The sequence below is a fragment of the Flavisphingopyxis soli genome (assembly GCF_007995095.1).
Lineage (GTDB): Bacteria > Pseudomonadota > Alphaproteobacteria > Sphingomonadales > Sphingomonadaceae > Flavisphingopyxis > Flavisphingopyxis soli.
The window spans coordinates 167,891-224,073 of record NZ_VOPY01000002.1 but is presented as its reverse complement, the minus strand read 5'-3'; the positions used below and the strand labels follow the sequence as shown (position 1 = coordinate 224,073).

Annotated in this window: 51 protein-coding genes, 1 tRNA gene and 2 pseudogenes (2 of these 54 running past the window's edge); 22 read left to right on the top strand and 32 right to left on the bottom strand. The window is 64.8% G+C overall.

What is annotated here, in order from left to right; genetic code table 11:
• Window positions 1-474, bottom strand: the 5' portion of a protein-coding gene (locus tag FSZ31_RS07720; protein ID WP_147122801.1) for a hypothetical protein. It extends 414 nt beyond the left edge of the window; only the first 474 of its 888 coding nucleotides appear in the window; the start codon lies at window positions 472-474; its stop codon lies off the left edge, out of view.
• Window positions 475-752: 278 nt separating this feature from the next.
• Between FSZ31_RS07720 and pth the strand changes: the two genes are divergently transcribed.
• The 8 genes and pseudogenes from pth to FSZ31_RS07680 all read left to right on the top strand — a co-directional run bounded on the left by pth (window position 753) and on the right by FSZ31_RS07680 (window position 7,467).
• Window positions 753-1,331: an aminoacyl-tRNA hydrolase gene (gene pth, locus FSZ31_RS07715; RefSeq protein WP_147122800.1), complete on the top strand. Its 579-nt coding sequence runs from the start codon at window positions 753-755 to the stop codon at window positions 1,329-1,331.
• 1 nt (window position 1,332) lies between these two features.
• Complete coding sequence (locus tag FSZ31_RS07710) at window positions 1,333-1,779, top strand: DUF1330 domain-containing protein (protein WP_147122799.1); 447 nt, start codon at window positions 1,333-1,335, stop codon at window positions 1,777-1,779.
• Between the two features lie 134 nt (window positions 1,780-1,913).
• Window positions 1,914-2,642, top strand: a complete 729-nt coding sequence (locus FSZ31_RS07705; protein WP_147122798.1) for a hypothetical protein — start codon at window positions 1,914-1,916, stop codon at window positions 2,640-2,642.
• Window positions 2,563-3,075 (top strand): COG4705 family protein, encoded by a 513-nt coding sequence (locus tag FSZ31_RS07700; RefSeq protein ID WP_328592392.1) that lies wholly within the window; start codon window positions 2,563-2,565, stop codon window positions 3,073-3,075. The genes FSZ31_RS07705 and FSZ31_RS07700 overlap by 80 nt, the downstream gene beginning before the upstream one ends.
• Window positions 3,072-4,466: pseudogene (locus FSZ31_RS07695) on the top strand (SulP family inorganic anion transporter); the annotation flags it as partial. The gene FSZ31_RS07700 and the pseudogene FSZ31_RS07695, both read left to right, overlap by 4 nt.
• A 79-nt stretch (window positions 4,467-4,545) precedes the next feature.
• Window positions 4,546-5,646 carry a redox-regulated ATPase YchF gene (gene ychF / locus FSZ31_RS07690; RefSeq protein ID WP_147122795.1) on the top strand — a complete coding sequence of 367 codons (1,101 nt, stop codon included), beginning with the start codon at window positions 4,546-4,548 and terminating at the stop codon, window positions 5,644-5,646.
• 72 nt (window positions 5,647-5,718) lie between these two features.
• Window positions 5,719-6,969 carry an alkaline phosphatase family protein gene (locus FSZ31_RS07685; protein WP_147122794.1) on the top strand — a complete coding sequence of 417 codons (1,251 nt, stop codon included), beginning with the start codon at window positions 5,719-5,721 and terminating at the stop codon, window positions 6,967-6,969.
• A 39-nt stretch (window positions 6,970-7,008) separates the two neighbouring features.
• Window positions 7,009-7,467: a MaoC family dehydratase gene (locus FSZ31_RS07680; RefSeq protein WP_147122793.1), complete on the top strand. Its 459-nt coding sequence runs from the start codon at window positions 7,009-7,011 to the stop codon at window positions 7,465-7,467.
• Between the two features lie 13 nt (window positions 7,468-7,480).
• On the opposite strand, the gene FSZ31_RS07675 is transcribed toward FSZ31_RS07680, so the two are convergent.
• From FSZ31_RS07675 to mutL, 3 genes are all read right to left on the bottom strand, one after another.
• Window positions 7,481-8,062 (bottom strand): hypothetical protein, encoded by a 582-nt coding sequence (locus FSZ31_RS07675; protein ID WP_147122792.1) that lies wholly within the window; start codon window positions 8,060-8,062, stop codon window positions 7,481-7,483.
• 46 nt (window positions 8,063-8,108) lie between these two features.
• Window positions 8,109-8,633: a hypothetical protein gene (locus tag FSZ31_RS07670; RefSeq protein WP_147122791.1), complete on the bottom strand. Its 525-nt coding sequence runs from the start codon at window positions 8,631-8,633 to the stop codon at window positions 8,109-8,111.
• A 596-nt stretch (window positions 8,634-9,229) separates the two neighbouring features.
• Window positions 9,230-11,032: a DNA mismatch repair endonuclease MutL gene (mutL, locus tag FSZ31_RS07665; protein WP_147122790.1), complete on the bottom strand. Its 1,803-nt coding sequence runs from the start codon at window positions 11,030-11,032 to the stop codon at window positions 9,230-9,232.
• A gap of 200 nt (window positions 11,033-11,232) precedes the next feature.
• Here mutL and FSZ31_RS07660 point away from each other — a divergent pair, with 200 nt between their 5' ends.
• From FSZ31_RS07660 to FSZ31_RS07635, 6 genes are all read left to right on the top strand, one after another.
• Window positions 11,233-12,273: a rod shape-determining protein gene (locus FSZ31_RS07660; RefSeq protein ID WP_147122789.1), complete on the top strand. Its 1,041-nt coding sequence runs from the start codon at window positions 11,233-11,235 to the stop codon at window positions 12,271-12,273.
• 19 nt (window positions 12,274-12,292) lie between these two features.
• Window positions 12,293-13,189 (top strand): rod shape-determining protein MreC, encoded by an 897-nt coding sequence (gene mreC / locus FSZ31_RS07655; protein WP_147122788.1) that lies wholly within the window; start codon window positions 12,293-12,295, stop codon window positions 13,187-13,189.
• A 41-nt stretch (window positions 13,190-13,230) separates the two neighbouring features.
• Entirely contained in the window at window positions 13,231-13,698 is a 468-nt protein-coding gene (locus FSZ31_RS07650) for a rod shape-determining protein MreD (protein WP_147122787.1), read from the top strand.
• Between the two features lie 25 nt (window positions 13,699-13,723).
• Window positions 13,724-15,670: a penicillin-binding protein 2 gene (mrdA, locus tag FSZ31_RS07645; RefSeq protein ID WP_147122786.1), complete on the top strand. Its 1,947-nt coding sequence runs from the start codon at window positions 13,724-13,726 to the stop codon at window positions 15,668-15,670.
• The gene (gene rodA / locus FSZ31_RS07640) at window positions 15,667-16,782 is read left to right on the top strand and encodes a rod shape-determining protein RodA (protein ID WP_147122785.1); all 1,116 of its coding nucleotides are present in this window, start codon (window positions 15,667-15,669) and stop codon (window positions 16,780-16,782) included. The genes mrdA and rodA overlap by 4 nt, the downstream gene beginning before the upstream one ends.
• Before the next feature lie 151 nt (window positions 16,783-16,933).
• A tRNA-Lys gene (locus FSZ31_RS07635) sits at window positions 16,934-17,009 on the top strand.
• A 47-nt stretch (window positions 17,010-17,056) separates the two neighbouring features.
• Here the strand turns inward: FSZ31_RS07635 and FSZ31_RS07630 are convergent.
• The 7 genes from FSZ31_RS07630 to FSZ31_RS07600 are packed head-to-tail and all read right to left on the bottom strand — an operon-like array spanning window position 17,057 to window position 23,320.
• On the bottom strand, window positions 17,057-18,388 hold the full coding sequence (locus FSZ31_RS07630; RefSeq protein ID WP_147122784.1) for an APC family permease: 1,332 nt from the start codon (window positions 18,386-18,388) through the stop codon (window positions 17,057-17,059).
• A gap of 12 nt (window positions 18,389-18,400) precedes the next feature.
• On the bottom strand, window positions 18,401-18,895 hold the full coding sequence (locus tag FSZ31_RS07625; protein WP_147122783.1) for a DUF6692 family protein: 495 nt from the start codon (window positions 18,893-18,895) through the stop codon (window positions 18,401-18,403).
• Entirely contained in the window at window positions 18,892-19,416 is a 525-nt protein-coding gene (locus tag FSZ31_RS07620; protein ID WP_201739144.1) for a DUF305 domain-containing protein, read from the bottom strand. Before FSZ31_RS07620 ends, FSZ31_RS07625 begins: the two co-directional genes overlap by 4 nt.
• Window positions 19,417-19,474: 58 nt before the next feature.
• Window positions 19,475-21,841, bottom strand: coding sequence for a heavy metal translocating P-type ATPase (locus tag FSZ31_RS07615; protein ID WP_147122782.1), 2,367 nt, complete (start codon window positions 21,839-21,841; stop codon window positions 19,475-19,477).
• Between the two features lie 49 nt (window positions 21,842-21,890).
• Window positions 21,891-22,346 carry a DUF411 domain-containing protein gene (locus FSZ31_RS07610; protein ID WP_147122781.1) on the bottom strand — a complete coding sequence of 152 codons (456 nt, stop codon included), beginning with the start codon at window positions 22,344-22,346 and terminating at the stop codon, window positions 21,891-21,893.
• 21 nt (window positions 22,347-22,367) lie between these two features.
• Window positions 22,368-23,051, bottom strand: coding sequence for a c-type cytochrome (locus tag FSZ31_RS07605; RefSeq protein WP_236643719.1), 684 nt, complete (start codon window positions 23,049-23,051; stop codon window positions 22,368-22,370).
• Window positions 23,048-23,320, bottom strand: coding sequence for a metal-sensitive transcriptional regulator (locus tag FSZ31_RS07600; RefSeq protein WP_147122780.1), 273 nt, complete (start codon window positions 23,318-23,320; stop codon window positions 23,048-23,050). Before FSZ31_RS07600 ends, FSZ31_RS07605 begins: the two co-directional genes overlap by 4 nt.
• A 68-nt stretch (window positions 23,321-23,388) precedes the next feature.
• On the opposite strand from FSZ31_RS07600, the gene FSZ31_RS07595 reads away from it, so the two are divergent.
• Together FSZ31_RS07595 and FSZ31_RS07585 are read left to right on the top strand one after the other, a co-directional pair.
• Window positions 23,389-25,239 (top strand): copper resistance system multicopper oxidase, encoded by a 1,851-nt coding sequence (locus tag FSZ31_RS07595; protein ID WP_147122779.1) that lies wholly within the window; start codon window positions 23,389-23,391, stop codon window positions 25,237-25,239.
• Window positions 25,236-26,510 carry a copper resistance protein B gene (locus FSZ31_RS07585; RefSeq protein WP_201739143.1) on the top strand — a complete coding sequence of 425 codons (1,275 nt, stop codon included), beginning with the start codon at window positions 25,236-25,238 and terminating at the stop codon, window positions 26,508-26,510. Before FSZ31_RS07595 ends, FSZ31_RS07585 begins: the two co-directional genes overlap by 4 nt.
• A 16-nt stretch (window positions 26,511-26,526) precedes the next feature.
• Here FSZ31_RS07585 and FSZ31_RS07580 read toward each other — a convergent pair whose 3' ends face one another.
• The 3 genes from FSZ31_RS07580 to FSZ31_RS07570 are packed head-to-tail and all read right to left on the bottom strand — an operon-like array spanning window position 26,527 to window position 29,133.
• Window positions 26,527-26,673: a DUF2474 domain-containing protein gene (locus tag FSZ31_RS07580; RefSeq protein ID WP_147122778.1), complete on the bottom strand. Its 147-nt coding sequence runs from the start codon at window positions 26,671-26,673 to the stop codon at window positions 26,527-26,529.
• Between the two features lie 13 nt (window positions 26,674-26,686).
• Complete coding sequence (gene cydB / locus FSZ31_RS07575; RefSeq protein WP_147122777.1) at window positions 26,687-27,694, bottom strand: cytochrome d ubiquinol oxidase subunit II; 1,008 nt, start codon at window positions 27,692-27,694, stop codon at window positions 26,687-26,689.
• A complete protein-coding gene (locus FSZ31_RS07570; protein WP_147122776.1) occupies window positions 27,694-29,133 on the bottom strand; it encodes a cytochrome ubiquinol oxidase subunit I in 1,440 nt (479 codons plus the stop codon). Before FSZ31_RS07570 ends, cydB begins: the two co-directional genes overlap by 1 nt.
• 163 nt (window positions 29,134-29,296) lie before the next feature.
• Between FSZ31_RS07570 and FSZ31_RS07565 the strand changes: the two genes are divergently transcribed.
• Window positions 29,297-30,778 (top strand): glycerol kinase, encoded by a 1,482-nt coding sequence (locus tag FSZ31_RS07565; RefSeq protein WP_147122775.1) that lies wholly within the window; start codon window positions 29,297-29,299, stop codon window positions 30,776-30,778.
• Between the two features lie 127 nt (window positions 30,779-30,905).
• A complete protein-coding gene (locus FSZ31_RS07560) occupies window positions 30,906-32,075 on the top strand; it encodes a serine hydrolase domain-containing protein (protein WP_147122774.1) in 1,170 nt (389 codons plus the stop codon).
• A gap of 208 nt (window positions 32,076-32,283) precedes the next feature.
• Here the strand turns inward: FSZ31_RS07560 and rpmE are convergent, their stop codons facing one another.
• From rpmE to rpsB, 12 genes and pseudogenes are all read right to left on the bottom strand, one after another.
• A complete protein-coding gene (gene rpmE / locus FSZ31_RS07555; RefSeq protein WP_147122773.1) occupies window positions 32,284-32,511 on the bottom strand; it encodes a 50S ribosomal protein L31 in 228 nt (75 codons plus the stop codon).
• Between the two features lie 126 nt (window positions 32,512-32,637).
• Window positions 32,638-33,141 (bottom strand): 3-hydroxyacyl-ACP dehydratase FabZ, encoded by a 504-nt coding sequence (gene fabZ / locus FSZ31_RS07550; protein WP_147122772.1) that lies wholly within the window; start codon window positions 33,139-33,141, stop codon window positions 32,638-32,640.
• 7 nt (window positions 33,142-33,148) lie between these two features.
• Complete coding sequence (locus tag FSZ31_RS07545; RefSeq protein ID WP_147122771.1) at window positions 33,149-33,796, bottom strand: OmpH family outer membrane protein; 648 nt, start codon at window positions 33,794-33,796, stop codon at window positions 33,149-33,151.
• On the bottom strand, window positions 33,796-36,417 hold the full coding sequence (gene bamA, locus FSZ31_RS07540) for an outer membrane protein assembly factor BamA (protein ID WP_147123239.1): 2,622 nt from the start codon (window positions 36,415-36,417) through the stop codon (window positions 33,796-33,798). Before bamA ends, FSZ31_RS07545 begins: the two co-directional genes overlap by 1 nt.
• 118 nt (window positions 36,418-36,535) lie before the next feature.
• The gene (gene rseP / locus FSZ31_RS07535) at window positions 36,536-37,669 is read right to left on the bottom strand and encodes an RIP metalloprotease RseP (RefSeq protein WP_147122770.1); all 1,134 of its coding nucleotides are present in this window, start codon (window positions 37,667-37,669) and stop codon (window positions 36,536-36,538) included.
• Window positions 37,662-38,831: a 1-deoxy-D-xylulose-5-phosphate reductoisomerase gene (locus FSZ31_RS07530; protein WP_147122769.1), complete on the bottom strand. Its 1,170-nt coding sequence runs from the start codon at window positions 38,829-38,831 to the stop codon at window positions 37,662-37,664. The genes rseP and FSZ31_RS07530 overlap by 8 nt, the downstream gene beginning before the upstream one ends.
• On the bottom strand, window positions 38,828-39,529 hold the full coding sequence (locus tag FSZ31_RS07525; protein ID WP_147122768.1) for a phosphatidate cytidylyltransferase: 702 nt from the start codon (window positions 39,527-39,529) through the stop codon (window positions 38,828-38,830). The genes FSZ31_RS07530 and FSZ31_RS07525 overlap by 4 nt, the downstream gene beginning before the upstream one ends.
• Window positions 39,530-40,237 carry an isoprenyl transferase gene (locus tag FSZ31_RS07520; RefSeq protein ID WP_147122767.1) on the bottom strand — a complete coding sequence of 236 codons (708 nt, stop codon included), beginning with the start codon at window positions 40,235-40,237 and terminating at the stop codon, window positions 39,530-39,532.
• A 39-nt stretch (window positions 40,238-40,276) separates the two neighbouring features.
• Entirely contained in the window at window positions 40,277-40,834 is a 558-nt protein-coding gene (gene frr / locus FSZ31_RS07515) for a ribosome recycling factor (protein ID WP_147122766.1), read from the bottom strand.
• Complete coding sequence (gene pyrH / locus FSZ31_RS07510) at window positions 40,827-41,561, bottom strand: UMP kinase (RefSeq protein ID WP_147122765.1); 735 nt, start codon at window positions 41,559-41,561, stop codon at window positions 40,827-40,829. The genes frr and pyrH overlap by 8 nt, the downstream gene beginning before the upstream one ends.
• 144 nt (window positions 41,562-41,705) lie before the next feature.
• A complete protein-coding gene (gene tsf / locus FSZ31_RS07505) occupies window positions 41,706-42,635 on the bottom strand; it encodes a translation elongation factor Ts (RefSeq protein WP_147122764.1) in 930 nt (309 codons plus the stop codon).
• Window positions 42,636-42,944: 309 nt separating this feature from the next.
• Window positions 42,945-43,700: pseudogene (gene rpsB, locus FSZ31_RS07500) on the bottom strand (30S ribosomal protein S2); the annotation flags it as partial.
• A 273-nt stretch (window positions 43,701-43,973) separates the two neighbouring features.
• On the opposite strand from rpsB, the gene FSZ31_RS07495 reads away from it, so the two are divergent.
• Window positions 43,974-44,213 carry a hypothetical protein gene (locus FSZ31_RS07495; protein WP_161595984.1) on the top strand — a complete coding sequence of 80 codons (240 nt, stop codon included), beginning with the start codon at window positions 43,974-43,976 and terminating at the stop codon, window positions 44,211-44,213.
• Here the strand turns inward: FSZ31_RS07495 and FSZ31_RS07490 are convergent.
• Window positions 44,164-44,952 (bottom strand): CDP-alcohol phosphatidyltransferase family protein, encoded by a 789-nt coding sequence (locus FSZ31_RS07490; RefSeq protein ID WP_147122761.1) that lies wholly within the window; start codon window positions 44,950-44,952, stop codon window positions 44,164-44,166. The two genes, FSZ31_RS07495 and FSZ31_RS07490, sit on opposite strands and share 50 nt — an antisense overlap.
• 37 nt (window positions 44,953-44,989) lie before the next feature.
• A complete protein-coding gene (locus tag FSZ31_RS07485; RefSeq protein WP_147122760.1) occupies window positions 44,990-45,727 on the bottom strand; it encodes a phosphatidylserine decarboxylase in 738 nt (245 codons plus the stop codon).
• 166 nt (window positions 45,728-45,893) lie between these two features.
• Between FSZ31_RS07485 and FSZ31_RS07480 the strand changes: the two genes are divergently transcribed.
• A complete protein-coding gene (locus FSZ31_RS07480; RefSeq protein ID WP_147122759.1) occupies window positions 45,894-47,111 on the top strand; it encodes an NADP-dependent isocitrate dehydrogenase in 1,218 nt (405 codons plus the stop codon).
• A gap of 160 nt (window positions 47,112-47,271) precedes the next feature.
• A complete protein-coding gene (locus tag FSZ31_RS07475) occupies window positions 47,272-48,888 on the top strand; it encodes a bifunctional GNAT family N-acetyltransferase/carbon-nitrogen hydrolase family protein (protein WP_147122758.1) in 1,617 nt (538 codons plus the stop codon).
• Here the strand turns inward: FSZ31_RS07475 and FSZ31_RS07470 are convergent.
• Window positions 48,885-50,108 carry an FAD-dependent oxidoreductase gene (locus FSZ31_RS07470; protein ID WP_147122757.1) on the bottom strand — a complete coding sequence of 408 codons (1,224 nt, stop codon included), beginning with the start codon at window positions 50,106-50,108 and terminating at the stop codon, window positions 48,885-48,887. The genes FSZ31_RS07475 and FSZ31_RS07470 overlap by 4 nt on opposite strands.
• Before the next feature lie 41 nt (window positions 50,109-50,149).
• Between FSZ31_RS07470 and FSZ31_RS07465 the strand changes: the two genes are divergently transcribed.
• Entirely contained in the window at window positions 50,150-51,928 is a 1,779-nt protein-coding gene (locus FSZ31_RS07465) for a cation:proton antiporter domain-containing protein (RefSeq protein ID WP_147122756.1), read from the top strand.
• Here FSZ31_RS07465 and FSZ31_RS07460 read toward each other — a convergent pair.
• From FSZ31_RS07460 to FSZ31_RS07450, 3 genes are all read right to left on the bottom strand, one after another.
• Window positions 51,925-54,909, bottom strand: a complete 2,985-nt coding sequence (locus FSZ31_RS07460; RefSeq protein WP_147122755.1) for a M16 family metallopeptidase — start codon at window positions 54,907-54,909, stop codon at window positions 51,925-51,927. The genes FSZ31_RS07465 and FSZ31_RS07460 overlap by 4 nt on opposite strands.
• Before the next feature lie 143 nt (window positions 54,910-55,052).
• The gene (locus FSZ31_RS07455; RefSeq protein ID WP_147122754.1) at window positions 55,053-55,316 is read right to left on the bottom strand and encodes a hypothetical protein; all 264 of its coding nucleotides are present in this window, start codon (window positions 55,314-55,316) and stop codon (window positions 55,053-55,055) included.
• A gap of 271 nt (window positions 55,317-55,587) precedes the next feature.
• Window positions 55,588-56,183: the 3' portion of an NUDIX hydrolase gene (locus tag FSZ31_RS07450; protein WP_147122753.1), read on the bottom strand. 220 nt of this gene lie beyond the right edge of the window; 596 of the gene's 816 nt are visible here — the last part of the coding sequence; its start codon lies beyond the right edge, outside the window — the gene reads right to left on this strand; it ends in the stop codon at window positions 55,588-55,590.

Here is a 56,183-nt window from a genome sequence, read left to right as displayed (position 1 = left end):
CTTTGCCGCGGTGGCGCGGTGTTCGGGATGCCAGAACGAGACGGTCGCATAATCTATCCCGAAACGGCTCAATAGCGACTGGTAGACGAGCGTGTTCTGGCTGCATCCTGCGCTTCGGTAGCGGATGATCTCGTCGGGGCTGATCGGGCTGATCCACTGATGGTTGATCAATCCGACATAATGGCTGATCCAGTTTTCGCAGATGCGATATTCGGAAAAGCCGTGGTAGAAGCGCTGGCGCAGGAAGCGGCCAATCGCTTCGGCTGCATCGGCTTTGGTAGAGTTTTTCGGCAACTGTCCGCGGATGTAGAATTCGGCCTTGTCGAGCGTATCGACGTTGCCCAGCGCGGGATCGTAGACGTCGTCAGTAAATCGCGAGATTTCGGGTATACAGGTCTTGGTCTGCGCCCATCCGGTCATCGCGCCGGCGAACAGGGTAGCAGCCAGCAGAAGCAGTCGTAGCCAGTCGAACATCGTATCGCCATCAGTGAGAACACCGGCAGGCGCTAAGTCTGAGACTTGCGGGTGTCAACACGATACGAACCCATTTTTGTTATATTAATGCATCGTTTTGAACATATTAGATTGACTTGCGATGCATCGCGGGACCGGCAAATCCTTTCGCACTTGCGGACGACTGGGTTCCACGGGTCGAGATTGGCCGTCGGTCAATGGCGGACGCAGTTGGGCCTATTTCGCATCAACCGACGACGAGGCTTGGCAAATGCGGCGCAATCCTTATGCCCCGCGTCATGCAACTGTGGGTAGGTCTCGGCAATCCGGGCGCGGACTATGCGCTCCACCGACATAATGTCGGCTTCATGGCGCTCGACGCCATTGCCGAAACGCACGGCTTCACCGCCGACCGCAAGCAGTTCAAGGGCTGGACGCGCGAGGGGCGCATCGGATCGGACAAGATCGTCCTGCTGAAACCCGCGACCTTCATGAACCGCAGCGGCGAGAGCATTCGTGCCGCGCTCGATTTCTACAAGCTCGAGCCCGGCGACGTCACCGTGTTCCACGACGAGCTCGATCTCGCGCCGTTCAAGGTGAAAGTGAAGACTGGCGGCGGCGCGGCGGGGCATAACGGCCTGCGCTCGGCCGACGCGCATATCGGCCAGGATTATCGCCGCGTGCGCATCGGCATCGGCCATCCCGGCGACAAGGCCCGCGTCCACGGCTATGTCCTGTCGAACTATGCCAAGGCCGAATTCGAGCCGCTGTCCGATTTGCTCGGCGCGATCGCCGCCGAAGCGGGCTGGCTGGCGGCCGGCGACGACCCGCGCTTCATGAGCGATATCGCGATGAGGATGCACGATAACGAGGAATGACATGACCGCTGCTAACGAGCGCCCAGCCCATATCGATGTCACGCAGGAGGCGGGGATGCGCTTCTTCGGCAATCCCGACAGCGGGCGCGTCGTGATGCTCAACCTGCTCAAGTTCCGCGACGTCGCCGATTACGCGGACTTTCCCGATCTTGCCCCCGACGCGCCGATCAGCGGAGCGCAGGCCTATGACCGCTATATGAAGGCGACCGCACCGTTTCTCGCGGCATCGGGTGGACAGCTGCTGTTCGCGGGGAGCGCCGGGTCGTTCCTGATCGGTCCGGAAGACGAGGACTGGGATTTCGTCATGCTGGTCGAACAGGCCAGTCGCCAGGCCTTCATGGCCTTTGCCAGCGATCCCGAATATCTCAAGATCGTCGGCCACCGCAGCGCCGCGATCGCCGATTCGCGCCTGCTGCCGATCATCCCGAGCGAAGATCCGCTGGGCTGACCCGATACGCGCGCGGCGCGCTGCGCAGGGCGGCAAGTCGCACGGCACGCGACAAAAATTGCGCAGGCAGGCTGCGGTAAATGCCGGGGCGCGGCGTCCAAGAGGCAATGTCCCAAAGCGCCCGAGGCCCTGCCATGACCCGCATATCGTCGATCCCCAAACCCGCTACCCTGGCCGCCGCGCTGGCCGCCGCGCTATCGCTCGCGGCGTGCCATCAGGCGCCATCGAACGAAACGTCGAGCGCGCCGCAGGTGTCGCAAGCCAGGGACATCGTCCCCAGCACGCCGGGCAATGGTGCCAAGGCAACGCTGCTGGCCGGTGCAGAGCCGTTCGAGAACCTGACCGAACTGGCATTCTCACCGTCGACCGACCGGCTCGACAGCGCGCTCGACGCGGCCAAGGCGATGGCCCCCAAGGTCCGCCCGTTGCTGAGCCCCAAAGGCCAGAGCGACCTCGATCGCAATCTCACCGCGATCGAGGTGGCGCACGGTGCGCAGGAGCCTGCCGACCTGGCGATCGCATCGGTCGAAATCTATCGCACGCTGGTCACCGAAGCGGCGGGCGCATCACCGGTGCCGTCCGAGGTCAGCCTGCTCGATTATGCGGGCTTCCGCTATACCGCCGACCTCAAGGCGCGGCCGATGCGTTGGGACGACATGGCCGCCGCGGTCGATTTCGCCCGGTCGCAATGGGATGTGGTTCAGCCACGCGTCGCCGACCCCGAGACGGCCGGCAAGGTCAGCGCGGCCATCGACGGCATGTCGAGCGCAGTGACCGATCGCGATGCCAAGAGCGCCGCCGAAAACGTCGCTGCCGAGCTCGACCTGGTCGATGTCCTCGAACAGCAGTTCGACCATCGCTAATCCGCCCCGTCCCTCGCGACACCATCCGCAGATCCCGACAAAAGCGAGCCTCCGCATGGACCCGACGCACACCGACCGAACGCCTGCGAGCATCATAACCGCAAGCAAGGTGCCGCTGGTCACGCTGTATTTCTGGATCATCAAGATCCTCGCGACGACGGTCGGCGAGACGGGCGCCGACTATCTCAATTTCAACATGCACCTCGGGCTGGGCAAGACGTCCTGGATCATGGCGGGAGCGCTCGTCATAGCGCTGCTGATCCAGTTTGCCGCGGCGCGCTATGTGCCGTGGAAATACTGGCTCGCGGTCGTCTTCCTGAGCGTGTTCGGGACGCTGATCACCGATAATCTGAGCGACAATTACGGCGTCCCGCTGATCGTCACGACGATCGCCTTCACGATCGTGCTGATCGCCACCTTTGCCGCCTGGTAATCCCCGAAGCGATCGGCTTCGCGCTGATCGCCGGTGTCGATCCAAGCGTCGGGCTCTACGCGTCGTTCTCGATCGCGACGATCATCGCCTTTACCGGCGGCCGCCCGGCGATGATTTCCGCCGCGACCGCCGCGGTCGCGGTCGTCGTCATCCCGCTGGTGCGCGATTATGGCGTGTCGTACCTGTTTGCCGCGACGCTGTTGATGGGCGTGTTCCAGATCATTGCCGCGCTGCTACGGCTCGACCTGCTCATGCGCTTCGTCTCGCAATCGGTCGTCACCGGCTTCGTCAACGCGCTCGCAATCCTCATTTTCATGGCGCAGCTGCCGCAGCTGACCAATGTCACGCCGATCACCTATGCGATGGTCGCAGGCGGCCTCGCGATCATCTACATCCTCCCGCGCCTGACCACCGCGATCCCGTCGCCGCTGATCGCGATCATCGTGTTGTCGGCTATCTCGATCGGCATGCGGCTCGACGTCAACACCGTCGGCGACATGGGGACATTGCCGTCCTCGCTGCCGTTCTTCGCCTGGCCCGACGTGCCGATGACATGGGAAACGCTGCGCATCATCGCCCCGTTCTCGCTGACGATGGCGGCTGTCGGCCTGCTCGAATCGCTGCTCACCGCTCAAATCGTCGACGAGCTGACCGACAGCGGCAGCGACAAGCAGCGCGAAGTCGGCGGCCAGGGCATCGCCAATTTCATCACCGGTTTGCTCGGCGGCATGGGCGGCTGCGCGATGATCGGCCAGTCGGTGATCAACGTGAAATCGGGCGGGCGCACGCGCCTGTCGACGCTGGTTGCGGGCATCGCGCTGCTGATCCTCGTCGTCGTGCTCGGCCCGCTCGTCGCGCAGGTGCCGATGCCCGCGCTCGTCGCGGTGATGATCATGGTGTCGATCGGCACCTTCAGCTGGGGCAGCTTCGCCAATCTCAAGAGCCACCCATGGCCGTCGAGCGTCGTCATGATGGCGACGGTCGTCGTCGTCGTTTGGACGCACGATCTCGCACAGGGCGTGCTTGTCGGCGTGCTGCTGTCGGGCATCTTCTTCGCCTACAAGGTCCGCCGCCTGATGACCGTCGAGACCCGCATCGACGGCGATCTGCGCAGCTACATCGTCTCGGGCCAGGTGTTCTTCGCCTCGATCGACCGGGTCGAGCGGGCGATCCTCTATGATGATGACGCGCCACGCGTCGAGATCGACCTGACCCACGCGCATTTCTGGGACATTTCGGCGACCGGCGTGCTCGACAAGATCGTCGCGCGGCTGGAGCGCGGCGGCAAGGCGGTTCACGTCAGCGGGCTCAACGAGGCGAGCGCGACGCTGGTCGATCGCTATGGCGCGTTCGAACGCCCGTTCACCACGATGGGCACGGTCGGGCATTAGCCGCTGGGGACTGGCGAAATCGCGGCGCAGCGCCTAAGGCGCAGCGCGAGCGACCACAGACAATGGAAAAGACACGGATATGGGTTTCAAATGCGGAATTGTGGGCCTGCCCAATGTCGGCAAGTCGACGCTGTTCAATGCGCTGACCGACACGCAGGCGGCGCAGGCGGCGAACTATCCGTTCTGCACGATCGAGCCCAATGTCGGCCAGGTCGCGGTGCCCGATGCGCGGCTTGAAGAGCTCGCCAGGATCGCCGGCAGCGCCAAGATCATCCCGACGCAGCTCGCCTTTGTCGATATCGCCGGGCTGGTCCGCGGCGCGTCTCAGGGCGAGGGCCTGGGCAACCAGTTCCTCGGCAACATCCGCGAAGTCGATGCGATCGTCCACGTCCTGCGCTGCTTTGAAAACGACGACATCCAGCATGTCGAGAACAAGGTCGATCCGATCGCCGACGCCGAGACGGTCGAGACCGAACTGCTTTTGTCCGACCTCGAAAGCCTCGAAAAGCGTGTCCCCGCCTTCCAGAAGAAGGCGACCGGCGGCGACAAGGAGGCCAAGATCGCCGCATCGGTGCTCGGCCAGGCGCTCGACCTGTTGCGCGAAGGCAAGCCCGCGCGCCTCGTCGAACCCAAGGACGAGGAAGAGGCGCGGATTTTCGAACAGGCGCAGCTGCTGACCGCCAAGCCGGTGCTCTACGTCTGCAACGTCAACGAGGACGAGGCCGCTTCGGGCAACGCGATGTCGGCGCGCGTGTTCGACAAGGCCGCGGCCGAGGGCGCCAACGCGGTCGTCGTCTCGGCTGCGATCGAGGCCGACCTCGTCGGCATGGCGATGGACGAGCGGATCGAGTTCCTGAGCGAGATCGGCCTTTCCGAAACCGGCCTCGCGCGGGTCATCCGATCGGGCTACGACTTGCTCCACCTGATCACCTTCTTCACCGTCGGGCCCAAGGAAGCGCGCGCATGGACGCTCGAAAAGGGGCGCAAGGCACCGCAGGCGGCGGGCGAGATCCATTCGGACTTCGAACGCGGCTTCATCCGCGCCGAAACGATCGCCTATGACGATTACATCACGCTCGGCGGCGAAACCCCCGCGCGCGACGCGGGCAAGCTGCGCCAGGAGGGCAAGGAATATGTCGTCAAGGACGGCGACGTGCTCCATTTCAAGTTCAACGTCTGAGGCGATGACGCCCTGCGCCGGTGCCGCCGCGACGACTTCGCGTTGTCATCGAGTTCCGCTACGCCTTAGCGCATGACCCGACTCGTCCACGGCGCGATCGCCGCTTTCGCCCTGCCCTTCGCGCTCGCCGCCTGTGTCGCCACGCCTGCCGCGACGACGGTAACGAGTGCTGCAGCGCCGCAGCCCGCGGAGGTGCGCGCGCCGGTAACGATCCTCATCTCGATCGACGGCTTTCGCCCCGATTATCTACGCCGCGGCAACAGCCCCAACCTCGATACGCTGGCCGAACAGGGCAGCGAAACGCAGCTTCGGCCCGCCTTCCCCACGTTGACCTTTCCCAATCACGAGGCGCTGATCACCGGTCGCGAGCCCGACCACAGCGGCATTGTCGCCAACACGATGTACGACCCCGCGATCCCCGATCAGCGATTCTACAACAAGGACCCCGTGAGCCCCCGTGATCCGCGCTGGTGGCAGGGTGCCGAGCCGCTATGGGTGACCGTGCAAAAGGCCGGGGTGCGTGCCGGCACCGTTCTGTGGCCGGGCAGCGAGAGCGAACGGCAGGGGCTGCGACCGTCCGACTGGCTGCATTTCGATCCCGCCTTCGATAGCGAAACGCGGCTGCGCTTCGCACTCGATTGGATCCGGCGGCCGGCGGAAAGCCGCGATAGCCTTGTCGTCGTCTACCTCGACGCAGTCGATCGCGCGTCGCATGCAAACGGCATCACCGCGCCCGAAACCGCCGACGCGGTGCGTTCCGTCGATGCCGCGATTGGCGATCTGCACAGTGCGCTCGCCGCAATGGGGCAGCCTGCCAACCTCGTCATCGTGTCCGACCATGGCATGGCGCAAGTCGATCCCGACCGGACGAACGACCTCGATACACTGTTGCCGCGCGCCAGCTATCGGCTCGCAAGCTATGGTCCGTTTGCGACGATCGACCCGGTGGCCGGGCACGAGGCCGAGGTGCGAACCGCGCTGCTCCGGCCGCATCGCGACATGCAATGCTGGCCGCGCGACGCTGTCCCGACACGCTATCGCTATGGCCGCAATCCGCGCGTCGCGGCTATCATCTGCCTTGCTTCGCATGGCGGCGAAGTGATGCCGGGTCGCCCGACGAACAAGGGCGACCACGGCTTCGATCCTGACGATCCCGACATGGCGGCGCTGTTCATCGCGGCAGGACCCGGCATCGCGAAAGCGAAGCTCGCCAAGCGCTATGACATCGTCGAGGTCTATCCACTCGTCGCGCGACTGGTCGGCGTTGCGCCGCTGGCGAGCGACGCGACTGGCGCGCTGGCCGATGCGGTCATCGCCAAATAAGGCTTGCAAAAATCGCGTTGCGAAACGAAACCGACCCGCATGACCTATTATGAAGACCTCCAGATCGGGGCCAAGAACAGCTTCGGATCCTATCACGTCACGCGCGAGGAAGCGCTTGAGTTTGCGAACAAATACGACCCGCAGTCCTTCCATCTCGACGATGATGCGGCGGCGGCGACGCATTTCGGGCGCCTGTCGTGCAGCGGCTGGCACACCGCGGCGATGACCATGCGGATGATCGTCGACAATATGGACGACACCGCCAGCGTCAAAAGCCTGGGCGCGGCGGGGATCGACGACCTGCGCTGGATCCGCCCCGTGTTTCCCGGCGACACGCTGCGCGTCGAGACCGAGATTATCGGCAAAGCGCCGTGGCCCGGACGGCCCGAAATGGGGGTTTTCCAATCGAAGACGGTAGTCTTCAACCAGGACGACAAGCCGGTGATGAGCTATGTCGCCAAGGTGCTGATGCAGCGCCGCCAGCCCGCCACCGACTGAGGCCGACTGTGCCTTACGCGCCGCAGCTCCACGTTCCCTGGTAGCTGCGATCGCCGACCGACAGTTCGGTGACGGTCAGCGTCGCGGGCCATCTGGTCGATTCGATGGCGTCGGCGCTGCCCTTGCCCGTGCCGCGCCCGACATTGAGCGTGATGTCGCTGCCGGCGAAGATGCCGCCCTGGCGCAATGCGCGATATCCGCCCGGCCTGGTCGCGTTGAGGGTACCGACGGTGCCGCCGTACTTAACCGCGCCCTGCGCGCGCGCGGCGCGATCGTCGGGCGCAGTGGCGACGAACAGTAACTGGTCATCGGCAGAGAAGCTGCACCCCGTACCCGACGCTACGACCGGTGAGAATTCGCCATAGGTCATCGGCTGAAGCAGCGGCCCGGCGGGATCGGGGCGCACCGTGCCCGGCGTGTCGCCAATGCCGCCATCGGGTTCGACCGGCAGGCGCATTTCACCGTTGCCAAGGTCGGGCAGCGCATCGCTGCCTTCGGCCGAGACGGCGGGATCGATCTCGTTGCCGGTGGGTGCGGCGGGCTGACACGCGGCGAGCGGAATACACGCGGCGGCGATGGCGATGATGGTCTTCATGGATCCTCCGATCGAATATTCGTGGCGAGGGACGGCGCGGCGGCGGTCACGGGCCGCAGGTCCAGCTTCCCGCATAGCTGTGGCGTTCGCCGTCGCTCCGCGCGACGCGCAACGTGGCATCATAGTGTGTTGCCTCGCTGGCGATGGCGCGCTTGCCCCCGCGCGACAGCGTGACTTCGATCCCGTCGCCGATCAGCATCAGCCCGCGTTCGAGCTGCGCAAAATCGCCGGTGGCATCGACGCGGGCGACGCGATCACCCGGTTTGACGATGCCGTTGATCCGCGTGCCGACTTCGACGACGCCCGAGGCGACGAGCAAAGCCCCCGCCCCGCCGGTCGCAACGAAGCTGCAACCGAGTTCACCGTCGAGCGGATTGGCGGCGAGGTCGGCGGCGGTCAGGGGCCGCAGGCGGATCGGCTCTTGGGCGGCGGGTTGAGCTGCGAGAGGCGCGTCGGATTGGACCGGCTGATCGGCATTTGCGACCGACTCGCGCGGTTCGGAATCGGCCGGCGTGACGTTGCACGCGACAAGCGCTGCGAGTGGAAGAGCGGCAAGGACGAAGTATTTCATAGTGCTTCAACGGTATGAAGCGGCCTGCAGTTCCCTGAACCATATCGCGCGGACGCGAATGTCTACTTATGGGTGGAAAGCAGACATCAGCGGCTTACCTTGTTATGCGAAAGCTTATTCAATTTTGGAGCAGACAGAATGGAAGAGGCTTACGGGCGACTTCGTGACAGTTGGAACGCGGGGGAGCGAATTAGAGAGCACGCTTTGCGCTTGCTCTTTCTCGCGTGGATGCATTGGGCCGACCCACCGTTCGTGACTGGACTGTCCGAAGACGCCCGCGCAAACGAGCTTTGGCACGAAATTTACGCTTACTTCGGAGGTGAAAACTCATCTGACGCCGAGTTTCTTCATGTTGCGGGCTTGATGGCCCACATCTTCCCTTGGGCGCTCGGAGATGAGGGCGCTTGGGAGGTAACCGCTAAGCGAATGAGGTCGCGCTCAATTGAACTTAGTCCAGAAGGCTATTCTCCAGAGCACTTCGAAGGTCGTGGCCACTTCGGGGAATATTTTGCACTTCAAGCTCGTGCCGCTTCCACGCGATGCTGAATGGCCGCGAATGGGTCGTTAGCAGGTGAGCCTCAGACGCCGGCAGCGCATCACTTGCGCCCGAACAGCTTTTCGACGTCGCCCAACCCCATCTTGACCCAGGTCGGACGGCCGTGGTTGCATTGGCCCGAGTGCGGGGTGACTTCCATTTCGCGCAGCAGCGCGTTCATTTCGGCGACCGACAATACGCGTCCCGCGCGGACCGAGCCGTGGCAGGCCATCGTCGCGGCGACGAGGTCGATGCGTTCCTTGAGGCTGAGCGCTTCGTCATAGGCGCCGAGTTCGTCGCCGAGATCGGTAAGCAATTTGGCACAATCGACCTGGCCGAGCATCGCGGGGGTCGCGCGCACGAGCATCGCCGAGGCACCGAAACGCTCGATCTCGAGCCCGAAGGCGGCGAGCTCCTCGGCGCGCGCTTCGAGCCGGTCGCAGGCGGCCTCCTCGAGTTCAACGACGTCGGGCAGCAGCAGGCCCTGCGACGCGACGCCCTGCCCGCCCTCTTGCGCCTTGGCCACGCCCTTGCGCATCCGTTCGAGGACGAGCCGTTCGTGCGCCGCGTGCTGGTCGACGATGACGAGTCCGTCCTCGGCCTCGGCGACGATATAGGTTTTCGCCACCTGCCCGCGCGCGACACCGAGCGGATGGTCGCGCGCGACCGGTACGGCCTCGCTTGCCACCTCGGCGCGACCGAGCGGGCTGGGCTGGTCGAAGCGTTGCGCAAACTCGGGGCGGCGTTCCATCACCGCCGCTTCGCCGAAACCGACGGGTTGGGTGAAGAAGCCGGCGCGCGACGGTTGCGGCGCCATCGTCTCGCGCTGCCACGCGCCGAGTGCGCCGGCGGCGGGACGCTGGACGCTGCGGAAGCCGGCCTCGTCGAGTGCGCGTCGCAAGCCCCCGACGATCAGGCCGCGGACGACGCCGGGTTCGCGAAAGCGCACCTCGGTCTTGGCGGGGTGGACGTTGACGTCGACGAGGCCCGGATCGATGTCGAGGAACAGCGCGACGACCGGGTGGCGATCGCGCGCGAGCAGGTCGGCATAGGCGCCGCGCAAGGCGCCGACGAGCAACCGGTCCTTCACCGGCCGCCCGTTGACGAAGAGATACTGGTGATCGGCAACGCCGCGGTTGAAGGTCGGCAGGCCGGCGACGCCGCCCAATGCCATGCCTTCGCGCGCGACATCGACGATGATGCTGTTTTCGGCAAAGCCCGGCTGGGTCAGCGCGGCGACGCGCGCGGGGCGGTCCTGCCCGCCCTGCAACTGCAGCTTCGCCTTGCCGTCGTGGTGGAGCGCAAAGGCGATGTCGGGGCGCGCCATCGCGAGGCGTTTGACGACGTCGAGACAGGCAGCATATTCGGAGCGTTCGGAGCGCAGGAACTTGCGCCGCGCGGGGATGTTGGCGAACAGGCCGGCGACGATGACGCGCGTGCCCGGCGGCAGCGCGGCGGGGCCTTCGCGCGCCGCTGCGCCGTTGTCGATGGCGAGCGCCCAGCCGTCGGCATCGGCGGGGCTCATCGGGCGGCTTTCGAGCGTGAAGTGCGACACGCTGGCGATCGACGGCAGCGCCTCCCCGCGGAAGCCGAGCGTGACGATGTGATCGATGTCGTCGCCGGGCAGTTTCGAGGTCGCGTGGCGCTCGACCGCGAGGCGCATTTCGCCCGCCGCCATGCCGCAGCCATTGTCGGTCACTTCGATCCGGTCGATGCCGCCGCGTGTCAGCGTCACCGAAATCCGGCTCGCGCCCGAGTCGATCGCGTTTTCAACCAGTTCCTTCAACGCGCTGGCGGGTCTTTCGACCACTTCACCCGCTGCGATGCGATTGACCAGCGTTTCGGGGAGGCGGCGTATTGACATATCGGGGGCCTTAGCGCAGTCCGGCGCCACCTGCGACCCTCCAGTCTTTTTCACGCATTTTTGCTCTTGGCGGCCGGGCTGAATTATTTCGGTACCGTTTGAAGCAATCTGTTAGGGATGGGGGCGCACATCATCGACTACGGGGCGGGGGTTGCGCTAGCGACCCGATCTCCAGACGGCACAGGCGGAAATTCCAGACAATGTTCTTCTCCAAACTTTTCAAGTTCTCGTCGCAGGATATGGCGATCGATCTCGGCACGGCCAACACCGTCGTCTATGTTCGCGGCAAGGGCATCGTCCTCAACGAACCGTCGGTCGTCGCGGTCGAGACGATCAACGGTATCAAGAAGGTGAAAGCCGTCGGCAACGACGCCAAGCTGATGATGGGCAAGACCCCCGACAGCATCGAGGCGATCCGCCCGCTCCGCGACGGTGTCATCGCCGACATCGATGTCGCCGAGCAGATGATCAAATATTTCATCGAGAAGGTTCACGGCAAGCGCCGTTTCCCGAGCTGGCCCGAAATCGTCATCTGCGTGCCGTCGGGTTCGACCAGCGTCGAACGCCGCGCGATCCGTGACGCCGCATCGAACGCCGGCGCATCGCAGGTCTGGCTGATCGAGGAACCGATGGCCGCCGCGATCGGCGCCGACATGCCGGTGACCGAACCGATCGGATCGATGGTCGTCGATATCGGCGGCGGCACGACCGAGGTCGCCGTCCTCTCGCTGCGCGGCCTCGCTTATACCACCAGCGTCCGCACCGGCGGCGACAAGATGGACGAGGCGATCGTCAGCTATGTCCGCCGCCATCACAATCTGCTGATCGGTGAAACCACTGCCGAGCGGATCAAGAAGGACTTCGGCGTCGCCCGCACCCCAGCCGACGGCGTTGGCCAGACGATCAATTTGAAGGGCCGCGATCTCGTCAACGGCGTGCCCAAGGAAATCAGCATCAACCAGGCGCAGATCGCCGACGCATTGTCCGAGCCGATCGGCACGATCATTGAGGGTGTGCGCATCGCGCTCGAAAACACCGCCCCCGAACTCGCCGCCGACATTGTCGACCAGGGCATCGTCCTGACCGGCGGCGGCGCGCTGATCGCCGGGCTCGACGAGCTGCTCCGCGACGAGACGGGCCTGCCCGTCACCGTCGCCGACGATCCGCTGACCTGCGTCGCCATCGGGACCGGGCGCGCATTGGAAGACCCGATCTTCCGCGGCGTCCTGATGTCCGCCTGACGGCGGCGGTCGCTTAGCCATGGCCCCGCCCCGACACAGGCGACCGGGATATTCGCGCAAGGCCCAGATGGGCCTGTTCGCCAGCTATGTCGTCGCCGTCGTCGGCGCGGTCATCGCGCTGCTGCTCGTCCTGCTCTCCCGCTTCGATCCGAGCGCTTTCCAGGCGCTGCGCCAGGGCGCAGCCGAGATTTTCGCGCCGGTGGCGCGCGGATCAGGCAACGTCACCGGCTCGGTCGGATCGATGGATGATAATGTCACCGCCTATCTGCGCGCCGGCTCGCAGAACCTCGAACTGCGCCGCGCGCTCGACAAGGCGCGCAGCGAGCTGCTCGAGGCGCGCGCGCTGCGCCAGGAAAACCGCGAGCTGAAGGCGCTGCTCAAGATCGGCGAGGACAATTCCGAAGCGGTCGCGGTAACGCGCCTGCTCGGGTCGACCGGATCGAGCGCGCGGCGCTATGCGACGCTCGACGCGGGACGCAATCGCGGCATCGAAAGCGGCATGCCGCTGCGCGCGCCAGAAGGATTGATCGGCCGCGTCCTCGACGTCGGGCCGAGCGTGTCGCGCGTCCTGCTGTTGAGCGACGTTGCCACCGTCGTCCCCGTCCGCCGCTCGCGAGACGGCCTGCCCGCGCTCGCCAGCGGTCGCGGCGACGGCAATCTCGACATTCGCGCGCTCAACGTCGGGATCAACGATTTCGAACGCGGCGATATCTTCGTTACCTCGGGCACTGGCGGCCTCTACCAGCCCAACATCCCCGTCGCGATCATCGTCGCGACCCAATCAGACGGCGCGATCGCGCGGCCGCTCGCCCATCCCGCCCGCGTCAGTGCGGTGCTGGTCGAGCGCGCCTTTCGCGACAGCGCCGACGTCAAGGCCCTGCCCCCCGCCGAGGGCGAGCAGCCGCGCGACAACTGATGGCGCGCGGGGTTTCTTTCGCGCGGCCTTCTACGCTTCGCATGCGCGTGACGCCGATCGCGGCGGTGATGTTCGCCTCGGCGCTGCCGGCGATGCTGCCGATGATCGCGACCTTCCCGATCCTGCCGCCGCTCGGCCTGTTGCTGTTCGTCGCCTGGCGTCGGCTGCGCTCGGACCTGTGGCCCGCCTGGATCGGCCTGCCGCTCGGCCTGTGGGACGATCTGTTCAGCGGCCAGCCGGTCGGCAGCGCGATGGCGCTGTGGACGATCATCGTGCTGTTTTTCGAGGCGGTCGAATATCGCATGCTGTTCCAAGACCAGTGGATCGACTGGCTGCTCTCCGCCGTCGCGATCGCGCTCGCGATTTTCGGCGGGGTGTTCCTGCTGTCATTGACCGGGGTGTCGGTCAGCTATGCGGTCGTCCTGCCGCAATTCGGCTGGTCGGTGCTGGCCTATCCGCTCGTCGCGCGGCTCGTTGCGATGCTCGATCGCTGGCGGTTGCGCAAGTGACCGGCGCGAACCCCACAGGCGCGGCATGAAGCGGCGGACCAAACGCACGCGACCGATCCTGACCGAAGGGACGCAATCGCTCAGCTTCACGCGCCGGACGATGCTCGTCGGCGGCGCGCAGATCGGCATCGGCGCGCTGCTCGCGGCGCGCATGGCGTATATCTCGATCGCCGATAACGAACATTACCGGATGCTGTCGGAGAGCAACCGGCTCAACATGACGCTGATCCCGCCGCGGCGCGGCTGGGTGATCGACCGCTATGGCGCCGCGATCGCCAACAACCGCGTCGATCTGCGCGTCGATATCATTCCCGAGCGGCTCAAGCGGCCCGAACAGACGCTCGCGACGCTGCAGAATATCCTCGCGCTCGAACCCGAGGAAATGGAGCGGATCCGCGGCGAGCTCGACCGCGCGACGAGCTTCCAGCCGGTCCAGGTCGCCGATGGCATATCCGAACAGGCGTTCGCCGCGATATCGGTCCGCCTGCCCGAACTGCCCGGCGTTTCGCCGCTGCGCGGCTTCACGCGCAACTATCCCAGCGGCGCCGCGGTCGGCCATCTGATGGGCTATGTCGGCATCGCCTCGGCGGAAGAATACAAGGAGTCGAAAGACCCGCTGCTGATCACGCCGGGGTTCAAGATCGGCAAGGACGGGCTCGAAAAGCAGTTCGAACAGCAGTTGCGCGGAAAACCCGGCGCCAAGCGCGTCGAGGTGACCGCGCGCGGCAAGGTGGTGCGCGAACTGACCACCACCCCCGACGTCCCCGGCCATCCGATCCACCTGACGCTCAATGCCGACCTGCAAGCCTATGCCGCGCGGCGGCTGGGGCGCGAATCGGGCTCGGTCGTCGTTATCGACTGCCTGACCGGCGACCTGTTGACGATGGCGTCGATGCCGTCGTTCGACCCCAACAGCTTCTCGAACGGGATCGGCCACGACGAGTGGAACCTGCTGTCGAACGACGACCACGTCCCGTTGCGCAACAAGGTATTGAAGGGCCTCTATCCGCCCGGATCGACGGTCAAGCCGATGGTCGCGATGTCGTTCCTCGAAGCGGGTCTTTCACCCGACGAATCTGTCACCTGCAACGGCGGGCTGCGCGTCGGCAACCGCGTCTTCCATTGCTGGCAGCGGCGCGGCCACGGCCGCGTCGACATGGCCAAGGGAATCTACCAGAGCTGCGACGTCTATTTCTATTATTTCGCGCAGAAAATGGGGATGAACGTGATCGCCGCGATGGCCAAGCGGCTCGGCCTCGGCCAGGAATTCCCGCTGCCGGTATCGAGCCAGTTCTACGGCACCGTGCCCGATCCCGAATGGAAGATGAAGAAGTACAAGCAGGCGTGGCAACCGTACGACACGGTCAATGCGACGATCGGCCAGGGGTACATGCTGTTCAACCCGCTCCAGCTCGCAGTGATGGCCTCGCGTCTCGCGACGGGCAAGAAGCTGATGCCGCACCTGCTGATGGATCCCAAGCGCAAGGCGGCCGAGACGCTCGGCTTTACCGACGAACACATTTCCTATGTGCGCGCCGCGATGAGCGAGGTCGTCAACGGTCGCGGCACCGCGGGACGCGCGCGCATCCCGGTCGACAACGTCCTGCTCGCGGGCAAGACGGGGACCGCGCAGGTCGTCAGCCTCGACCGCGGCAGCGGCAAGGGCGGCCTGTGGAAATATCGCGACCACGGCCTGTTCATCTGTTTCGCGCCGTTCGACAATCCGCGCTTCGCCTGTTCGGTGGTGATCGAGCATGGCGGCGGCTCGGGCGCCGCCTATCCGATCGCGCGCGATGTCATGACCTTCCTCTATGACCGGCAAAAGGCGATGGACGTCCTGCTCCCGCTCGAGGCCGCCTGGGGCGGGACCGTCGAACAGCGCATGGCATCGGCGATGGCGCGCTTCAAATCGCCCGTCGCGACGCCCGCACCCGACACGCCGCCACCGCCGCCCGGCGACAATCCGCGATGAGCGTGATCCCCGCCCCCGTTGCCGGCCTGCCCTGGCGGATCATGGCACTGACCAGCGCGCTCGCCTGCTTTGCCGGTGTCGTTCTCTATTCGGCCGCCGGTGGGAGCATGACGCCGTGGGCGGGGATGCATCTCATCCGCTTCGTCATCTTCCTCGTCATGGCGCTGGTCATCAGCCGGTTCGACGAGGATTTCATCAAGTCGCTGTCGTTTCCCGGTTACGCCGGCGTCGCGCTGTTGCTGCTGTTCGTCGAGGTCGTCGGCCAGGTGAAAGGCGGCAGCCAGCGCTGGATCAGCCTTGGCGCGTTCAACCTGCAGCCGTCCGAGCTGATGAAGATCGCGATCGTCCTCGCGCTCGCGCGATTCTATGCGATGCTGCCCGCCGGCGAGACGACGCGCTTCGCCGCGGTCTGGCCCGCGCTCGTGCTGATCGGCATTCCGAGCGCGCTTGTGCTGCTCCAGCCCGATCTCGGCACGACACTGGCGATCGTCGCCAGCGGGGTCATCGTGATGTTCATCGCCGGCCTGCCGCTGCGCTATTTCCTCGGCGCCGCGGGTGCGGGCGCGGCGGCGGCGCCGATCCTGTTTTCGATGCTGCACGATTACCAGCAGAAGCGGATCCTGATCTTCCTGACGCCCGAGGCCGATCCGCTCGGTTCGGGCTACCACATCGTCCAGTCGAAGATCGCGATCGGATCGGGCGGATTGTTCGGCAAGGGCTTCCTCAACGGCACGCAGAGCCACCTCCAGTACCTGCCCGAAGGCCATACCGATTTCGTCTTTGCGACGATGGCCGAGGAATGGGGCCTGTTCGGCGGGCTGATGCTGCTGCTCGGCTTTTTCCTGCTGCTGCGCTGGGCGACCGGGGTGGCGTTGCGCGCGCAGACCAAGTTCGGCCGCTATACCGCCGCCGGCCTGACCATGACGATCTTCTTCTACGTCGCGATCAACCTGATGATGGTGATGGGCCTCGCCCCCGTCGTCGGCATCCCTTTGCCCTTCATGTCGTACGGCGGATCGTCGATGATGACGATCATGATCTGCATCGGCATCATCCTGTCGATCGATCGCAAGGCCAGGCGCGGGCACAGCGGGATGAGCGGACTGAGCTGACGCGGGCAGCAAAATGCAGCCGATCTGCACGGCCGGGCATTTTTCGCGTTGCAATGCAGCAAAGCCCGTGATAGCCGCACCGCTCGCTTCGCCGGAGAGGAAAACCTCGCCGCGATGCGCCCCTTCGGGGGCACGCTGTCGAAACAGCAGTGGACGCTTAGCTCAGTTGGTAGAGCAGCTGACTCTTAATCAGCGGGTCGTAGGTTCGAACCCTACAGCGTCCACCATTTTCTCCCACGACTTCGATACCCCGTGCGGATGCCGGCGACCGGAATCACGAATGAGCGTTGTCCGATACGGACGCTTCACGATTGCGGGCGGGACGCAGATAGAGTTTTTCCAAACCGAAGATAAACGCGATGCCGCCCAGCGAGATGGCGATGATCGTCGGATCGCTCATCGCCTTCATGATAAGAAATGCGCCGAGTACGATAAGGTCGAGCAGGATTGCCGTTACAAGGACTTTCCGGCTGGCGTTCACATCCTCATGCAGATGTCGGTAGACGCCCCAATGGATGATGATGTCCATAATCAGATAAAAGATCGCGCCCATCGCAGCGATCCGGCTCAGGTCGAAAAAAGCCGCGAGCAATCCGGCCGCGACGACGGTGTAGACCAGCGTATGTTTCTGGATATCCCCCGGCATTCCGAAATGGCGGTGCGGGATCAATTTCATTTCAGTCAGCATCGTGAGCATGCGCGATACGGCAAAAATGCTGGCCAACACCCCCGACGCAGTCGCGATGATCGCGATGGCGACCGTGAACCAGAGGCCATATTGCCCAAGAGCAGGTTTCGCCGCCTCGGCCAGCGAATAATCGCGCGCGGCAACGATTTCGCCGATCGTCAGCGTTGAGCCGACCGCGAAGGCGACAGCCAAATATACGACCAGGCAGATCGCCAGCGAAATCATGATCGCGCGTCCGACATTCTTTTTCGGATCGACGACTTCGCCGCCGCTGTTGGTGATCGTCGTAAAGCCCTTATAGGCGAGGATGGCGAGCGCCACCGCCGCCAGAAATCCGATGGCCGGATCGCCGTTCGTCGCACTGCTAGCCTGTGCCGCCTGGAAGTTGAACTTCGCCGCCCACAACGCGACCACTGCGAACACCAGGATGCCGCCGATCTTGGCGATCGCCGTGACTTTCGAGACGGTTCCGATGACCTTGTTGCCCGCGATATTTACGAGGAATGCGAGCACGATCAGCCCGACGGCGAGGACCGGAACGAGCGCCGTGTCCTTGCCGACATTGAACAGCTGAAGCGTATAGGTGCCGAAGGTTCTCGCCACCAGGCTCTCGTTGATGATCATCGAAAACGCCATCAGGAGCGCAGCAGCACCGGTGACGGTGGTTTCGCCATAGGCTTTTTTGAGGATCATCGCGATCCCGCCCGCCGACGGATATTTGTCGGATACCTTGATATAGCTATAGGCGCTGAACCCGCTGATGATCGCGGCCAGCAGGAAAGCCAGCGGGAAGAGCGTTCCCGCCAGCTCCGCCACCTGTCCGGTGAGCGCGAATATGCCCGCGCCGATCATGACCCCGGTGCCCATTGCGACGGCACCGACGAGCGACAGGCTATTGGCTCTGTATTGCGGCTTCATGCTAAACGGTCGTTACGAGGGGCACTGCGAATAGCCGCGGAATCCCAGCTCGTCTTTCGCGCCGGGCAGGATGACGACCAGTTCGGCTTCACGGCGCTCGCCGGGCTTGGCCTTGGCATCGACCGGCTTGAGGCCAAGACGCAGGCCGTCGGCCGAATAAAGGCCTTCGCCCGCCGACGCGAGCGTAATGAGCTTTCCGTTGAGCTTGATCGTGCCGCTGTCGCTGCTACCGCCGTAGACGAAGGACGGTGCGCCGATCTCGGTCATGCGAAAGACGCAGCGGCCGTTGATGCCGCCGAGGCTGGCGAGATCGGCGGGGGTCATCGTTTCGGGCTGGAGCGTCGCGTTGGCGACACCCGCCAGCGCTTTGCCTGCGGTGACGTGTGGCACGGCCTTGGCGGGTGCTTCGAGCGCGGCTTCCTTGTCATTGCCCGGAGCGGTGTTGCTGTTGCAGCCAGCGAGCGCGAGGCCCGCGCTGGCGGCCAGAATGGTCAGCGTGCGGGTCATCGTGCGGCCTCCTGTTTCTTTTTTTCGGTCGGGCGCGGCCCGTTCTTCTCGATATCCTCGATCAGGTATTTCATCTCGGCGATCTCGCGGCGCTGCGCGACGATGATGCCCTCGGCCAGTGCACGCGTGCGCGGATCGCGAAGGTGCGCGCGCTCGCTGGTCATGATCGCGATCGAATGGTGCGGGATCATCGCTTTCATGTAGGCGACGTCGGCGACGGTCTCCTGGCTGCGCACGAGCCACAGCGAACCGCCAAAGATCACGACCGAGGCGACGACGATCGCAAGGTTCTTCTTCGGGTCCTTGTACATGCCGAGCATGAAGGCGAGCATGATCACCGCCATCGCCGCGCCCATCAGGAACGCCATCCACATCCGCGTCTGGCTGAAGAAGATGTGATCGAACGCGTAGGTGTTCAAATACATCAGCGCGAACATCACCACGGTCGACGTCGCGATCATCGCGAGGAAGCGGCGATATTTCATCGCGCTGCCCTGCGGCTTTCCCTGTTCCTGGTTCATGTTTCCTCCTGTTTCTTGCCTAGTAACAATTGCCCGAACAACAGGGTCAACGCGCGATTCAGCCAATCTTTCCCAGATCGAGCCGGCGCAGCCGCAGCGCGTTGCCGATCACCGAGACCGACGACAGGCTCATCGCCGCCGCCGCGATCATCGGGCTCAGCAGGATGCCGAACCATGGGAACAGCACGCCCGCCGCGATCGGCACGCCTAAACTATTGTAGACAAAGGCGAAGAACAGGTTCTGGCGGATGTTGCCCATCGTCGCGTGGCTCAGCGTGCGCGCCTTGGCGATGCCCGACAGGTCGCCCTTGACCAGCGTGATCCCTGCACTCTCCATCGCGACATCGGTGCCGGTGCCCATCGCGATGCCGACGTCTGCCTTGGCGAGCGCGGGCGCGTCATTGATCCCGTCACCAGCCATCGCGACGATATGGCCCTGCGCCTGAAGCTCGCTGACGACACGGTGCTTATCCTCGGGCGAAACATTGGCGTGGACCTCATCGATGCCGACGGCCTTGGCGACTGCGCGCGCGGTCCCCTCGGCATCGCCGGTCAGCATGACGACGCGGATCTTGGCAGCATGGAGTGCGTCGATCGCCGCCTTTGTCGAAGGCTTGATCGGGTCGGCGACGCCGATCAGCCCGGCGGGCTTGCCGTCGATCGCGACGAACATCACCGTCTGGCCATCGGCGCGGCCATGTTCGGCATCGGCGACCAGCGCATCGTCCTTCGCGCCGAGCCCCGCCATCAGTTTCTCATTGCCGACCGCGACCGTGCGGCCAGCCACGGTGGCGGTCACGCCTTCGCCGGTCACCGACTGGAAGTCGCTGGCTTCGGCAAGGTCGAGTGAGCGGTCCTTGGCGCCCGCAACGATCGCGGCGGCGAGCGGATGTTCGCTGGCGACCTCGATCGCCGCGACCAGGGCAAGCAGTTCGTCCTCGTCAAAGCCGGCAGCGGGTACGACCGAGACAAGCCGCGGCTTGCCCTCGGTCAGCGTGCCGGTCTTGTCGACGACGAGCGTGTCGACCTTTTCGAGCGTTTCGAGCGCTTCGGCGTTCTTGATCAATATGCCGTTCTGCGCGCCCTTGCCGGTGCCGACCATGATCGACATCGGGGTGGCGAGGCCAAGTGCGCAGGGGCAGGCGATGATCAGCACCGCGACCGCGTTGACCAGTGCGTAGGCCAGAGCCGGCGCGGGTCCCCACATCGCCCAGACGATAAAGGTGACGACCGAGGCGGTCATGACTGCGGGGACAAACCAGCCCGCGACGGTATCGGCGAGTTTCTGGATCGGGGCGCGGCTGCGCTGTGCCTCGGCGACCATCTGGACGATCTTGGCGAGCAGCGTGTCGCTGCCGACGCGGCGCGCGACCATGATGAAGCTGCCCGTCTGGTTGACCGTGCCGCCGGTAACAGCATCGCCCTCGCCGACCTGCACCGGGATCGGTTCGCCGGTGATCATCGCCTGGTCGATCGTGCTCGATCCGCTTTCGATGCTGCCGTCGACCGGCACCTTGTCGCCCGGGCGCACGCGCAGCCGGTCGCCGACATGGACCTCGTCGAGCGAGACGTCGGCTTCGCTGCCGTCCTCGGCGATGCGCCGCGCGACCGGCGGGGCCAGCTCGAGCAATGCGCGAAGCGCGCTCGACGTCGCCCCGCGCGCCTTCAGTTCGAGCACCTGGCCGAGCAGGACGAGCGTCGTGATGACTGCGGCGGCCTCGTAATAAACCGCGACATTGCCGTCATGGCCGCGGAACGAGGCGGGGAAGAGATGCGGGAACAGCGTTGCGACGAGGCTGAAGACATAGGCGACCGCGACGCCGAGACCGATCAGCGTGAACATGTTGAGATGTCCGGTGCGGACCGACTGGACCGCGCGGACGAAGAACGGCCACGCACCCCACAGGACGACCGGGCTCGCGAGCGCCAGCTGGAGCCATTGCGACCAGTTCGCGGCGATACCGGCCAGTGGCTGGCCGGGGATGAGATCGCCCATCGCATAGACGAACAGCGGCAAAGTCAGGCCTGCGCTGATCCAGAAGCGGCGGCGCATGTCGATATATTCGGGGTCGGGTCCGTCGCTCAGGCTGACCGTCTCGGGTTCGAGCGCCATGCCGCAGATCGGGCAGCTGCCCGGGCCGACCTGGCGGATCTCGGGGTGCATCGGGCAGGTGTAGATCGTGCCTTCGGGCATGTCTTCGACCGCGTCGAGATGCGCCCCGCTCAGATAAAACTCGGGATCGCCAACGAACTTGTCGTGGCAGCCTTGCGAACAGAAATAGTGCGTCGCGCCATCATGATCGGCGACGAACCGCGCGCCGTCGATCGAGACCGTCATGCCGCAGACCGGGTCGATCGCCTTGCCCTCTGCAGATGGCGCGGGCTTGGCCGCGTGCGACGTCGAACAACAGCTATGATCGTCCATGATGTGATTCCCGGTTTATGTGTTTCAGCGGTCGGATGGGGGCCACGACCTAATTGTAACTGGCGAAAACCTTCTGTCCCCCGGGCCCGAAGGCGATGACCTTGTAGGGCTGGCGATGGTTGCCATGCTCCATTCCGGGCGACCCCATCGGCATGCCCGCAACAGCGAGGCCGGTGACGCCCTTGGGTTTCGTCTTGAGCAGGCGCGCGACATCGGCGGCGGGGACATGGCCTTCGATGACATAGCCCGCGACGATCGCGGTATGGCACGATTGCAGCGCGACGGGGACTTTGTACTTCGCCTTGACCGCGGCCATGTCGGCGGCATTGACCACCCTGATCGTAGCGCTCAGGCCCTTTTGCGCGTGCGCCGCCCATTGTTCGCAGCAGCCGCAGCCGGGATCGCGGAACATCGTGTAGGTCGCTGCCTGCGCCGCGGTGGTGCCCGCGGCGGCGAGCAATGCCGCCATCACGGTCGTCAAACGCCTGATCCGAATATTTGCCATGATATGCTCCTGCGATGGGGGTTAGTGGGTGTGGCCGTCGGCGCCATGGTCGGCATGGGCGGCGGGTGTCGGCATCGCGCCCTCGCCGGCGGCATCATGATGCGAGCCTGCCATGCCTTCCATCATTTCGTCGTGGTCGGCGGGGGCGCTGGCGACGAGACGATCGTAATCGGCCTGCGACATGCCCGGCAGTTTCTGCACGAAGGCAACCATGTTCCAGATGAGCTCATCATTGTGCGTCACGCCCCAGGCAGGCATCGCGGTCATCTTGATGCCATGCTTGATCGCCCAGAACTGCTCGCCCGGTCCATGTTCGGGCTCGCCCTTGAACACCGGCGCCTTGGGATAGAGGCCCTGGCTCAGTTCGGTCGGCGCCATGCCCGGCGCAAGATGGCAGCCGGTGCACATTTCGGCATAAAGGCCCGCACCGGCGGCAATACGTTCGGCACTGCCGAGATCGGCAGGAGGCTTGATATCGCCTGCGCGGACCGCGATCGAACGCTCGCGCATGTGCTCGATCATGGCCGTGGTGCCACTCGCGTGGTGCGCATCGGCGCCGATATTATAGACGCCCGCGTAAATGAAGATCGCGCCAAGCACGAGGACGACGATCGATGCCACGCCGATGAAATGCGGGCTGGGCAGATGGTAGCGGTGGTCGAATTTGCGCAATGGCTTCATGTCAGGCTCCGGGGTCGCGGTCATCGCTTTACCCTTTCGAACAGCTCAACGAGCTCGTCGAATTTCGCGCGTTGTTCGGCCGGGTCGCCCGAACCGATCGCCTCGGCGACACAACAGGCGGCGTGGTTTTTGAGGATTTCGCTTTCGGCTTTTGCCAGTGCCGCCTTGACCGCCTGGATCTGCGTCAGGATGTCGATGCAATAGCGATCGTCTGCAACCATTTGCGCGACGCCGCGTACCTGCCCTTCGATCCGCTTGAACCGATTGAGCGTGCTGGTTGAGTGGTGAGCCATCGAAATCCCTGCTTGTAAATACCCTAGGGGGGTATATATGCGCAGACTTGCAGGAGATTACAAGCGTGATGTTAAACGACCCGTATGACCGCCGCTCGATATTGCGCGCTTCCGCGCTGTTCGGCGGCCTTGCCTTGACCGCTCCCATGCCGGCCTGGGCGCGCGGCGCCAACCTGGCGCATGGTACCGTCCGCCAGGGATTCGATCAGGTCTCTGGTGCGTCGATCGATCTTGCGATCGGGGAAGGCATGTTCGCGACCGGCGGGCGTGTTGGCCATGCGTTTGCGGTCAATGGCTCGGTGCCCGGCCCGCTGATCCGCCTGCGCGAAGGCCAGGAGGTCACGCTCAACGTCACCAACAACCTCGCGATCGACAGCTCGATCCACTGGCACGGCATTCTGCTCCCGTTCCAGTTCGACGGCGTGCCGGGCGTCAGCTTTCCGGGCATCAAGCCCGGCGAGACCTATACCGCCGCCTTCAAGGTGCGCCAGAACGGCACCTATTGGTGGCACAGTCACTCGGGCCTGCAGGAACAGGCCGGCCATTACGGGCCGATCGTCGTAGATCCCGCCGGCGCCGACCCCTATGCGGCGGACCGCGACTATGTCGTGCTGCTCAGCGAATTCACGCCGATGCATCCGCACTCGATCATGGCCAAGCTCAAGAAGGGCGATGCCTATTTCAATCATCAAAAGACGACGCTGACCGACGATTATCCGCTCTCGGCCGCGGACCGGCTGATGTGGGGCAAGATGCGGATGATGCCGACCGACATCCTCGACGTGTCGGGTTCGACCTACACCTATCTGCTCAACGGCCACGGCCCCGACGACAATCACGAACTGATGTTCCGCCCCGGCGAACGCGTCCGGCTGCGCTTCATCAACGGCAGCGCGATGAGCTTTTTCAACATCCGCATTCCCGGCCTCGCGATGACCGTCGTTGCCGCCGACGGGCAGAATATCCGCCCGGTCGAGATCGACGAATTCCAGATCGGCACCGCAGAAACCTACGACGTGATCGTCGAACCGACGCGCGAACAGGCCTTTGCGATCGTCGCCGAGGCGATGGACCGTTCGGGCATGGGCATTGCGATGCTGACCCCGGCGGCCGGCATGCGTGCCGCTGTGCCCGCGCTGCGCGAACCGATCCTGCTGACGATGGCCGACATGGGCATGGGCGGCGGTCATGGCGATATGCAGATGGGCGGCGCTCCTGCTGCCGACCCGGCGATGGATCACGCTGCGATGGGGCATACGCCCGCACCGGCCGCCAAGCCCGACGACGCGATGGGCGATATGGCGGGGGGCGATATGGCGGGGGGCGATATGGCGATGCGATCGATGGCGGGCATGAACATGCGCGACACGTCGATGCTGCCGCCGCAAGTCAAGGTCGGCCCCGGCCTCGACATGGTCGCGATGAACCCGCAGGACCGCACGGGCTATCCCGGGCTCGGTCTCGACAAGGTCGACCACCGCGTCCTCAATTATCGCCAGCTGTCTGCACTCGAAGCCAACACGGACCGGCGCACGCCCAGCCGCGCGATGGAAATCCACCTCACCGGTAACATGGAACGCTTCATGTGGTCGTTCGACGGCAAGAAGTTCGCCGCGGTGTCGGAGCAGCCGATCCGCTTTGCCTATGACGAGCGGGTCCGGGTCAAATTGATCAACGACACGATGATGGTGCACCCGATCCATCTCCACGGCCATTTCTTCGAAGTCGTCAATGGCCAGGATCCCGCGCACCAGCCGCGCAAGCACACCGTCAACGTCCAGCCGGGTAGCAGCGTTACCTTCGATCTCACCGCGAACGAGCCCGGCGACTGGGCATTCCACTGTCACTTGCTGTTCCACATGCACGCCGGGATGTTCCAGATCGTCACCGTTGAATCCCCGACGGGAGCAAGCGCATGAAAACGCTGATCACGATCCTGATGCTCGGCGTCGCGAGCCCGGCGCTGGCGCAGCACAGCGGCCATACGATGACGATGCCGATGCCCGCTCCGGCGAAGAAGCCGGCTCCGGCTCCGGCCAAGAAGCCCGCGCCCGCACCGGCGAAGAAGCCGGCGGCCCCTGCCAAGAAGGCTGCGGCTCCGGTCAAAAAAGCGCCCGCTCCGGTCAGGAAACCGGCGCCCGCCAAGCCGAAGGCTGCCGCCCAGGCTCCGACGACGCCCACTGCGGCGATGGACCATGGCAGTATGGGCGAGGCGATGCCGATGGGTGACGCGATGGATCCGACGATGCCGATGGACCAGATGGATCACGGGGCGATGGACCATGGAGCGATGGACCACGGCGCGATGGACCACGGGGCGATGGATCCCGCGATGGCGATGGACCATGGAGCGATGGATCACGGGGCGATGGATCCCGCCATGCCGATGGATCACGCCGCAACGGGCGGCGATGCGATGGCCATGCCGGTCCCGCTTGCGCCGATCCCGCTTGCGCCGCCACCTCCCGAGGCTGGCAGCGGCCCGGCGCGCGCCGCCGAGGCGATCTACGGAGCCGAAGCGATGCGCGAAGCACGCGAGGCGTTGAAGCATGACACCGGCGGTCAGTCCTTTGCCTGGTTCATGGCTGACCGCGCCGAATACCGCGCGCGCCAGGGCCGCGACGGCTATTTGTGGGACGTCCAGGGCTATTATGGCGGCGACATCGACAAATTCTGGTTCAAGAGCGAGGGCGAAGGCAGCTTCGGCGAAAAGCCCGAGCAGGCCGAGGTCCAGGCGCTGTGGAGCCACGCGATCGGCCCCTGGTTCGACCTCCAGGCGGGCGTGCGGCAGGACCTGGCAGGTCCCGACCGGACGCACGCAGTCATCGGCGTCCAGGGGCTGGCGCCCTATCTGTTCGACATCGACGCGGCCGCATTCCTGTCGAACAAGGGTGACGTCACCGCGCGGATCGAGGCCGAATACGACCAGCGCATCACGCAGCGCCTGATCCTCCAGCCGCGCGGCGAGGTCAATCTGGCCGCTCAGGACATCCCCGCTCTCGGCATCGGCGCCGGGATCGACTCGCTCGAACTGGGCGTGCGCCTGCGCTATGAATTCGCCCGCGAATTCGCGCCCTATATCGGCGTCGAACAGGAATGGAAGCTTGGCGGCAGCGCAGATTTCGCGCGCGCAGCCGGCCACGACCCCAGCGTTACCAATTATGTCGCGGGCGTGCGCTTCTGGTTCTGATGGCGCAGCTGGTGCGTCAGGCGATCCACAGCCGCAGGAGGTAGGCGACCGCCCCCAATGCGGCGACGCTCGCGACCCAGATGAGGACGAGCCAGCCGAGCCGCTGCCACAGCGGCCGGGCATCGCCGCGATCGCCGCCCTCGAGTTTCGGTTCCCAGCGCATCAATGCCGGCCCATCAGTGATAGCCGTCGGCATCGACCTTGCCGCGGAACACCCAGTACGCCCAGCCGGTATAGGCAAGGATCACGGGCATGATGATCGCGACGCCGACGAGCATGAAGACCTGGCTGCGTTCGGGCGCGGCGGCGTCCCAGATCGTCAGCGCATTGGGCACGACATAGGGCCAGATCGTCACGCCGAGCCCCGCCATGCCGAGCAGGAACAGCCCGAGTGACAGCCAGAAGGGTGTCGCCTCGCGCCTTTTGGCCAGCGCGCGGATCAGCTGCCACGCCAATATCCCCGTCACGATCGGTACCGGCGCGGCAAAGGCGAGCGCGGGCATCGACAGCCAGCGGGCGCGATAATCGGGGTGAAGGCCGAGATTGTAGAGGCTGACCGCCGCCATCAGCGCCAATGTCGCAAAGGCGGCATAGCGCGCGAGGCGATAGGCATGGTCCTGCCCGCGCCCTTGCGTCTTCCACACCAGCCAGCACGAGCCGAGCAGCGCATAGCCCGCAACGGTGCCGAGCCCGGTGAGCAGCGTATAGGGCGTCAGCCAGTCGAACCAGCTGCCGGCATAGGCGCGGTCGGCGACGGTGATCCCCTGCAGCAGCGCGCCGAGGACCATGCCTTGGCTCAGCGCCGCGACGAATGAACCGCCGCAGAACGCGAAGTCCCAGAAGCGGCGGTGGCGCGGATCGCGCCAGCGAAATTCGAACGCCACGCCGCGAAAGACGAGGCCGAGCAGCATCGCGATGATCAGCGGATAGGTCGCCGGCAGGACGACGGCATAGGCGAGCGGAAAGGCTGCAAGCAGGCCGCCACCGCCAAGCACGAGCCAGGTTTCGTTGCCGTCCCACACGGGCGCGATCGCGTTCATCGCGGCGTCGCGCTCTTCACCCACCTGAAAGCTCGGGAAGAGAATGCCGATGCCGAGGTCGAAGCCGTCCATGACGACGTACATCATCACGGCAAAGGCAATGATGAACGCCCAGATGACGGTCAGGTCGAAATTGGCGGTCATCACGCGTCTCCCGTCGGCGGGTCGATCGGGCGCTCGCGCGGCCCCTGCGCAGGCCCCGGGGTGATCCCCGCCGTCCGCGTCGGGCCACGCTCGGTGCGCTTGACCCCCATTTCGCCGGTGTGCGGCGAGGAGGCCATCAGGCGCAATATGTACCAGACGCCAACGCCGAACACCGCGCTATAGACGATCGCGAAGGCGGCCAGGCTGACCGCGACAGCGGGCGCGCTCAGCGGGCTGACGCTGTCGGCGGTGCGCAGCAGGCCATAGATGGTGAATGGCTGGCGACCGACCTCGGTCGTCGCCCAGCCCGCGATCACCGCGACAAAGCCCATCGGCGCCATGACGATCGCCGCGCGGTGCAGGCCGCGCCAGTCGTACAGCCGCCCGCGAGCGCGCGCGAACAGGCTCCACAGGCCAAGGCCGAGCATCGCGAAACCGATCCCGACCATGATGCGGAAGGTCCAGAAGACGATCGCAACGGGCGGCTGGTCGGCACGCTTGATCGTGTCGAGACCGGCGAGCGGGGCATTGGGATCGTGCTTGAGGATGAGCGACGAGGCCTTGGGAATGCCGATCGCATAGTCGAGCCGCTGGTTGGCCTGGTCGGGAATGCCGAACAGGTACAATGGCGCGCCGTCGGGGTGGCTCTCGAAATGCCCTTCCATCGCCATCACCTTGGCCGGCTGATACTCGAGCGTGTTGAGCCCGTGCAGGTCGCCGACGAAAATCTGGACCGGCGCGACGAGCGCGGCCATCCACATCGCCATCGAGAACATCTTTCGCGCGTGCGCATTGCCCTTGTCCTTGAGCAGATGCCACGCACCGACGCCGCCGACGACGAGCGCGGTGGTCAGGTACGCGGCGATAACCGTGTGGACGAGGCGATAGGGGAAGCTGGGGTTGAACACGATCGCCCACCAGCTCGGTCCCGGCAGGAACTGCCCATTGGCGCCGATTTCATAGCCGACCGGCGTCTGCATCCAGCTGTTGACCGAGATGATCCAGAATGCCGACACCGCGGTGCCGAGCGCGACCATCAAGGTCGCGGCAAAGTGGAGCTTCTTGCCGACCTTGTTCATGCCGAACAGCATCACGCCGAGGAAGCCTGCCTCGAGGAAGAAGGCGGTGAGCACTTCATAGGCCATCAGCGGCCCGATCACCGGGCCCGCCTTGTCGGAGAACACCGCCCAGTTGGTACCGAACTGGTAGCTCATGACGATACCCGAGACGACGCCCATCGCGAACGCGACCGAGAAGATCTTGAGCCAGTATTTGAACAGGTCGAGATAGAGCGGCTTGCCCGTTTTGAGCCACAGCCCCTCGAGCACGGCAAGGTAACTCGCCAAACCGATCGAAAACGCCGGAAAGATGAAATGGAAACTGACGGTAAACGCGAACTGCGCGCGCGCGAGGATCAATGCGGTGGCATCGATGGTCATGGATCTCGGCACCTCCTGTGCCGTGCAGCCTGACTATAGGCTTGCCCTGCCCACGTCAAAGCGAACGGGGTGCAAACCGCTTCATCGCACTTGCACGCCGCGCAAGCAGCAAGCGCTGGTCGCGGGGAGCGAAGCGCGATAGGTTCGGTTTATGGGGGCCGACATGGAACGCATTCTCGTCATCGATGAAGGCACGACGTCGACGCGCGCGATCCTGTTCGGCGCCGACGGGCGCGAGATCGCGGTCGCGCAGCGCGATCTGACGCAATATTACCCTGCCCCCGGCCTCGTCGAGCACGACGCGACCGAGATCTGGGAGCGCAGCCTCGCCTGCGCGCAAGAGATGGTCGCTGCCGCCGGCGGGGCCGAGCGGATCGCCGCGATCGGCATCACCAACCAGCGCGAAACCGTCGTCTTCTGGGATGCCGTCAGCGGCGAACCGCTGTCGCGCGCGATCGTCTGGCAGGACCGGCGCACCGCCGACCGCTGCGCCGAGCTGCGCGCGGCGGGGCATGAGGACGCGGTCCAGGCAAAGACCGGGCTGCTGCTCGATCCCTATTTCAGCGCGACCAAGATCGCCTGGGCGCTCGACCACTGGCCCGCCCTGCGCGCGGCGGGCGATCGGCTGCGCTGCGGCACGGTCGAATCCTATCTCGTCTATCGCCTGACGGGGGGCTTGCACGTCAGCGACGCGACCAACGCGTCGCGCACCGCGTTGATGGACATTCATGCAGGCGGCTGGGACGACGGGCTGTGCGCGTTGTTCGGCGTGCCGCGCGGCATTCTGCCCGCAATCGTCGATTGCAGCGGCGCGATCGCGACGACCGACATTGCACTGTTCGGGGGCGCAATCCCGATCACCGGTCTTGCCGGCGACCAGCAGGCGGCGACGATCGGCCAGGCGTGTCTCGATCCCGGACAGGTCAAGGCGACCTTCGGCACCGGCGCCTTCGTCCTTGCCAATACCGGCGCCGCCGCACCCGTCTCGCAGCACCGGCTGCTGACGACAATCCTCCACCAGGCGGGCGGGCAGCGCTGCTATGCGCTCGAAGGATCGGTTTTCGTCGCGGGCAGCATGATCCAGTGGCTGCGCGACAGCCTCGGCATGATCGTCGACGCCGCCGAGAGCGAAAAGCTCGCCCGCTCGGTACCCGACAGCGGCGGCGTCGTCGTCGTGCCCGCGCTCGCCGGGCTCGGCGCGCCGCATTGGCGCCCAGATGTCAGCGGCGCAATCACTGGGTTGAGCTTCGCCAGCGGCAAGGCGCAGATCGTTCGCGCCGCATTGGAGGCGATGGCGCACCAGATGCGCGACCTTAAAACCGCGTTCGTCGGCGATGGCGCCGACTGGGCCGACCTCAGGATCGACGGCGGCATGGTTCGCAACGACTGGCTCGCGCAGGACCTTGCCGATGTCCTCGACCTCACCGTCGAACGGCCGCTCTATGTCGAAACGACCGCGATCGGCGCGGCAATGCTCGCGGCGACCGGTGCGGGGCTGTACCCCACGCTCGCCGCAGCGGCCAAGGCCATGCGCGGCGACGTCGAAAAGTTCGAGCCCGCAATGCCCGCCGCTACACGCACCGCGCGGCTGGCGGCATGGGACGGCGCACTCGCCAGCGTTCTGCGACGCGGTTTTAAGGTATAAGATGAACGACCGCTAACGACCCAGGAGCGGACGTTCACCCGCGAACGGATCTAGCTTGCGGAGCTCCGGCCGCCTTCGTATTGCGGACGACCGATTGGCAATCTCGCCAATACCGAAGGACCACCACATGATCGGACTGAGAGCGATACAGGAGGGCGTCGCAGCTCTCACCCTGTGCCTGACCATTGCGGGCAGCCCGGTTCAAGCGTGCGAGTTGCCCGCCGACAGACAGGCGCGCCTCGAAGCCGCAATCGACAGCGCCGTGGCCGAGGGCCGCGCCGCCGGCGTCTCGGTCGCCGTCCTGCACGACGAGCACTTGGTGTTCAGCCACAGCGCGGGTCTGGCCGACCTCGAGCGGAACGCCTCTGCGACATCGGCCACCGTCTACCGTATCGCCTCCCTGACCAAACAGTTCACCGCCGCTGGCGTCCTTCTGCTGGCCGAACAGGGTAGACTGTCGATCGATGACCAGCTGTCAGTTTACATGCCCGACTTCCCGAGAGCGGATGAGGTGACGCTGCGCGACCTTATCAACCACACGGCTGGTGTTCACAACTACACGGAATCCGACGCCGCCGACCGAATCAGTGACACCGGCGCGACCGTGCCAGAGCTGATATCTGCCATTGCCGGCCAAGACCCGCTTTACGACTTCGCGCCCGGCACAATGTGGCACTACAGTAATTCCAACTACGCCTTGCTCGGCGCAGTGATTGAGAAGGTTTCTGGCCAGACCTATGCGCAGTTCATGAAGGTCACTATCTTCGACCGCCTGGGCATGGCGGACACGGCCGTCGACGATAACGGCGCGATCGCGCCGCGACGCGCCTCCGGCTACAGCCTTACCGGGGGTCAGCCAGGCGCCTATCGCCATGCCGGCCATCTGGACATGAGTGTGCCTTACGCCGCCGGTGCCATACGCTCTACGGTCGCGGATCTCGCGCGTTGGAACGCCGCGCTTTACGGCGGACGGCTACTGTCAGCCGCTTCGCTTGCGCAGATGACTGGTCCCGGACTATTGCGTAACGGGGCCGAGACGCAGACGGCGGTCTACTGGCCGGGCGAGCCCGGCGTTCCGCCTGAGGGGCTGATACCAGGGCCGTATGCCTTCGGGCTGGACCATTACTCGATCAATGGTCACCGTGTGGTGGGACACAATGGCTCGTTGCCCGGCTTCGACGCCGTGATGAACGTCTACCCTGACGACGATATGACCATCATCGTCCTGACCAACACGAGCGGCGCCGCTGGCCAATTGGAATGGCAGTTGTCGCAGATTGTTCTTGACGCCCGCTGACGGTTGAAGCGGCCAAATTTGCCTCCAAGGCTTGGCGAGCGAGCGCCGCACCCGGCAGTTGTCATTCACACCCGCGATGCGGATGTCAGTAACCCACCCATCATCGGACGTTCGCCCTACAAACTATGTTCGGACCCCATGCCGCGAAAGCACACGAAGAAGGGCGGCCCGAGGACCGCCCTTTCGAATTTCTGCGATGCCTGAGCGCTTAGCGCTTGAGGCTGAGCCCGCCGAAACGCTTGTTGAAGCGTGCGACCTGGCCGCCAGCGTCGAGCATGCGGCCGTTGCCGCCGGTCCATGCCGGGTGCGACGTGGGGTCGATTTCGAGCGTCATCGTGTCGCCCTCTTTACCCCAGGTCGAGCGCGTCTGGTACTCGGTACCGTCGGTCATCTTGATGTTGATGGTGTGATATTGGGGATGCGTGTCGGTCTTCATGTCATGCTCCTGGGGCGGACCGGTTACCGACCGGCGCGCGAGAGATGGATCGCATTAAAAGCGGAAGCGGCCCCCTAGCGCGGAGCCGCGACCAATGCAAGTCGGCGAGAGTCTTATTCGGCGGCGTCAGCCCGCCGGGGCGTCGGCGATCATCGCGGTGAAGCTGCATTCGGACACGACCGCGCCATCGACCTTGGCCTGTCCCTTGAACTTGCACACGCGGCCCTTGTTCTGGACGATATCGACATGCAGGTCGAGCAGGCAGCCGGGTTCGACGGGCTTGCGGAACTTGGCGTTCTCGATCGCCATGAAATAGACGAGCTTGCCGCTGCCGCTTTCCGGGTCTTTCTCACGCAGCGACTGCATCGCGAGCACGCCGGCAGCCTGCGCCAGCGCCTCGATCTGGAGGACGCCGGGCATGATCGGCCGACCGGGGAAATGACCCTGGAAGAACTGTTCGTTCATCGTCACGCCCTTGACCGCGTGGATCGACGTGTCGGTCTCGTATGAAACGACCCGATCGACGAGCAGCAAGGGATAGCGATGCGGAAGAAGCGCGAGGATACCGCCAATATCGATCGTGTTCGCGGTTGCCCCGTTCCCGTCCGTACCGTCCGTGCTGCTCGTCATCGTAGGATCAGCGTCCCTGGGGCTGCGCTGCGGCGGGTGCCTGCCTCTGCTGCGCGTCCTTCTGCAACTTGCCGGGCTCGTAGCCAGCCGGCGGAACGATCCCGACGCTGGGCACGCGACGGTTAAGCTCGGCGACGACAGCATCGGTGATGTCGACATAGGGCTCGCGCGCCAGCACCGCTTGGGGCTGGATCAGCAGGTCGACCTTCTTGGCCGTCATCGCCGCTTTCACGGCAGCGTCGAGCTGGACGACGATCTGGTCCTCTACATAGGCGCGCGCAAGGAGGATCGGCTGGTTGAGTCGGCCAATCTCCTGCTGTGCAGCGGTCTGCTTGCGCTGCAACGCTTCGGCGGCGGGACGGATGCTCGCATCGGTTGCGCCTGGTGCCTTGGCAGCCGCGTTATATGCATCGACCGCCGGCTGAGCGTCGGCTTGGAGCTGGGCGGCACGGTCCTGGACCGCCTTGATCTGCGCGGCATAGGTGGTCTGCATCTGCGTCATCGCGGTGGTGAATGCGGCCGACTTGGTGACCGCGCCTTCGTAATCGGCGACCGCGATCGAAGTGCGCGACTGAGCCATCACGGCGGGAGCGGCAACGGTCATGCCGGCAAGGGTGACGCTGGCGAGGGCGGCGGCTTTGAACAAAGTTTTCATTAGAATTGGGTTCCTACGTTGAAGGTGAACAGTTTGGTGTCGTCGCCCTTCTGCGTTAGCAGGGCGCGCGCTATATCGATCCTGAACGGGCCGAAGGGTGAATTCCAGTTGACGCCGAAGCCGATCGAGACCCGCGGCTTGTACGAATTGCCGAAGAACTGCTCGGTAAAGGGCAGGATCGTCTGGAAACCCGTTGGGCAGCTGGTGAAGGGGCCGGCTGTCGCCGGGACAGGCGGATCGCCCGCCGAAGGCCTGACGGCGAATTGCGATGTACCATTGGCAATATCTCGGCAGACCGCCTTTACGTTGCCGTCGGTGTCGGTGAACGTATTGCTCAGGGTCGTCAGATTGGGCTGCTTGACCTTGAACAGCGAGCCGACGTCGAGGAAGACCGAGGGGCGCAGGCCAAGATCGCGCGCACCTGATCCAAGCGGAATCTCGACCTCGGCATGAGCGAGATAATAGGCGCTGCCGCCCAGCGAGTCATCCGACGCCGCCGAATTTGAAAAATCCACAACCGGGTTGGCCGGGTCGGTGACATTGACACTCGAATAGCGCTTCACGCGCGGTCCGACGCCGCGGATGTCGAAGCCGCGAAACTGCGGTTCGCCGAGAAAGAAGCGATCGGTCAGGCGCACGTCGTTGCCGCCATAGCCGAAGATATAGCCGGCCTCCGCGGTCAGGCCGAGGACGAACTGCCCGGTAAGCGGGATATATTTACCCGCATTGAGGCGCGATTTGAGGTATTTGACGCTCCCGCCAAGACCGGCAAAATCCTGACCGACGCTGACGAAATAGCCCGCGGTCGGTTTCAACCTGTTGTTCCGGTGATCGAGATTGAGCGTGTAGCCGACCAGCGATGTCGTGCGATTGCCGATCGCGTCGCACAGGAAACGCCCGGCGCGCAACGGATCGCACTGGCCGTTGAAGAAGTAGGTCGATTCGTCGAGCGACACGTTGTCGATGTTGAGCCGGTACTGCAGCGACGCGCTGAGATATTCGTTGAGCAGCGTGCCCGCCTGGACCGACAGGCCCGTCGTCGTCTGCTTGAACGTCGTCTGGCGATTGTTGTTGATGAAGTTGAACGAGTTGAGATCGCGGCGGTAGATGCTGCCGCCGAGCGAAATCGTCCGGTCGAGGAAATAGGGCTCGGTAAAGCTGATTTCGGCCGACTTGGAATAGGACGAATAGTTGACGCTGGCGCCGAGGATCTGTCCCTTGCCGCGGAAGTTCTTCTGCTGGATCGAACCCTGCAACAGGAAGTTCTCGATCGACGAGAAGCCGGCCGACAGGCTCAGCTGGCCGGTCGATTTTTCCTCGACATTGGCTTCGAGCACGATCCGGTCGGGTGAACTGCCCTCTTTCTGGTCGATCTTGAGGTCTTCCTGGAAAAAGCCGAGCGACTTGATGCGGTTTTCCGAACGCTTGAGCAGGAAGCTGTTGAACGCATCGCCTTCTGCAAGGCGGAATTCGCGGCGCACGACCTTGTCTTCGGTCAGCGTGTTGCCGTTGACGTCGATGCGTTCGATGTAAACGCGCGGGCTTTCGGCGATCTGGAAGGTGATCCCCATCGTCAGGTCGTCGGGGTTGCGCGTGTAGCGCGGTGAAACCTTGGCGAAGGCATAGCCGAACAGGCCGGCGGTTTCGGTCAGGCCGTCGACGGTGTCCTCGACGCGCTTGGCGTTGAACCAGTCGCCCGGCTTGATCTGCAGGCGCGATTCCATCGCCTTGTTGTCGAAGTCGCGGATCGAGCTGTCGACCGTCACATCGCCGAACTTGTAGCGTTTGCCCTCTTCGACGACATAGGTGATGATGAAATCCTGCTTGTCGCTGGTCTGCTCGGCGACCGCCGAAACGACGCGGAAATCGGCATAGCCTTGCGACAGATAGAATTCGCGAAGTTTGGCCTGGTCATAGGCCAGGCGATCGGGATCGTAGCTCGTGTTCGACGACAGGATCGAGGTCAGGCGCGCCTGCTTGGTCGCCATCTCGCCGCGCAATTTGCCGTCGGAAAACTCTTCGTTGCCGATGATGTTGATCTGGCGGACCTTGGACTTGGACCCTTCCTCGACGACGAAGATGACATCGACGCGGTTCTGGTCGAGCTTGACGAGCTTGGGCTCGACGGTCGCGGCAAAGCGGCCCTGGCGCTTGTACAGTTCGATGATCCGCGCGACGTCGGCACGCACCTTGGAGCGCGTGTAGATCTGCCGCGGTGCAAGCTTGATCTCGGGCCTGATCTTCTCGTCCTTGAGCCGCTTGTTGCCTTCGACCAGGATGCGGTTGACGACGGGGTTCTCGGCGACCTGGACGGTCAGGTTACCCGCATCGTCGCGGATCTGGAAATCGGTGAACAGCTCGGTCGCGGCGAGCTCCTTGAGCGCCTGGTCGAGCGCGGCGCGGTCGTAGCGATCGCCGACGCGCAGGGCGATGTAGGACAGGACGGTCTGCGCCTCGAGCCGCTGGTTGCCGACGACGGTGATGCTGCGGATGACGCCGCCGGGAACGGGCGCGGCCTCGGCGGGTGCGGTTGCAGGGGCAACCTGGACCGGCGTCGCGTCCTGCGCGAACGCCGCGCCGCTGCCCGCAAGCATCGATCCAGCCATCAGCAATGCCGCCATCCGGCGGATGTTTTCAGTCTTTTTATAGCCGCTCACGCGCTTGGACCCTCACATGCTTGAAAATTTGTGTCGCATTACCGACAAGCGGCCCGACAAGCCAGCCCCTTGCCCATGAAATTCAGCCTGCCAGCCCCGCCAATGCGTTGAGCCAGCCGAACGAATGCAGGTCGTTGAAGGTAAACAGGACCATGATCAGTGCGACGAAGGCGAAACCACCGCCGAACGCCCAGTCGAGCACCCGCCGGCTCGGCGGGCGCCGCAGCGTCGCCTCGATCGCGTAAAACATCAGATGACCTCCATCAAGCATCGGGATTGGCAACAAATTGATGAACCCGAGATTGATGGACATCAGCGCGACGAAAGATAGGAACGAAAAAAGTCCCAGAGTGACCTGTTCGCCCGATATCTTGGCGATCCTCAGCGGCCCGCCGAAATCCTTGACCGAACGGCGCCCCGACACGACCTGGCCGATCGTGCTCATCGTCAGCGACAATATGTCCCCCGTCCGCCCGATCGCATAGCCGGGCGCCTGCACCAGCGAGACGGGCGCGAGCTCGGCACCCGCGCGGCCGACGCCGATGATGCCGATGCGGTATTCGTTGCCGAAGCGGTCGCGCTCGATCGAGACGCGCGGGACGATGACGATCGCCTGCTGACGGCCGCCGCGTTCGATCGCAAGCGGCACCCGCTCGCCGGGGCGGTAGAAGATACCCATCTGGATATCCTCGAAACTGTCGACCGGCTTGCCCGCGACCGACACGACGCGGTCGCCGGGCATGATGCCCGCCTCCGCCGCCGCCGATCCCGGCTGGATCGTCTCGACGACCGGCGGGCTATAGGGCTGGCCATAGGCCATGCCGAGGCCGCCGATCAGCAGCAGCGCGACGATGAAGTTGGTCACCGGCCCCGCCGCGACGATCGCCGCGCGTTTCCACAGCGGCTGCGCGGGAAAGGTTTGCGCCTGTTCTTCTGGCGGCAGCTGGCGCCAGGCGGCATCGGGCTGGCTCGCGGGGCTCATGTCGCCGGCGAACTGGACATAGCCCCCCAGCTGCAGCCAGCCGATCTTCCAGCGCGTCCCGTTTTTGTCGGTCCAGCCGATGATTTCGCGTCCGAAACCGATCGAAAAGGCGTCGGCCTTTACCCCGCACCAGCGCCCGACCCAGTAATGGCCGTACTCGTGCAGGAAGACGAGCGGCCCCAAGACGAGGACGAAGGCGAGCAGGGTCAGCGGCAGGCCGGGCGCGTCAGGCATTGGCCGCTAGTCCGGTCAGGTCGGCGGCGCGGCGGCGCGCCTCGTCATCGATTGCGTAGATGTCGTCGAGCGCCGCGGGCGTCGCAGGCGACCAGTCATCGAGCGCACGCAGCGCGATCTCGGCAATGTCGAGAAAGCCGATTCTGCCGGCGAGGAAGGCGGCGACCGCGATCTCGTTGGTCGCGTTGAGCTGCGCCGGGCGTCCGCCGCCGGCCTTGGCCGCTTCGCGCGCAATGCGCGTCGCGGGGAAGCGCGTCTCGTCGGGCGCCTCGAACGAAAGACTGCCGATGCTGGCAAGGTCGAGCGGCTCGCACGGCGTATCGATCCGTCGCGGCCAGGCGAGCGCGCTGGCGATGGGAATGCGCATGTCGGGCGCGCCGAGCTGCGCGAGCGTCGATCGGTCGCGATATTCGACCATCGAATGGATCACCGATTGCGGGTGGACCAGGATCGCGATCCGGTCGAGCCCGACGGGGAACAAATGGTCGGCCTCGATCAGCTCGAGCCCCTTGTTCATCATCGTCGCCGAATCGACGCTGATCTTTGCGCCCATCGACCAATTGGGATGCGCGACCGCCTGGGCTGGCGTCATCGCGCGCATTTCGTCGATGCTCCTGGTGCGGAACGGCCCGCCGCTCGCGGTCAGCGTGATCCTCGCGACGTCGGCGATGTCGCTCCCCGCGAGGCACTGGAAGATCGCGTTATGCTCCGAATCGACGGGCAGCAGCGTCGCGCCCGACTCGCGCACCTTGGCCATCATCAGCGCGCCCGCCGAGACGAGCGATTCCTTGTTGGCGAGCGCGACGGTCTTGCCGCATTCGATCGCCGCCATCGTCGGGGCGAGCCCGGCACAACCGACGATCGCCGCCATCGTCACATCGGCGCCGCGTCGTGCCGCCTCGATCAGGGCGCCCTCGCCCGCCGCCGCTGCGATCCCGCTGCCCGCCAGCGCGTCGCGCAGTTCGGCTAGGCAGCTCTCGTCGGCGACGACCGCGATCTCGGCATCGAATTCGCGCGCCAGCGTCGCCAGCTCGCTCGCCTGGCAATTGGCGGTCAGCGCGACGACGCGCCATGCCTTGCGATCGCGGCGGACGAGGTCGAGCGTCGAGGCGCCGACCGATCCCGTCGCGCCGAAGATCGAGATGCTGCGCGGCACGCTCATAAGAACATGCCGAGATGGACAACCACACCGACGAACAGCACCGCGAGCAAGCCGTCGACGCGGTCGAACAGGCCGCCATGGCCGGGGATGAGCTGGCTCGAATCCTTGACCCCGGCGCGGCGCTTCATCCAGCTTTCGAAGAAGTCGCCCACCTGCGCGATCACCGCGGTCGCGATGCCGCCCGCGACCAGCACGCCAAGGCCGCGCATGAAGCGCGTATCGACGAGCGGCGCGAGGATGAAGATGAACACGAGGCTCGCGGCAATCGCCGCCCCGATCAGCCCCGCCCAGGTCTTGCTCGGGCTGATTGACGGGGCGATCTTGGGCCCGCCGAAGGTGCGCCCGGCGGCATAGGCGCCGATATCGATCGCCGCGACGAGCGCGATCACGCTGCCGACCAGCAGCATCCCGCGGTCGAATTCACGCAGCAGGACGAGCGCGGCAACAGCCACGCCGACATAGACGATCCCGCCGAGCAGCCACAGGACGCGTGCGACGCCGCTTTGCGCGATCTTTCCGGCGAGGCGGTTCCATTCCCACAGCACGCCGAGCGCGACCGCCGCGGCAAAGGCGGTAAAGACCAGCCCGCCGAGCCAGATCGCGAGGCCCGCGACGGCAATCATCACCACCGCCGATGCCGCGCGCACGCCGAGATCGGATTTTTTCGCGGTGCGCGCCTTGGCTGCGTCGTCGTTCATCTAGCGCCCTCCGAAACGGCGTTCGCGCGCCGCGAACCAGTCGAGCGCGGCCTTGAGCGCGTCGCCGTCGAAATCAGGCCATAGCATGTCGGTGAAATACATTTCGGCATAAGCCGCCTGCCACAGCAGGAAATTCGACAGGCGCTGTTCGCCCGAGGTGCGGATGACGAGATCGAGCGGCGGCAGGTCAGCGGTATCGAGCCGCGCGGCGACCATCGCCTCGTCGATGCTCGCGGGATCGATCGTCCCCGCGGCGGCATCGGTCGCGAGGCTCCGCGCAACGCGCGTGATTTCGTCCTGCGAACCGTAATTGAGCGCGACCGCGAGCGTCGTCGCCTTGTTGCCCGACGTGCGTTCGAGCGCGTCGTCGATGAGTTTGACGACGTCGGGTTTGAAGGCACTGTAATCGCCGATAATGTGGAGTTTGACGTCCTCTTCGGCAAATTTTTCCAGATCGGACAGGATGAAGCGCTTCATCAGCCCCATCAGGTCCGAGATCTCGTCCTCGGGGCGTTTCCAGTTCTCGGACGAAAAGGCATAGAGCGTCAGCGCCTCAAGCCCTTGGCGCTTGGCCGCGCGGACGGTCTTGCGGACCGCATCGACGCCCGCCTTGTGCCCTGCCGCGCGCGGCAAATGGCGGCGCTTCGCCCAGCGGCCATTGCCGTCCATGATGATGGCGACGTGGCGGGGGATGGAAATGTCAGCCATGTTCGTGCCGCAGGGCAAGGGAAACCGGGCAAGCCAAGCTCACTTGCCCATGATTTCCTGTTCCTTGGCGGTCGCGGCGGCATCGATGTCGGCGATCGTCGCGTCGGTCATCTTCTGGACCTCGGTTTCGAGCCGCTTGCGATCGTCCTCGGAGATTTCCTTCTTGGCCTCGTCGGCCTTGAGGTTGTCCATCCCGTCGCGGCGAACGTTGCGCACCGCGATGCGCGCCTTTTCGGCGTACTGGCCGGCGACCTTTGACAGCTCCTTGCGGCGCTCCTCGGTCATGTCGGGGATCGGCAGGCGAATGAGCTGGCCGTCGGTAACGGGGTTGAGCCCGAGGCCGGCCGAGCGGATCGCCTTTTCGACCGCGGTCAGGTTCGACTTGTCCCACACCTGGACCGACAGCAGCCGCGGTTCAGGCGCCGAAACGGTGGCGATCTGGTTCAATGGCATCTGCGCGCCGTAAACGTCGGCGGTGATCGGATCGAGCAGTGAGGTGTTCGCACGCCCCGTCCGCAGCCCGTTGAGGTCGTGCTGCAGCGAATCGACGGCGCCCTTCATGCGGCGTTCGAGATCGGCGGAGTCATATTTAGCCATGGTCGTTTTCCTCGTTGACGACGATCGTTGCAATCCCGTCACCCGCCAGGACGCGGGCAAGGTTGCCCGTTTCGCGGAAGTTGAAGACGACGATCGGAATTTCGTTCTCGCGGCACAAAGCGACCGCGCTGGCATCCATCACGCGCAGATTGTCGGTGAGGACGCGGTTGAAGGTGACGCTGTCATAGCGCTTGGCACTTTTGACCTTCTTCGGATCGGCATCGTAGACGCCGTCGACGCTGGTGCCCTTGAACAGTGCGTCGCACGACATCTCGGCAGCGCGCAGCGCCGCGGCGGTGTCGGTGGTGAAATAGGGATTGCCGGTGCCCGCGGCGAAGATGACGATGCGGCCCTTTTCCATGTGCCGCATCGCGCGGCGACGGATATAGGGTTCGCAGATGCTCGCCATCGGGATCGCCGACAGGACGCGGGTATCGACGCCGACACGTTCGAGCGCGTTCTGCACCGCGAGCGCGTTCATCACCGTCGCGAGCATGCCCATGTAATCGGCGCTGGTCCGGTCGAACCCCTGTTCGGACGCGGCAAGCCCGCGAAAGATGTTGCCGCCGCCGACGACGAGGCAGATTTCGTGCCCGGCTTCCTGCGCCTGTTTGATCTCGCCCGCCATGCGGTCGACCGTGGCGGGATCGATGCCGAACTGGCCCGGCCCCATCAGCGCCTCGCCCGAAAGTTTCAGCAGGATGCGTTTGAAGGCGGGGCGCGTCACGACGGTCGGGGTCCTCTCAGGCAGCGGTTCTGCGGGCGCTGCGTCCGACGCTGAATACAGCGATGGCGCGCGCCCTGTCGAGCGCACGCCATGCTGTTTCGCCTGCCCCGAGTCAATCTCGGGGGCGGCGCCAAGTCGTTATGATCAGTTGGCGCCGACGGCTGCGGCGACCTCTGCAGCGAAATCGGTCTCGGCCTTTTCGATGCCTTCGCCGAGCTGGAAGCGAACATAGTTCACCAGCGTGATCGATGCGCCCGCCTGCTTGCCCGCAGCGGCGACGACTTCGGCGATCGGCGTCTTGTTGTCGATCACGAAGATCTGCGACAGCAGCGCGTTTTCCTTGCGGAACTTGGCCATCGCGCCGTCGACCATCTTGCTGACGATCTCGGCAGGCTTGCCCGATTCGGCGGCCTTTTCTTCGGCAATCGCGCGTTCGCGGGCGATCAGGTCGGCGTCGAGATCGTCGCCGTTGAGCGCCAGCGGGCTGGCGGCGGCGATGTGCATCGCCAGCTGCTTGCCGAGCGGTTCGAGAACGTCGCTGCCGGCGCTGCTTTCAAGCGCGACGAGAACGCCGATCTTGCCGAGCCCGGGTGCGACGGCGTTGTGGACATAACCGACCACGGCGCCTTCGTTGACCGACAGGCAGGCCACGCGGCGCACGGCCTGGTTCTCGCCGATCGTCGCGATGTTCGCGTTGAGCTTGTCGGTGATCGACCCGCCGCCCGGATAGGCTGCGGCCTTGAGCGCCTCGACATCATCGCTGCCCTGTTCGAGCGCGACCTTGGTGACCGCTGCGACGAAGCCCTGGAACTGGTCGTTCTTGGCGACGAAGTCGGTTTCCGAGTTCACTTCTACCGCGGCGCCGCTGGTGCCGTCGGTCAGGATGCCGACCAGGCCTTCAGCAGCGGTGCGGCTCGATTTCTTGGCGGCGGCGGCAAGGCCCTTGGTGCGCAGCCAGTCGATCGCGGCTTCGATGTCGCCGTCGTTCTCCGACAGCGCCTTCTTGCAATCCATCATGCCGGCGCCCGAGCGCTCGCGCAGTTCCTTGACGGAGGCGGCAGTAATCTGTGCCATGGAATTTTCCTCGATTAATAATGCAACGGACGGGCGCGCGCGAATGCCCGATAGGCTCGCCGCGCGCCCGTAGCTTGGTTAGGCCTCGGCCTTGTCGTCAGCTGGCTTGGCAGCGGCCTTTTTCGGCGCGGCCTTCTTGGCAGCAGGCTTGGCGTCAGCCTTTGCGTCGTCAGCCTTTGCGTCGTCGGCCTTCTTGGCGGGAGCCTTCTTGGCAGGCGCCTTCTTGGCTTCTGCCTTTTCGGCAGGTGCCTCGGCCTTGGCCTCCTCGGCTACCGGCGCTGCGGCAGGTGCTGCTGCGGCAGGTGCCGCGGCTTCACTGATCGCAGGCTCGGCGACAGGCTGTTCGGCTGCGCCCAGATCGAAGCCGCTGGCGGCCATCTGGTCCTGGCCACCCTTGGTCGCGGCAGCGGCAATCGCTTCGCAATAGAGGCGGATCGCACGGCTGGCGTCGTCGTTCGCGGGAACCGGGAACGCGATGCCGTCGGGCGAGACGTTCGAATCGAGCACTGCAACGACGGGAATGCCGAGAACATTGGCTTCCTTGATCGCGAGCTCTTCCTTGTTGGCGTCGATGACGAACATGACGTCGGGAATGCCGCCCATGTCGCGAATGCCGCCGAGGCTGAGCTCGAGCTTGTCGCGACGGCGCGTCATCTGAAGGACTTCCTTCTTGGTGAAGCCCGCGGTGTCACCCGACAGCTGCTCTTCGAGCGTCTTGAACTGCTTGATCGACTGCGAAATCGTTTTCCAGTTGGTCAGCATGCCACCGAGCCAGCGATGGTTGACGAAGTGCTGGCCAGAAGCGCGCGCCGCATCGGCGATCGCGTCCTGCGCCTGGCGCTTGGTCCCGACGAACAGGACCTTGCCGCCGGCGCCGACGGTCTGTGAAACGAAGTCGAGAGCGCGCGCGAACAGCGGCACGGTCTGCGACAAATCGATGATGTGAATGCCGTTGCGCTGGCCGAAAATGTACGGCTTCATGCGCGGGTTCCAACGATGCGTCTGGTGGCCGAAATGTGCTCCGGCCTCGATCAATTGCTGCATCGTGACGACTGGTGCCGCCATAGTAGTTCTCCTTCCGGTTGGTCCTCTGGCGGGCAAGAACCGGACAAGACCTTAAATCAGGCCGTCCGGCACCGGTATGTGCGCCCACCATGTGGAATGGCGGGGCCGCTACCCCAAGCACCCCCGTGATGCAAGCCCTGTTTGGTGATTGACATAAGAACATAACGGGAACATACGCAGTTATCCAAAGGCCGTGGAACCGATTCGCCGGGCTGGCGTTATGGTTAACGGTCGCCGCCCAATCGATATTGGGCACGACGCTGAAAGGATCGCATGATGTTGAATGTCACGATTTCGCTGCTGTTTGCCGGGACGCTGATCGGATCGCTGGTAGCGATTGCGATGATGCTGTCGGCGAACGGCGCGCGGATCCTCAGCGCGCTTGCCGGCCATGGCGGCCTCGCACCGGTCGCGAGTGATGCGGTCGCCGCGCCGCGTCACGCGGCCGGACGCGCAACGCGCTTCAGGCCGGTGGTGCGGGCAGATCGACCCGTGCTTCGCGCCGCTGCCTGACCCTGGCGTAGCTGCGCACGCTGAACGGGATCAGCGCGATATAAATCAGCGAGATGACGAGCAGCGTCTCCCACCGTGCGGTGAACAGCGCCGCGCCGAGCAAGCCGACAAAGGCCAGGATTTCGAGCCGCCAGCTGCGCCGGATGCGCAGGCTGGTCCAGCTGTAGGTCGCGACGTTCGAGATCATCAGGAACGCGACGAGCAACACCCACGGCATGACGACATACCAGGCGCGGAAAATATCGAGGTCGGTGACCAGCCAGGCATAGATCGGGACGAACGCTATCCCCGCCCCCGCCGGTGCCGGAACCCCGGTCATGAACCCCGCCGACTTGTGCGGTTGGTCTTCGGCATCGATCGCGGCATTGAAACGCGCGAGACGCAGCGCGCAGCATACCGCGAGCGCCAGCGCGGCAGTCCAGCCGAACTTGGGCGCGTCGGACAATGACCACTGGAACATGACGATCGTCGGCGCGACGCCGAAGGCGATGACGTCGGACAGCGAATCGAGCTCGGCGCCGAAGCGGCTGTTGGCGCGCAGCAGCCGCGCGATGCGCCCGTCGAGCCCGTCCAATATGCCGGCGAAGATGATCGCCCCGATCGCCAGCTCCCAGCGGCCGTCGATCGCCATGCGTGCACCGGTCAGGCCGAAGCACAAGGCCAGCGCGGTAACCGCATTGGGGGTGATCGCGCGGAACGGGATGCCGCGGACGCTGCGCTGAGCGGTGTCGTCGCTCATGCCGTTCGGTTCGCCCGGGAAATCGTCATCGCGAAGCTCACTGGCCGGTGCCGAGCAGCTGCGGAGCCTGGCCGATGCGCGCGATGACGGTTTCGCCCGCGACGCTGCGCTGACCGAGCAGGACCGCCGGCTCGGTGCCGTGCGGCAGGTAGACGTCGACGCGGCTGCCGAAGCGGATCAGGCCGACGCGCTGGCCGGCAACGACCGCGTCGCCCGGACGGACCCACGGGACGATGCGCCGCGCGACGAGCCCGGCGATCTGCGTAAAGCCGATCCGCGTACCGTCGGCGCGTTCCATCAGGATATGCTGGCGCTCATTGTCTTCGCTCGCCTTGTCGAGGTCGGCGTTGACGAATTTGCCCGCGATATAGACGACGTTCTTGATCGTGCCGGTGATCGGCGCGCGGTTGATGTGGACGTCGAACACGCTCATGAAAATCGACACGCGCGTCATCGGTTCGTCGCCAAGCCCGTCGGCGCCCGCCATTTCGCGCGGCGGGGCGACCTTCTGGATCAGCGTGATGAGGCCATCGGCAGGCGCGACGACGAGATCGTCGTGCTGCGGCGTGACGCGTGCCGGATCGCGGAAGAAAGCGAACACCCACAGCGATATCCCCGCCATCAGCCAGCCGACGATGTCCCAGCCGAGCACGAACCACAGAAACAGCGTGATCGCCACCGCGATCAGGCCGAACTTGCGCCCTTCAGGGTGGACGGGGGGCCATTCCCATTTCACGCCGCGGCCTTCGCCATTCGAATATGTCGGTAATGTCATGGCCACGGGTCTAGTGGCTGCGTCCAAGCGAGACAATGCTAAAGGGGCACAGGCGCCGCGCCCCCCAGTTGAACATCGCGCCCGCTTTGCCTAAGGCGAGCGCCAACGCGCGCCCGTCCCGACCGGCGCATCGCAATCCAAAGCAAAACAACGAAAGTCCTCACTTATGAGCAAGATCAAGGTCCTCAATCCCGTCGTCGAACTCGACGGCGACGAAATGACGCGCATCATCTGGCAGTGGATCCGCGAACGGCTGGTCCTCCCCTATCTCGACATCGACCTCAAATATTACGACCTGTCGATCGAGAAGCGCGACGAGACCGAGGACCAGATCACCGTCGATGCGGCGCATGCGATCCTCAAGCACGGTGTCGGCGTCAAATGCGCGACGATCACCCCCGACGAACAGCGCGTCGAGGAATTCGGCCTCAAGAAGATGTGGCGCTCGCCCAACGGCACGATCCGCAACATCCTCGGCGGCGTCGTCTTTCGCGAACCGATCGTCATCTCGAACGTCCCGCGCCTCGTCCCCGGCTGGACGCACCCGATCGTCATCGGCCGCCATGCCTATGGCGACCAGTATCGCGCGACCGACTTCCTCGTCCCCGGCCCCGGCAAGCTGCGCCTCGTCTTCGAAGGCCATGACGGCGAAGTGATCGACCGCGAAGTGTTCGAATTCCCCTCGGCCGGCGTCGCGATGGCGATGTACAACCTCGACGATTCGATCCGCGACTTCGCCCGCGCCAGCATGAACTATGGCCTCAAGCGCGAATGGCCGGTCTACCTGTCGACCAAGAACACCATCCTCAAGGCCTATGACGGCCGCTTCAAGGACCTGTTCCAGGAAGTGTTCGACAATGAATTCAAGGACAAGTTCGCCAAGGCTGGCATCGTTTACGAGCACCGCCTGATCGACGACATGGTCGCCAGCGCGCTGAAATGGTCGGGCAAGTTCGTCTGGGCGTGCAAGAATTATGACGGCGACGTCCAGTCGGACACCGTCGCGCAGGGCTTCGGCTCGCTCGGCCTGATGACCTCGGTCCTGATGACCCCCGACGGCAAGACGGTTGAATCCGAAGCCGCCCACGGCACCGTGACGCGTCACTATCGCCAGCACCAGCAGGGCAAGGCGACCTCGACCAACCCGATCGCCTCGATCTTCGCGTGGACCGGCGGGATCAAGCATCGCGGGACGATCGACGGCACGCCCGACGTTACCAAGTTCGCCGAAACGCTCGAGCGCGTCTGCGTCGAGACGGTCGAGAGCGGCGCGATGACCAAGGATCTGGCGATCCTGATCGGTCCTGACCAGCCGTGGATGACGACCGAACAGTTCTTCGAAGCGATCGTCGAGAACCTCGAAAAGGCGATGGCAGAGGGCTGATAGACAACCCCCTCCCGCTCGCGGGAGGGGCAGCGAGACTTGGCGGCGCAGCCGCCTAGCCGCAGCGGGGTGGGCCGGCTACGATACACAGTGACGAACCGACTGCCCACCCCCGGCCCTTCCGCAAGCGGGAGGGGAAACAAAAAGATTGGACCGCGCCATGCCGACGAACAGCACCAAGGCCCGGCTCGAAGTCCGCCAAGCGACGCTCGGCGATGTCAGCGGCATCGCCGCGCTCGTCCGGCGCGCCTATGACGACCTGCCCGCCTATACCTATGGCGAGATCCGCGGGCAGCTGAACAACTATCCCGAGGGCTGCTTCGTCGCGATCCTCGATGACAAGGTCGTCGGCTATTGCGCCTCGATGCGGATCGCGGGCGGCATCGCGCTCGCGCCGCACAGCTGGGACGAGATTACCGGCAACGGCTTCGGTTCGCGCCACGATCCGACCGGCGACTGGCTCTACGGCTATGAAATGTGCGTCGATCCCAAGGTCCGCGGGACGCGGATCGGGCGGCGGCTCTACGAGGAGCGCCGCGCGCTTGCCGAACAGCTCGAACTGACCGGCATCGCCTTTGGCGGCCGCCTCCCCGGCCTGACGCGCAACCGGCGCAAGGTCGACGGTCCCGACGACTATCTCGAGCAGATCGTCTCGGGCAAGATCCACGATCCGGTCATCCGCTTCCAGCTCGCCAACGGTTTCGAACCGATCGGCGTGCTCAAGAACTATCTGCCCGAAGACAAGAAATCGCGGGGCTATGCCGCGCACATGGTCTGGCGCAATCCGTATGTCGATCGCGACGAACCGGTGAAATTCCGCATCCCTCGCGGGGTCGAGGCAGTCCGTATCGCGACCTGCCAGCTCCAGGCGCGCGCTGTCGCCGACTATGACGACTTCATGAAGGCGATTCGATATTTCGTCGATGTTGCAGCGGATTACGAATCGGACTTCATTGTTTTTCCCGAACTGTTCACGCTCTCGCTCCTGTCGTTCGAGGAGAAGGAACTGTCGCCGATGGAGGCGATCGAGACGCTGAGCAAGTACACGCCCAAGATCCGCGCCGAGCTCAGCGAGATGGCGATGAAGTTCAACATCAACATCATCGGCGGCTCGCATCCGACGCGCACCGACGATGGCGAGATCCAGAACGTCGCCTTCGTCTGCCTGCGCGACGGGTCGGTCCATGAGCAGGAAAAGATCCACCCGACGCCCAACGAGCGCTATTGGTGGAACATCAAGGGCGGCGACACCATCGACGCGATCCCGACCGACTGCGGCCCGATCGGCGTGCTGATCTGTTACGACAGCGAGTTTCCCGAGCTCGCCCGCCGCCTCGTCGACGAAGGCGCGCGGATCATCTTCACCCCGTTCTGCACCGACAGCCGCCAGGGCTATCTGCGGGTGCGCTATTGCTGCCAGGCGCGTGCGATCGAGAACCAGTGCTTCGTCGTCATGTCGGGCAATGTCGGCAACCTGCCCAATGTCGCCAACATGGACATCCAATATGCCCAGAGCTGCATTTTGACGCCGTGCGATTTCCCCTTCGCACGCGACGGCATCGCCGCCGAGGCAACCGAGAATGTCGAGACGCTGACGATCAGCGACGTCAACCTCGCCGACCTCAGCTGGGCGCGCGCCGAAGGCACGGTGCGCAACCTCGCCGATCGGCGCTTCGATCTCTACCGGATCGAATGGGACAGCCAGGTCGGCAAGGATCACAGCAAGGCTCGGCCGCGCACCGCGCCGATGGGACTGCACACGCCCGGCGGAGGCTAGGCCCGGCGCTGCCCTGCATCGGGGCTTTCGATCCGCTCGCGGCCGAAGCCCAGGCCCATGATCCGCGCGGGGATGCGTTGCAATATCGGCAAATACTGAAGCAGGCGCAGCTGCCAGGGCGGGCGCTGCCGGGTGCTCGTCCCGCTCAGCAGCGGCGAGATCAGCCGGTCCTGTGCCGCCTTTTGCAGCGCCTGCATCCGCACCGTCGGTTTCCAGCGCCGCCCCTGCACCTCTTGCAGCAGCGCATCGAAACTGGCGCCAGCGGCCATCGGCCCGGCGAGCACGTTGGCGGCGGCCACCGCATCCTGGATCGCGAGATTGATCCCCACCCCGCCGATCGGCGACATCGCGTGCGCCGCATCGCCGATCACGAGCAGGCCATGACGGTGCCACCGCGTCAGCCGGTCGAGCGACACGCGCAGCAGCTTGACCTCATCCCAGTGCGCCAGCGCGGCGATACCGTGCGCTAGTCCTGGCGCCATGTCGGTCACCGTCGCCTTGAACGAGTCGAGCCCGCGCGATCGCAGCGCCTGCGCGCCGCCCTTGGCGAACACGAACGCCACCTGCCAGTAATCGCCGCGATCGATGAACACGCCGATCCGGCCGTTTTCGAATACCCCGAATGTCGCGTTCGCATCTGCCGGGTGCTTGGCAACGCGAAACCAGAAAACGTCCATCGGCGCGCCAATCGTCTCGAGCGGTAGCGCTGCCGCGGTCCGGATCACCGAGCCGCGCCCATCGGCGGCAATGACGAGATCGGCGGAAATGTCCTTGCCGCGGGCGATCTTCACCCCCGTCACCCGTCCGGTCGGCGCGGTCGTGACCCCGGTGGCCTCGCAATTCATCCGCAGCGTGAAATTGGGATAGTGGCTCGCCTCGGCCGCAATGAAGGCAAGCAGATCCCATTGCGGCATCAGCGCGATATAGGGCGCGGGCACTTTGAGATGGCGAAAATCGGCGATCGTCAGCATCTCGCCCATGATCCGCCCGCCGATCGTTTCGACCCGGTCGTGCGGCAGTGCGAGCAGCGATTCGAGCAGGCCGAGCTGGTCGAACAGCTCAAGCGTCGAGGGATGAACGGTATCGCCGCGGAAATCTCTCAGGAAATCATTGTGTTTCTCGATCACCAGCGTCTCGACCCCGGCGCGGGCAAAAAGCAGGCCGGCGAACAATCCGGCTGGTCCGCCGCCGACGATGCAAAGCTGGCAATCTCGCGTCATTACCCTTGGCAAATAGCAGCCCTGCTTCCTAAGAGCTATCCATGACGCTCAGCCTCGATAACCAGTCGTTCAGCGACGCGCTCGTCATCCTTGGCGCGGCGGGCCTCGTCATCCCCCTGTTCGCGCGCTTTCGCGTGACACCGGTGATCGGTTTCATCCTCGTCGGCGTGCTCGTCGGGCCGCACGGGCTGGGCAGCCTGACCGACCGGTCGCCGTGGCTCTATTATGTCACGATATCCGACGCCGAGGCGATCGAGCCGTTCGCCGAGTTCGGCATCATCCTGCTGCTCTTTTCGATCGGGCTCGAACTCAGCTTCCGGCGATTATGGACGATGCGGCGGCTGGTGTTCGGTGTCGGTGCTGCCGAACTCATTGGTAGCGGCGCGATCATCGCGGTCGGTCTCGCGCTGATGGGGCAAGGCATGGCAGGCGCGATCGGCCTCGGCCTGGCGCTGGCGCTGTCGTCGACCGCCTTGGTCCTGCCGATGGTCGGCACGCGTTCGCCCGTCGGCAAGGCGGCGTTTTCGATGCTGTTGTTCGAGGACGTCGCAATCGTTCCGATCATCTTCGCGCTCGGCGTGATGGCGCCCAGCGCCAGCAACGGCTGGAGCGATCTTGGCGAGACAGTCCTGCGGGCGGGGATCGCCGTCGTCGGCCTGTATATCGTCGGCAAATTCCTCATCCCGCGGATGTTCGCGCAGGCAGCGCGGACCAAGAACCCCGAGATATTCCTCGCCGCCAGCCTGCTCGTTGTCATCGTGTCGAGCCTCGTCACGACTGCCGCCGGCCTGTCGCCGATCGTCGGCGCGTTGCTCGCGGGGCTGCTGATCGCCGAATCGGCCTATGCCGACGAGGTCGAGGCGATGACCGCACCGTTCAAGGGTCTCGCACTCGGCGTCTTCCTGATCACCGTCGGGATGAGCGTCGACCTCGCCGTCATCGCCGCCAACTGGCAGGTCCTCGCGCTTGCCATCGTCGCGGTCATTATCGTCAAGACACTCGTCACCAGCGGGTTATTGCGCCTCGCCGGGGCGCGGATCGGCACCGCCGCCGAGGCAGGCTTGTTGATGTCGAGCCCATCGGAAACGACGCTGATCGTCCTCGCCGCTGCCGCCCAGGCGCAGCTGATCCTGCCCGAGACCGCCCAGTTCTGGGAAATCGTCACCGCGATCGGCCTCACCATCACGCCGATCCTCGCGCGGATCGGCCATGACGTGTCGCGTCGGCTCGAATGGCGCGCCGGCGGACATGACGAGGCCGCTCTCGCGGTCGAAGGTGACCATGTCGTCGTCATCGGCTTCGGTCGTATCGGTCGTGTCGTCGCCGGCATGCTGACGCGCCACAAGCTCGATTATATCGCCGTGGAGGCCGATATCGACGCGGTCACGGCGGCCAAGCGCGAGCATATGCCCGTATTGTTCGGCGACGTCTCGCGCCCCGCGGTGCTCGACAGCCTCAAGCTCGATTCGGCGCGGGCGATCGTCCTGACGATGGACGATCCGGTCCAGCAGGAACGCATCACGCGGCTGCTGCGCGCGCGCTATCGCGATATCCCGATCATCTCGCGCGCGCGTGACGCCGACCACGCCGCCCGGCTGTACAGCGCGGGCGCGTCCGAGGCGGTCCCCGAAACGCTCGAAAGTTCGCTCCAGCTGTCGGAAGTGTTGCTGGTCGATCTCGGCATCGCGGTCGGTCCGGTCATCGCCTCGATCCACGAACGCCGCGCCGAGATGCGTGCCGAGATTCGCGACAAGAGCGGACTCGATTACGAACCGCGCCTGTCCTCGACGCGGCGCGCCAGACCTGCCTCGATCGACTAGCGGCCCTCGGGCAAAGCCTGCACGGCCGTCGGTCTGGCCGACTCGGCATCACCTGCGACCAGCATCGGCTGGGTCGGCGCGGTCCAGACCGACGACAATGCGACATCCTTGGGCAGGACGACCATCGACCAGCCGTCATTGGCGAGGTATTTCCGCGCCAGTTTCTGGATCACCGCCGGCGTCGCCGACTCGGTATCGGTGACATAGCTGCGCAGCGCCGCGAGGTTGCGGGGATCGCTGCTCGCGCCTTCGAGTTCGTTCATGAAGAAGGCGTTGCTCGACGACGCCCGGTAGATCATTTCCTTGAGCGGCGTGATCGTCCGGTTGAGTTCATCGGCGCTCACCGGCGTCGCCATCAGCTCGCGTGCGATATCGCGCGCATAGCCATAGAACGCGTCGACATCCTGCGGACGAACCAGGCTGGCCGCCATGATGTACCCGCCGCCGCTAAAGTCGCGCGGCCAGTTGCTCCCGACCGACGGACTATAGCTCGCGCCCTGGGCGGCACGCAGCCGGTCGAACAGCCGATCGTTGAATATCTCCGCGAGGACGTCGAGTTGCCGCGCTTCGCGGATATCGTCGAGCCCCCCGCTTGTTTTCCACGCGATCATCGCTGCGGCCTGGTTGGCATCGCCCGAATGGCGCAAAACGGTGGGCACGGGATCGGGCTTTGGAAACGAGAGCGGCGTGCCGTCGCCGGCGAGCGGTGCCGAGCGCGGCTTGAGCGCACCGAATGTCTCGGCCAGCAGCTTGTCCTGATCGACCTTCGACAGATCGCCGAAGATCATCACTTCAACCGGCCCCGCGGCCAGCTTGGGAGCCCAGAACCGCCGGAACGCCTTCGGGGTCAGGCGGTCGACCTGCGCGCGGTCGGGCGAGGCAAAGCGAAGGTCGCCGGGATGAAGTTCGCTGGCCAGGAACCGGTCGAGTACCGCCGAAGGCGACCCGGTCGACGAATCGAACGAGGTGAGTTCGACCACGCGCGTACGCTTGACCGGCGCATCGTCCCAGCCGGGGTGATCGAGCTTGGCGGCAATCAGGCGCAGCTGATCGGCAAAATCGGCCGAATTGGTCTCGGCACTGAATTCGAACGCGCCATCGGTGACGTCGAAACCCATGCCCAGCAGGCGGCCGGTCATGAGCGATTCGAGATCGCGCAGGTCGAGCTTGCCGATGCCGCTTTGAACGAGCGCCGAATCGCCGGTCCACAGCAAGTTCGGCTCGGTCGGCGACATCGCCCGGCGACCGCCGCCGAAACGCACGCGGACGCGGATCTTGTCGGGTTCGACATCATTGTCGAACACGAGCGCAGAAATCCCGTTGGCGAGCTTGAGCGTTTGCAGGTTGAGCACCGGAATGGTCGATCGCTCGACAATCCGGCCGGCGCGTCCGAGCGCAGGCAAGTCGGCAACGGTCACCGTGCGCGCCACGCTCCGCGCGCTGCCATCGGCGGCGACGGGTTCGGTGACGAGTTTCGCCAGTCGCGCCTCGGTGCCGGGCTCGGGCGGGGTTGTCTGCGATACGAACGCACGAACGACATCACCCGAGAACAGCTTCTGGATCACTGCAAGCATGTGTTGCGGGGTCGCCAGCGGGCGGCTCGACCTGAACATCACGCGATGATGGCCGGGATCCGATACGGTCTCGCCGATGTCGACCGAATTGAGCAGGTCATCGACCAGTTCGGTGCCAGGCTGATTCTGCGCATTTTCCACCTCGCGCGTCATCACGACGTCCATCTCGTCATATTCGCGGTCAATTTCGGCCTGGCTCGGCGGATTGGCGAGCGCGTCGGCAATGACGCCGCGGACATCCTTGAGGGCCGCAGCCCAATCGGTCGCCGGGGCCGGCAAGATGTTGACCGACGTGACCATCGCCGAACGGCTGACCGAGTCTTCGCCAACCTGGGCGAGGACGTAGCTGCCGCCGGCACGCGCGCGCTGTTCGAGGCGGCGATTGACGATCCGAAGCGCGATGAAGTCATGATAGAGCGTCTGCGTATAGGCGACGCTGTCGGTCACCGGACGCCAGGGCCGCAGGTAATTCAGCGTAACGATATTCGGCTGGGTCGGTTCGCTGATCACCTTGGCGATGGGCAGGCCCGTTTGCGGGTCGCCGAAATCGGGCGGGGTCGGGCGCGCGCCGGTCGCCTTCCAGTCGCCGAAATATTTGGCGATGAGCCGGGCGAAGACGGCCGGATCCCCGTCACCCGCGATCGCAACGACCGCAGTGTCGGGACGATACCAACGCTGGTGGAACGCGGCGAGGCCCGCAGGCGTCGCCGCACCGAGGCTCTGCTCGGTCCCGATCGGCACGCGATCGGCAAGCAACTGGCCAGCGAAGACGTGTTCGTGGATTGCATCGCTGACACGCGCCTGCGGTCCGGCGTTTTCGCGCAGTTCGGACAAGACGACACCGCGTTCGGAATCGATCGTCTTCGCATCAAGGTTGGGCGCTTCAATCATCGCCGCCAGCGTCTTCATCCCTTCATCGAGCCCCGCGGCGGTCGCGCTTGGCAAGTCGAGCTTGTAGACGGTCGAGGTGGGGGTCGTGCTGGCGTTGGTGTCGCTGCCGAACGCGGCGCCTAGCCGCTGCCAGATCCGCTTGGTGTCGCCGTCGCCGAGGAGGCGCGATCCGCGAAAGCTGAGATGCTCGAGAAAGTGTGCGAACCCGCGCTCCGAGTCGCGTTCCATCAGCGAACCGGCATCGATCCTGACCCGGATCGAAACCTGTCCCGGCGGCGAGCCGTTGTTGCGCACCGCATACCGCAGGCCGTTTGGCAGCGTTCCGAACTGCCATCCCGCATCGCGCGGAATATCGGTCCCGGCGTAGAGCCAGTCGTCCTTGGCCGACAGCGAGGGAGTAGGCGCAGCCTCGGCGGCCTGTTGCGCATAGGCAGGTGCCAGCGGTGCAGCGACTGCAAGCGGGAGCCCCGCAAGCAAGGCAAGCGAAACGGTGAAGCGAAAGGGTCGGAAGTTCATCGCGCGGCTATAGAATGCCGCAACTGTCGTTGCGATGAATTAATGTCAAAGCGCGACCACACATCCATTCTGTCGACCCAAGGCGAAAAGGCAAAAAAAACCCCCGCCGAAGCGAGGGTTTTTCGAATAGCTTTCAAGCCTGATCAGGGGCTGGTGGGCGAATTGTTGCTGCCGTCAGCCGCGATGATGATCGCAGTGATGATCGCCGCGATGGCCAGAAGAGCAATGACCGCTCCGCCGACTCCGCCACGGAGATCGCTCTCGTTGCTGGTCTGGGCTGCAGTGCGCGCCTGCGCGTAATCAGCTGCCGTGATACCCTTGGCCGACTGAGCGGCGCTAGCTGCTACAGGCGAAACTGCCAGCGCGACGCCAGCTGCTACGAGCGAGGCTTTCTTATAGACATTCATATTTATTCTCCATCTCACTGGCTTACTCGATCGAATCTGCGTGCGACCGAGTCTTAATCTCTATTCTTCATCGCCTTGGTATATCTTTGATGTTCGGACCGCAAGCCCCGAACACGTCAAAGTTTTCCGCAGCATGAGGTTCCTACCCCACCTGTTGTATTAACAACACTATCACAACACGCGCCGGATCGAAAGGTTCCAAATACCGGCATCGACCTGTCATGGCGGTATAGCGTTACCGATGGGTTAATCGCCACCCTGGTTGAGGCGATCAGCCCTTCCCGCGCGATACTTCGCTTATCGGGACGCGGGTGACCGGATATCCGCTGCCTTCGGGGATGCAAAGCCACGCCTCGCCTCCCTCTTCGATCACCGTCGGCGTGATCGTCGGCGTGCCATACAACCGGCTGTCGGCAATGGCAGCATTGTGGTCGGCCAAGGATGCCAACCGTTCGAGATTGCGCTCGGTCGGGAAGATCGCCGAGCGGTTGCCGCTTCGCACCGAGTCGAGGACTTTCTTGGCAGAAGCCCAGAATGCAGCGCTATTCTCTGTGCCATCCGACACAACATCGTCACCGATGCCATTGAGACCGGCGAGATAGAAGCGCGTGTCGAACGCACGATGATCGCGAAAGCGCGGATCCCATCGGGCAAAGGGCGCGAGGCGATCGAGATCAAGGCCGATCCTGTCGCTGTCGAGCCAGTCGGCCAGCGAACGCCCCTCGAGCATGTCGCTGCGCAAGTCCTCGGCGATCCGGTCGGGGCGATCGCGCAGGCCGATCAGCAACCCGGTTTCCTCGACCGTCTCGCGGATCGCGGCAACGCGCGCGGCGGCATCGTCGGGCTCAAGGTGCTGTCCGAAGCGGA

What these genes read in the sequence shown, in the direction of transcription:
- FSZ31_RS07460 (WP_147122755.1), bottom strand. Translation starts at nt 54,909, where the DNA reads ATGAACTTCCGACCCTTTCGCTTCACCGTTTCGCTTGCCTTGCTTGCG.
- ychF (WP_147122795.1), top strand. Translation starts at nt 4,546, where the DNA reads ATGGGTTTCAAATGCGGAATTGTGGGCCTGCCCAATGTCGGCAAGTCG.
- FSZ31_RS07495 (WP_161595984.1), top strand. Translation starts at nt 43,974, where the DNA reads ATGATGTTGAATGTCACGATTTCGCTGCTGTTTGCCGGGACGCTGATC.
- FSZ31_RS07545 (WP_147122771.1), bottom strand. Translation starts at nt 33,796, where the DNA reads ATGAAAACTTTGTTCAAAGCCGCCGCCCTCGCCAGCGTCACCCTTGCC.
- FSZ31_RS07530 (WP_147122769.1), bottom strand. Translation starts at nt 38,831, where the DNA reads ATGAGCGTGCCGCGCAGCATCTCGATCTTCGGCGCGACGGGATCGGTC.
- mreC (WP_147122788.1), top strand. Translation starts at nt 12,293, where the DNA reads ATGGCCCCGCCCCGACACAGGCGACCGGGATATTCGCGCAAGGCCCAG.
- FSZ31_RS07675 (WP_147122792.1), bottom strand. Translation starts at nt 8,062, where the DNA reads ATGAAGACCATCATCGCCATCGCCGCCGCGTGTATTCCGCTCGCCGCG.
- FSZ31_RS07625 (WP_147122783.1), bottom strand. Translation starts at nt 18,895, where the DNA reads ATGACCCGCACGCTGACCATTCTGGCCGCCAGCGCGGGCCTCGCGCTC.
- FSZ31_RS07620 (WP_201739144.1), bottom strand. Translation starts at nt 19,416, where the DNA reads ATGAACCAGGAACAGGGAAAGCCGCAGGGCAGCGCGATGAAATATCGC.
- tsf (WP_147122764.1), bottom strand. Translation starts at nt 42,635, where the DNA reads ATGGCACAGATTACTGCCGCCTCCGTCAAGGAACTGCGCGAGCGCTCG.
- FSZ31_RS07565 (WP_147122775.1), top strand. Translation starts at nt 29,297, where the DNA reads ATGGAACGCATTCTCGTCATCGATGAAGGCACGACGTCGACGCGCGCG.
- FSZ31_RS07670 (WP_147122791.1), bottom strand. Translation starts at nt 8,633, where the DNA reads ATGAAATACTTCGTCCTTGCCGCTCTTCCACTCGCAGCGCTTGTCGCG.
- FSZ31_RS07710 (WP_147122799.1), top strand. Translation starts at nt 1,333, where the DNA reads ATGACCGCTGCTAACGAGCGCCCAGCCCATATCGATGTCACGCAGGAG.
- FSZ31_RS07560 (WP_147122774.1), top strand. Translation starts at nt 30,906, where the DNA reads ATGATCGGACTGAGAGCGATACAGGAGGGCGTCGCAGCTCTCACCCTG.
- FSZ31_RS07605 (WP_236643719.1), bottom strand. Translation starts at nt 23,051, where the DNA reads ATGACCGCGACCCCGGAGCCTGACATGAAGCCATTGCGCAAATTCGAC.
- FSZ31_RS07680 (WP_147122793.1), top strand. Translation starts at nt 7,009, where the DNA reads ATGACCTATTATGAAGACCTCCAGATCGGGGCCAAGAACAGCTTCGGA.
- FSZ31_RS07615 (WP_147122782.1), bottom strand. Translation starts at nt 21,841, where the DNA reads ATGGACGATCATAGCTGTTGTTCGACGTCGCACGCGGCCAAGCCCGCG.
- FSZ31_RS07465 (WP_147122756.1), top strand. Translation starts at nt 50,150, where the DNA reads ATGACGCTCAGCCTCGATAACCAGTCGTTCAGCGACGCGCTCGTCATC.
- FSZ31_RS07610 (WP_147122781.1), bottom strand. Translation starts at nt 22,346, where the DNA reads ATGGCAAATATTCGGATCAGGCGTTTGACGACCGTGATGGCGGCATTG.
- FSZ31_RS07480 (WP_147122759.1), top strand. Translation starts at nt 45,894, where the DNA reads ATGAGCAAGATCAAGGTCCTCAATCCCGTCGTCGAACTCGACGGCGAC.
- FSZ31_RS07660 (WP_147122789.1), top strand. Translation starts at nt 11,233, where the DNA reads ATGTTCTTCTCCAAACTTTTCAAGTTCTCGTCGCAGGATATGGCGATC.
- FSZ31_RS07630 (WP_147122784.1), bottom strand. Translation starts at nt 18,388, where the DNA reads ATGAAGCCGCAATACAGAGCCAATAGCCTGTCGCTCGTCGGTGCCGTC.
- pth (WP_147122800.1), top strand. Translation starts at nt 753, where the DNA reads ATGCAACTGTGGGTAGGTCTCGGCAATCCGGGCGCGGACTATGCGCTC.
- rseP (WP_147122770.1), bottom strand. Translation starts at nt 37,669, where the DNA reads ATGCCTGACGCGCCCGGCCTGCCGCTGACCCTGCTCGCCTTCGTCCTC.
- FSZ31_RS07700 (WP_328592392.1), top strand. Translation starts at nt 2,563, where the DNA reads ATGCCAAGAGCGCCGCCGAAAACGTCGCTGCCGAGCTCGACCTGGTCG.
- cydB (WP_147122777.1), bottom strand. Translation starts at nt 27,694, where the DNA reads ATGACCGCCAATTTCGACCTGACCGTCATCTGGGCGTTCATCATTGCC.
- FSZ31_RS07455 (WP_147122754.1), bottom strand. Translation starts at nt 55,316, where the DNA reads ATGAATGTCTATAAGAAAGCCTCGCTCGTAGCAGCTGGCGTCGCGCTG.
- FSZ31_RS07490 (WP_147122761.1), bottom strand. Translation starts at nt 44,952, where the DNA reads ATGAGCGACGACACCGCTCAGCGCAGCGTCCGCGGCATCCCGTTCCGC.
- FSZ31_RS07470 (WP_147122757.1), bottom strand. Translation starts at nt 50,108, where the DNA reads ATGACGCGAGATTGCCAGCTTTGCATCGTCGGCGGCGGACCAGCCGGA.
- FSZ31_RS07585 (WP_201739143.1), top strand. Translation starts at nt 25,236, where the DNA reads ATGAAAACGCTGATCACGATCCTGATGCTCGGCGTCGCGAGCCCGGCG.
- FSZ31_RS07705 (WP_147122798.1), top strand. Translation starts at nt 1,914, where the DNA reads ATGACCCGCATATCGTCGATCCCCAAACCCGCTACCCTGGCCGCCGCG.
- FSZ31_RS07650 (WP_147122787.1), top strand. Translation starts at nt 13,231, where the DNA reads ATGCGCGTGACGCCGATCGCGGCGGTGATGTTCGCCTCGGCGCTGCCG.
- mutL (WP_147122790.1), bottom strand. Translation starts at nt 11,032, where the DNA reads ATGTCAATACGCCGCCTCCCCGAAACGCTGGTCAATCGCATCGCAGCG.
- FSZ31_RS07685 (WP_147122794.1), top strand. Translation starts at nt 5,719, where the DNA reads ATGACCCGACTCGTCCACGGCGCGATCGCCGCTTTCGCCCTGCCCTTC.
- FSZ31_RS07595 (WP_147122779.1), top strand. Translation starts at nt 23,389, where the DNA reads ATGTTAAACGACCCGTATGACCGCCGCTCGATATTGCGCGCTTCCGCG.
- mrdA (WP_147122786.1), top strand. Translation starts at nt 13,724, where the DNA reads ATGAAGCGGCGGACCAAACGCACGCGACCGATCCTGACCGAAGGGACG.
- bamA (WP_147123239.1), bottom strand. Translation starts at nt 36,417, where the DNA reads ATGGCGGCATTGCTGATGGCTGGATCGATGCTTGCGGGCAGCGGCGCG.
- FSZ31_RS07600 (WP_147122780.1), bottom strand. Translation starts at nt 23,320, where the DNA reads ATGGCTCACCACTCAACCAGCACGCTCAATCGGTTCAAGCGGATCGAA.
- FSZ31_RS07525 (WP_147122768.1), bottom strand. Translation starts at nt 39,529, where the DNA reads ATGAACGACGACGCAGCCAAGGCGCGCACCGCGAAAAAATCCGATCTC.
- FSZ31_RS07580 (WP_147122778.1), bottom strand. Translation starts at nt 26,673, where the DNA reads ATGCGCTGGGAACCGAAACTCGAGGGCGGCGATCGCGGCGATGCCCGG.
- fabZ (WP_147122772.1), bottom strand. Translation starts at nt 33,141, where the DNA reads ATGACGAGCAGCACGGACGGTACGGACGGGAACGGGGCAACCGCGAAC.
- rodA (WP_147122785.1), top strand. Translation starts at nt 15,667, where the DNA reads ATGAGCGTGATCCCCGCCCCCGTTGCCGGCCTGCCCTGGCGGATCATG.
- FSZ31_RS07485 (WP_147122760.1), bottom strand. Translation starts at nt 45,727, where the DNA reads ATGACATTACCGACATATTCGAATGGCGAAGGCCGCGGCGTGAAATGG.
- FSZ31_RS07475 (WP_147122758.1), top strand. Translation starts at nt 47,272, where the DNA reads ATGCCGACGAACAGCACCAAGGCCCGGCTCGAAGTCCGCCAAGCGACG.
- FSZ31_RS07570 (WP_147122776.1), bottom strand. Translation starts at nt 29,133, where the DNA reads ATGACCATCGATGCCACCGCATTGATCCTCGCGCGCGCGCAGTTCGCG.
- rpmE (WP_147122773.1), bottom strand. Translation starts at nt 32,511, where the DNA reads ATGAAGACCGACACGCATCCCCAATATCACACCATCAACATCAAGATG.
- FSZ31_RS07520 (WP_147122767.1), bottom strand. Translation starts at nt 40,237, where the DNA reads ATGGCTGACATTTCCATCCCCCGCCACGTCGCCATCATCATGGACGGC.
- frr (WP_147122766.1), bottom strand. Translation starts at nt 40,834, where the DNA reads ATGGCTAAATATGACTCCGCCGATCTCGAACGCCGCATGAAGGGCGCC.